Annotated in this window: 53 protein-coding genes, 3 pseudogenes and 1 riboswitch (2 of these 57 only partly in view); of the genes and pseudogenes, 42 read left to right on the forward strand and 14 right to left on the reverse strand. The window is 71.1% G+C overall.

The annotated features are described in order from the left end of the window. The 5 genes in view from ACFYWX_RS09855 to ACFYWX_RS09875 are tightly spaced (at most 49 nt apart) and all read left to right on the forward strand, a layout consistent with a single transcriptional unit that may run on beyond the window. Positions 1–304, forward strand: the 3' end of a protein-coding gene (locus tag ACFYWX_RS09855; protein WP_389423467.1) for a hypothetical protein. It extends 1,595 nt beyond the left edge of the window; only the last 304 of its 1,899 coding nucleotides appear in the window; its start codon lies off the left edge, out of view; the stop codon is at positions 302–304. A 49-nt stretch (positions 305–353) separates the two neighbouring features. Then, positions 354–1,715, forward strand: coding sequence for a hypothetical protein (locus tag ACFYWX_RS09860; protein WP_389423468.1), 1,362 nt, complete (start codon positions 354–356; stop codon positions 1,713–1,715). Continuing rightward, positions 1,712–2,371: a hypothetical protein gene (locus ACFYWX_RS09865; protein WP_389423469.1), complete on the forward strand. Its 660-nt coding sequence runs from the start codon at positions 1,712–1,714 to the stop codon at positions 2,369–2,371. The genes ACFYWX_RS09860 and ACFYWX_RS09865 overlap by 4 nt, the downstream gene beginning before the upstream one ends. Positions 2,372–2,405: 34 nt before the next feature. Next, positions 2,406–2,573 carry a hypothetical protein gene (locus ACFYWX_RS09870; RefSeq protein ID WP_389423470.1) on the forward strand — a complete coding sequence of 56 codons (168 nt, stop codon included), beginning with the start codon at positions 2,406–2,408 and terminating at the stop codon, positions 2,571–2,573. Then, positions 2,570–3,229, forward strand: a complete 660-nt coding sequence (locus ACFYWX_RS09875) for a hypothetical protein (protein ID WP_389423471.1) — start codon at positions 2,570–2,572, stop codon at positions 3,227–3,229. Before ACFYWX_RS09870 ends, ACFYWX_RS09875 begins: the two co-directional genes overlap by 4 nt. A 15-nt stretch (positions 3,230–3,244) precedes the next feature. On the opposite strand, the pseudogene ACFYWX_RS09880 reads toward ACFYWX_RS09875, so the two are convergent. From ACFYWX_RS09880 to gcvT, 5 genes and pseudogenes are all read right to left on the reverse strand, one after another. Beyond that, positions 3,245–3,427: pseudogene (locus ACFYWX_RS09880) on the reverse strand (muramidase); the annotation flags it as partial. A gap of 211 nt (positions 3,428–3,638) precedes the next feature. Beyond that, on the reverse strand, positions 3,639–5,006 hold the full coding sequence (locus tag ACFYWX_RS09885; RefSeq protein WP_389423472.1) for an L-serine ammonia-lyase: 1,368 nt from the start codon (positions 5,004–5,006) through the stop codon (positions 3,639–3,641). 60 nt (positions 5,007–5,066) lie between these two features. Beyond that, on the reverse strand, positions 5,067–6,329 hold the full coding sequence (gene glyA, locus ACFYWX_RS09890; protein WP_389423473.1) for a serine hydroxymethyltransferase: 1,263 nt from the start codon (positions 6,327–6,329) through the stop codon (positions 5,067–5,069). 15 nt (positions 6,330–6,344) lie between these two features. Continuing rightward, complete coding sequence (gcvH, locus tag ACFYWX_RS09895) at positions 6,345–6,722, reverse strand: glycine cleavage system protein GcvH (RefSeq protein ID WP_389423474.1); 378 nt, start codon at positions 6,720–6,722, stop codon at positions 6,345–6,347. 117 nt (positions 6,723–6,839) lie between these two features. After that, complete coding sequence (gene gcvT / locus ACFYWX_RS09900) at positions 6,840–7,976, reverse strand: glycine cleavage system aminomethyltransferase GcvT (protein WP_389423475.1); 1,137 nt, start codon at positions 7,974–7,976, stop codon at positions 6,840–6,842. 146 nt (positions 7,977–8,122) lie between these two features. Next, positions 8,123–8,223: riboswitch (glycine riboswitch) on the reverse strand. A 174-nt stretch (positions 8,224–8,397) separates the two neighbouring features. Here gcvT and ACFYWX_RS09905 point away from each other — a divergent pair. From ACFYWX_RS09905 to ACFYWX_RS09945, 9 genes are all read left to right on the forward strand, one after another. Then, positions 8,398–9,066, forward strand: a complete 669-nt coding sequence (locus ACFYWX_RS09905; RefSeq protein WP_389423743.1) for an AAA family ATPase — start codon at positions 8,398–8,400, stop codon at positions 9,064–9,066. Between the two features lie 161 nt (positions 9,067–9,227). Then, positions 9,228–10,022 carry an enhanced serine sensitivity protein SseB gene (locus ACFYWX_RS09910; protein WP_389423476.1) on the forward strand — a complete coding sequence of 265 codons (795 nt, stop codon included), beginning with the start codon at positions 9,228–9,230 and terminating at the stop codon, positions 10,020–10,022. 207 nt (positions 10,023–10,229) lie between these two features. Continuing rightward, the gene (locus ACFYWX_RS09915) at positions 10,230–11,027 is read left to right on the forward strand and encodes an enhanced serine sensitivity protein SseB C-terminal domain-containing protein (RefSeq protein WP_389423477.1); all 798 of its coding nucleotides are present in this window, start codon (positions 10,230–10,232) and stop codon (positions 11,025–11,027) included. Between the two features lie 323 nt (positions 11,028–11,350). Next, positions 11,351–12,358, forward strand: a complete 1,008-nt coding sequence (locus ACFYWX_RS09920) for an ABC transporter permease (RefSeq protein ID WP_389423478.1) — start codon at positions 11,351–11,353, stop codon at positions 12,356–12,358. Positions 12,359–12,428: 70 nt separating this feature from the next. Beyond that, the gene (locus tag ACFYWX_RS09925) at positions 12,429–14,225 is read left to right on the forward strand and encodes an ABC transporter substrate-binding protein (protein WP_389423479.1); all 1,797 of its coding nucleotides are present in this window, start codon (positions 12,429–12,431) and stop codon (positions 14,223–14,225) included. A 110-nt stretch (positions 14,226–14,335) separates the two neighbouring features. Then, entirely contained in the window at positions 14,336–15,334 is a 999-nt protein-coding gene (locus tag ACFYWX_RS09930) for an ABC transporter permease (RefSeq protein WP_389423480.1), read from the forward strand. After that, entirely contained in the window at positions 15,331–16,428 is a 1,098-nt protein-coding gene (locus ACFYWX_RS09935) for an ABC transporter ATP-binding protein (RefSeq protein ID WP_389423481.1), read from the forward strand. The genes ACFYWX_RS09930 and ACFYWX_RS09935 overlap by 4 nt, the downstream gene beginning before the upstream one ends. A 14-nt stretch (positions 16,429–16,442) precedes the next feature. Then, positions 16,443–17,657, forward strand: coding sequence for an ABC transporter ATP-binding protein (locus tag ACFYWX_RS09940; RefSeq protein ID WP_389423482.1), 1,215 nt, complete (start codon positions 16,443–16,445; stop codon positions 17,655–17,657). Between the two features lie 64 nt (positions 17,658–17,721). Then, complete coding sequence (locus tag ACFYWX_RS09945; protein ID WP_389423483.1) at positions 17,722–18,378, forward strand: trimeric intracellular cation channel family protein; 657 nt, start codon at positions 17,722–17,724, stop codon at positions 18,376–18,378. Here ACFYWX_RS09945 and ACFYWX_RS09950 read toward each other — a convergent pair. After that, positions 18,287–19,549: an alpha/beta hydrolase gene (locus tag ACFYWX_RS09950; protein ID WP_389423484.1), complete on the reverse strand. Its 1,263-nt coding sequence runs from the start codon at positions 19,547–19,549 to the stop codon at positions 18,287–18,289. The two genes, ACFYWX_RS09945 and ACFYWX_RS09950, sit on opposite strands and share 92 nt — an antisense overlap. Positions 19,550–19,681: 132 nt before the next feature. Between ACFYWX_RS09950 and ACFYWX_RS09955 the strand changes: the two genes are divergently transcribed. Continuing rightward, entirely contained in the window at positions 19,682–20,539 is an 858-nt protein-coding gene (locus ACFYWX_RS09955) for a thioesterase family protein (protein ID WP_389423485.1), read from the forward strand. Here the strand turns inward: ACFYWX_RS09955 and ACFYWX_RS09960 are convergent. After that, on the reverse strand, positions 20,526–21,113 hold the full coding sequence (locus ACFYWX_RS09960; protein ID WP_389423486.1) for a TIGR03086 family metal-binding protein: 588 nt from the start codon (positions 21,111–21,113) through the stop codon (positions 20,526–20,528). The two genes, ACFYWX_RS09955 and ACFYWX_RS09960, sit on opposite strands and share 14 nt — an antisense overlap. A gap of 146 nt (positions 21,114–21,259) precedes the next feature. Between ACFYWX_RS09960 and ACFYWX_RS09965 the strand changes: the two genes are divergently transcribed. Continuing rightward, entirely contained in the window at positions 21,260–22,237 is a 978-nt protein-coding gene (locus tag ACFYWX_RS09965) for a helix-turn-helix transcriptional regulator (RefSeq protein ID WP_389423487.1), read from the forward strand. A 140-nt stretch (positions 22,238–22,377) separates the two neighbouring features. Then, a complete protein-coding gene (locus tag ACFYWX_RS09970; protein WP_389423488.1) occupies positions 22,378–22,785 on the forward strand; it encodes a hypothetical protein in 408 nt (135 codons plus the stop codon). 132 nt (positions 22,786–22,917) lie between these two features. Here ACFYWX_RS09970 and ACFYWX_RS09975 read toward each other — a convergent pair whose 3' ends face one another. After that, complete coding sequence (locus ACFYWX_RS09975) at positions 22,918–23,544, reverse strand: TetR family transcriptional regulator (protein ID WP_389423489.1); 627 nt, start codon at positions 23,542–23,544, stop codon at positions 22,918–22,920. Positions 23,545–23,688: 144 nt separating this feature from the next. Here ACFYWX_RS09975 and ACFYWX_RS09980 point away from each other — a divergent pair, with 144 nt between their 5' ends. The 3 genes from ACFYWX_RS09980 (at position 23,689) to ACFYWX_RS09990 (ending at position 25,534) form a co-directional block, all read left to right on the forward strand. After that, positions 23,689–23,853, forward strand: a complete 165-nt coding sequence (locus tag ACFYWX_RS09980; protein WP_389423490.1) for a hypothetical protein — start codon at positions 23,689–23,691, stop codon at positions 23,851–23,853. A gap of 32 nt (positions 23,854–23,885) precedes the next feature. Next, positions 23,886–24,152: a DUF4190 domain-containing protein gene (locus tag ACFYWX_RS09985; protein WP_389423491.1), complete on the forward strand. Its 267-nt coding sequence runs from the start codon at positions 23,886–23,888 to the stop codon at positions 24,150–24,152. Between the two features lie 218 nt (positions 24,153–24,370). Next, entirely contained in the window at positions 24,371–25,534 is a 1,164-nt protein-coding gene (locus ACFYWX_RS09990; protein WP_389423492.1) for a cysteine desulfurase family protein, read from the forward strand. 24 nt (positions 25,535–25,558) lie between these two features. Here the strand turns inward: ACFYWX_RS09990 and ACFYWX_RS09995 are convergent, their stop codons facing one another. Continuing rightward, positions 25,559–26,221, reverse strand: a complete 663-nt coding sequence (locus ACFYWX_RS09995; RefSeq protein ID WP_389423493.1) for an N-acetylmuramoyl-L-alanine amidase — start codon at positions 26,219–26,221, stop codon at positions 25,559–25,561. An 82-nt stretch (positions 26,222–26,303) separates the two neighbouring features. Here ACFYWX_RS09995 and mnmA point away from each other — a divergent pair, with 82 nt between their 5' ends. Then, positions 26,304–27,434 carry a tRNA 2-thiouridine(34) synthase MnmA gene (gene mnmA, locus ACFYWX_RS10000; RefSeq protein ID WP_389423494.1) on the forward strand — a complete coding sequence of 377 codons (1,131 nt, stop codon included), beginning with the start codon at positions 26,304–26,306 and terminating at the stop codon, positions 27,432–27,434. A 27-nt stretch (positions 27,435–27,461) separates the two neighbouring features. Here the strand turns inward: mnmA and ACFYWX_RS10005 are convergent, their stop codons facing one another. Further along, a complete protein-coding gene (locus tag ACFYWX_RS10005) occupies positions 27,462–28,241 on the reverse strand; it encodes an alpha/beta fold hydrolase (protein ID WP_389423495.1) in 780 nt (259 codons plus the stop codon). A gap of 53 nt (positions 28,242–28,294) precedes the next feature. Then, positions 28,295–28,618, reverse strand: a complete 324-nt coding sequence (locus ACFYWX_RS10010) for a DUF427 domain-containing protein (protein ID WP_389423496.1) — start codon at positions 28,616–28,618, stop codon at positions 28,295–28,297. 50 nt (positions 28,619–28,668) lie between these two features. Here ACFYWX_RS10010 and ACFYWX_RS10015 point away from each other — a divergent pair, with 50 nt between their 5' ends. The 11 genes and pseudogenes from ACFYWX_RS10015 to gatB all read left to right on the forward strand — a co-directional run bounded on the left by ACFYWX_RS10015 (position 28,669) and on the right by gatB (position 40,417). After that, positions 28,669–29,208: a TIGR00730 family Rossman fold protein gene (locus ACFYWX_RS10015; RefSeq protein WP_389423497.1), complete on the forward strand. Its 540-nt coding sequence runs from the start codon at positions 28,669–28,671 to the stop codon at positions 29,206–29,208. 29 nt (positions 29,209–29,237) lie between these two features. Next, entirely contained in the window at positions 29,238–29,936 is a 699-nt protein-coding gene (locus tag ACFYWX_RS10020; protein ID WP_389423498.1) for an SDR family oxidoreductase, read from the forward strand. Between the two features lie 25 nt (positions 29,937–29,961). Further along, a complete protein-coding gene (locus tag ACFYWX_RS10025; protein ID WP_389423499.1) occupies positions 29,962–30,963 on the forward strand; it encodes a methionine synthase in 1,002 nt (333 codons plus the stop codon). A 15-nt stretch (positions 30,964–30,978) separates the two neighbouring features. Continuing rightward, complete coding sequence (ligA, locus tag ACFYWX_RS10030) at positions 30,979–33,171, forward strand: NAD-dependent DNA ligase LigA (RefSeq protein ID WP_389423500.1); 2,193 nt, start codon at positions 30,979–30,981, stop codon at positions 33,169–33,171. A gap of 280 nt (positions 33,172–33,451) precedes the next feature. After that, complete coding sequence (locus tag ACFYWX_RS10035; protein WP_389423501.1) at positions 33,452–35,686, forward strand: putative bifunctional diguanylate cyclase/phosphodiesterase; 2,235 nt, start codon at positions 33,452–33,454, stop codon at positions 35,684–35,686. 279 nt (positions 35,687–35,965) lie between these two features. Continuing rightward, a pseudogene (locus tag ACFYWX_RS10040) lies at positions 35,966–36,235 on the forward strand (DUF4267 domain-containing protein); the annotation flags it as partial. 34 nt (positions 36,236–36,269) lie between these two features. Continuing rightward, entirely contained in the window at positions 36,270–36,761 is a 492-nt protein-coding gene (locus tag ACFYWX_RS10045) for a cupin domain-containing protein (RefSeq protein WP_389423502.1), read from the forward strand. 94 nt (positions 36,762–36,855) lie between these two features. Continuing rightward, entirely contained in the window at positions 36,856–37,152 is a 297-nt protein-coding gene (gatC, locus tag ACFYWX_RS10050; RefSeq protein WP_007384860.1) for an Asp-tRNA(Asn)/Glu-tRNA(Gln) amidotransferase subunit GatC, read from the forward strand. 5 nt (positions 37,153–37,157) lie between these two features. Further along, positions 37,158–38,651, forward strand: a complete 1,494-nt coding sequence (gene gatA / locus ACFYWX_RS10055) for an Asp-tRNA(Asn)/Glu-tRNA(Gln) amidotransferase subunit GatA (RefSeq protein ID WP_389423503.1) — start codon at positions 37,158–37,160, stop codon at positions 38,649–38,651. Further along, a complete protein-coding gene (locus tag ACFYWX_RS10060) occupies positions 38,648–38,887 on the forward strand; it encodes a hypothetical protein (protein WP_389423504.1) in 240 nt (79 codons plus the stop codon). The genes gatA and ACFYWX_RS10060 overlap by 4 nt, the downstream gene beginning before the upstream one ends. Positions 38,888–38,902: 15 nt before the next feature. Then, a complete protein-coding gene (gatB, locus tag ACFYWX_RS10065) occupies positions 38,903–40,417 on the forward strand; it encodes an Asp-tRNA(Asn)/Glu-tRNA(Gln) amidotransferase subunit GatB (protein ID WP_389423505.1) in 1,515 nt (504 codons plus the stop codon). 62 nt (positions 40,418–40,479) lie between these two features. Here gatB and ACFYWX_RS10070 read toward each other — a convergent pair whose 3' ends face one another. Continuing rightward, positions 40,480–41,301, reverse strand: a complete 822-nt coding sequence (locus tag ACFYWX_RS10070; RefSeq protein WP_389423506.1) for an SAM-dependent methyltransferase — start codon at positions 41,299–41,301, stop codon at positions 40,480–40,482. A gap of 186 nt (positions 41,302–41,487) precedes the next feature. Between ACFYWX_RS10070 and ACFYWX_RS10075 the strand changes: the two genes are divergently transcribed. The 7 genes and pseudogenes from ACFYWX_RS10075 (at position 41,488) to ACFYWX_RS10105 (ending at position 49,050) form a co-directional block, all read left to right on the forward strand. Next, on the forward strand, positions 41,488–41,808 hold the full coding sequence (locus ACFYWX_RS10075; RefSeq protein WP_389423507.1) for a hypothetical protein: 321 nt from the start codon (positions 41,488–41,490) through the stop codon (positions 41,806–41,808). 201 nt (positions 41,809–42,009) lie between these two features. Continuing rightward, positions 42,010–44,238 carry an MMPL family transporter gene (locus ACFYWX_RS10080; RefSeq protein WP_389423508.1) on the forward strand — a complete coding sequence of 743 codons (2,229 nt, stop codon included), beginning with the start codon at positions 42,010–42,012 and terminating at the stop codon, positions 44,236–44,238. Positions 44,239–44,257: 19 nt separating this feature from the next. After that, a pseudogene (locus ACFYWX_RS10085) lies at positions 44,258–44,544 on the forward strand (GNAT family N-acetyltransferase); the annotation flags it as partial. A 35-nt stretch (positions 44,545–44,579) separates the two neighbouring features. After that, on the forward strand, positions 44,580–45,137 hold the full coding sequence (locus ACFYWX_RS10090; protein ID WP_389423509.1) for a hypothetical protein: 558 nt from the start codon (positions 44,580–44,582) through the stop codon (positions 45,135–45,137). Positions 45,138–45,512: 375 nt separating this feature from the next. Then, complete coding sequence (locus tag ACFYWX_RS10095; protein WP_389423510.1) at positions 45,513–45,698, forward strand: hypothetical protein; 186 nt, start codon at positions 45,513–45,515, stop codon at positions 45,696–45,698. Between the two features lie 86 nt (positions 45,699–45,784). Continuing rightward, positions 45,785–48,817, forward strand: a complete 3,033-nt coding sequence (locus ACFYWX_RS10100; protein WP_389423744.1) for an AAA family ATPase — start codon at positions 45,785–45,787, stop codon at positions 48,815–48,817. A gap of 35 nt (positions 48,818–48,852) precedes the next feature. After that, positions 48,853–49,050, forward strand: a complete 198-nt coding sequence (locus ACFYWX_RS10105; RefSeq protein ID WP_389423745.1) for a DUF6191 domain-containing protein — start codon at positions 48,853–48,855, stop codon at positions 49,048–49,050. 9 nt (positions 49,051–49,059) lie between these two features. On the opposite strand, the gene ACFYWX_RS10110 is transcribed toward ACFYWX_RS10105, so the two are convergent. After that, entirely contained in the window at positions 49,060–50,226 is a 1,167-nt protein-coding gene (locus ACFYWX_RS10110) for a PQQ-dependent sugar dehydrogenase (protein ID WP_389423511.1), read from the reverse strand. Between the two features lie 267 nt (positions 50,227–50,493). Next, positions 50,494–51,489 carry an aldo/keto reductase gene (locus tag ACFYWX_RS10115; RefSeq protein ID WP_389423512.1) on the reverse strand — a complete coding sequence of 332 codons (996 nt, stop codon included), beginning with the start codon at positions 51,487–51,489 and terminating at the stop codon, positions 50,494–50,496. A gap of 76 nt (positions 51,490–51,565) precedes the next feature. On the opposite strand from ACFYWX_RS10115, the gene ACFYWX_RS10120 reads away from it, so the two are divergent. The 3 genes from ACFYWX_RS10120 to ACFYWX_RS10130 all read left to right on the forward strand — a co-directional run. Next, positions 51,566–52,516 carry a 2-hydroxyacid dehydrogenase gene (locus tag ACFYWX_RS10120; RefSeq protein WP_389423513.1) on the forward strand — a complete coding sequence of 317 codons (951 nt, stop codon included), beginning with the start codon at positions 51,566–51,568 and terminating at the stop codon, positions 52,514–52,516. Between the two features lie 394 nt (positions 52,517–52,910). Next, complete coding sequence (locus ACFYWX_RS10125; RefSeq protein ID WP_389423514.1) at positions 52,911–56,012, forward strand: putative bifunctional diguanylate cyclase/phosphodiesterase; 3,102 nt, start codon at positions 52,911–52,913, stop codon at positions 56,010–56,012. A gap of 364 nt (positions 56,013–56,376) precedes the next feature. After that, positions 56,377–57,055, forward strand: the 5' end (the start) of a protein-coding gene (locus ACFYWX_RS10130) for an acetolactate synthase large subunit (protein ID WP_389423515.1). The gene runs 1,196 nt beyond the window's last position; only the first 679 of its 1,875 coding nucleotides appear in the window; it begins with the start codon at positions 56,377–56,379; its stop codon lies off the right edge, out of view.

Here is a 57,055-nt window from a genome sequence, read left to right on the forward strand (position 1 = left end):
GTGGCTGCTGTACTGCCTCACCGGCACGCCGACCATCCAGCGCCGGGACGTGCACGACGTGCTGGGCCTCGTCGGCCATCCACCGCCTGCGGCCCTGCTCAGGGCGATGCGGGAGAGGGGGAGCAAGTACGCCGTCCAGTCCGTCGACGCGATCGCGGCCAGCGAGTACTTCCGGCAGAACCTGTCGCCGCGTCAGCGGCCCTCCGAACCGACGGACCACTCCGACCACTCGGCGTCTGCCGTCCGGCAGAGCGAGCGGCCGGGCGCGTCGCACCACGACGAACCCGACCGGCGCCACGACTGACCGACGGCGTCGCCACGCCGACCGGAGTCACGAACACGAAAGGCACAGCGTGACCACGAACACAGTCCCGCCGCAGCCGCCCGGGGCGGCGGCCCCGCCGACCGCGACCCCGGAACTGCGCGCGGCAGGGGTGCAGTTGGCGAAACTCGCCCTGCGGTCCCCCAGCGTCACCGGCCGCGCGGTGCTGAAACGGGTGGCCGACGACGCCGCCGCGGGCGGCCGGGCCCTCGTCGGCCTCGACCTCGTCCATGTCTACCCGCCGCACCTGCTGGTGCCCGACGCCCCGCTGCCCAACCGACAGATCATGGGCTGGCTGGGTGTGGCGCGGGACGTGTGCGTCTTCGCGCCGATCGTGGTGACCTGGCTCTCGCTGTTCTCCGCGCTCGAACAGTACGAGGACGGCGCCAACTTCCTCACGCTGTGGGCCCACGACTTCGGCGGGGTCGCCGTGCTGTCGGTCGTGGCGCTGATATTGGTGGTGGTGGCCCTCACCGTCTCCTTGCACTGGCTGCGCCTGCAGGCCCAGAAGACCTCCTCGCGCGCGGAGCTGCGCCGGTCCGTGGGCGAACAGCTGGCGCTGATCACCTTCGAGCTGTCGACGACGACCGGCGCCCAGGCGGCCGCCGTGCCCACCGGTCGGCTGGTCCGCGCCGCCGGAGAGATCAGCGGCGCCACCGACCGTCTCACCTGGATCCTGCGCGAGGCCACCGAGCGGCTGGGGAAGATCTTCGACCCCGGCCCGGAATCGGGCTTCACCAAGGCGCTGGAGGGCTGGACGGCGTCGGCCGGCGCCCTGGAACGGATGGGCAAGTCCCTGACCGTTCCGCACCAGCTCATCCAGGAGTTCGCCGCGATGCGCAAGTCCCTCGGCGCGGACGAGGAGGCCACCCGCCGCGCCCTCGCGGTACTGCTCGCCGAACTGAACGAGGCGACCGAGACCTCCCGGGACTCCGACCAGGCACACGTGCGCGTGGCCGAGGTGGTGCTGGAGGGCACCCGGCAGGTGCGTGAGGCCATGGAGCGGTTCGTCGAGCGCACCCAGCTGCTGGACATGTACATGGAAGCCATGGAGGGCACGCTCAACCGCCTCGACCCCAACTGGGCGGACGCCCCACCATCGGCGGGGCCCACCGCGGCACCCTCCGGGCTCTACGACCCGATGGGCGACGACGGCTTCGACCACCTGAACGAACACGACGACGGCAGGACCGCGCCCGCGGCGGGCCGGGGCTGGGCCGACGCCCGCATGACGGCCGAGGAGCCCCGGCCCGACCCGGAGCCGACGGCACAGCCCGAGCCCGAGCCCGAGCCGGCCCCCGGCCCGGCCGACCCGTCGACCGGCTTCGGTCCCGGCGAGCGGGGCTCCTCGGACACCGACCTGTGGTACGGCGACGACGAGGGCCGCCGGTGAGCGCCCCGACCGGGCACGCCTGGGAGGAGACGTACGAAGGCCACGAAGGCGGGGATTGGGAGGGCGACGAGGGGCCGGCGCACGAGCAACGCGCGGCCACAGCCCCCCGCCACCTCGCCGGCTGGCTCTTCGCGGACCTCTTCCTCGTGCTGTTCGTGCTGGTCCTGGGGCTGTTGCCGCCCGCACCCCGGGAGAAGAAGGAACCGCCGGTGGAGCCCACCGGTCCGGCGTCCACGCCCGTGTCGGGCCAGCCTGCCGGGAAGGTGGTGGCCGGCGGCATCGACCCCAAATACCACACGGTCGGCGTCGCGCTCTCCGCGCAGTCCACCGTCCGCGCCGGGCAGCGCAAGGGGCTCACGGCCGCCGACGCGGCCAAGGTCACCGCCGCCGTGGCGCGGGAGGTGGACCGCAGCAGCAAGGGCCGCAAGGTCGGCATGCTGATCACCTTCGGCGGCGCCCCCCACTTCGAGGAGAACGCCCGCACCCTGGCCCGCCACACCAACGCGGCCCTGCTGGCGAAGGCGCCGAAGCTGTTCTGCGGCGGGAACGTCGGCACCCGCCCCTTCTGGGACGGCGACCCCCTGGGCGACAGCAGCCGGTCCTACGACGCGGTGCGCGTCGACGTCTACTACACCAACTCCTGCGAAGAGGACTGACGAGGAGCGACGAGAACGGAAGGGGAGGTTGCGCGTGGAACCCGAGGAACAGCCGGAGGCGGGCAGCGTCAGGCTCAACGACGACAACGAGGTGGAGCGGTACGACGGCGCCCGGTGGCAGCCGTACCGACAACTCCCGGACGACGGTTCGGACAACCTGCTCCGGGGCGAGGACCCGGATACGGAGCGCGAAGCGACGTGAACTCACCCGAGCCCGAGCTCCTGCCGGACCTCCCGCCCGCCGCCGGCGCCGCGCAGGCCGCCGTCGCCGACATGCGGGCCACGGCCCGCTGGTCCGTCGCGACCACCGGCGCCGTCGGCGGGCTGCTCCTGGGCGGCTTCCCGCTGACGGCCGTAGGGAAGATCCACGGCGCGACCGATGTCGCGCTCGCAGTCGGCGGGCTGGTCGTGGCGGTGGCCGGGGTGGCCTGGGCGCTGTGGACGACGGGCGAGGTCCTCACGCCCCGCTTCACCACACTGCGTTCGCTGGCGGACCCCGCGCTGGCCGACCTCCAGGCTGAGATCGACGCGGCACCCGAGACCTTCTTCGGTCCCTTCGGCCGTACCGCCGCCCAACTGGAGGCCGCCTGCCGCGAACACACCGCCGTCGCGGTGCAGCTGGCGGCCCTCCTCGCCCGGGAACGCGACGAGGAGCGACGCGCGGGACTTACCCGGGGCCTGGCCGACGCCCGCGCCAACGCCGCGAACGCGACCGCACGCCGCCGGGCCCTGCTGGAGCTCGTCCACGCCTGGCAGGTGCGCCGCGCCCTGCGCAGGGCGCGGATACACACCCTGCTCGCCTCGGTCGCCGTCGTGGCGGGCGCGGTGCTCTTCCTGCTGGCGACGGACGGCGGCTGACGGCCCGTACGACGCTCAGCTCACCTTGGCCCACGCGCGCAGCGCGTCCTCGCTCGCGAAGTTCGCCACGTTCTTGTCGTGCGGCTCGTCGGTGTACTGGTGGAAGCGCCACTTCGCCTTGATGCGGGGCTTGCCCGCGCCGACGTAGTCGGCGATCCACAGGCCGTCGCCGGTGTACGAGGTGTCGTCGACGTTCAGCGAATAGCTTCACTGTGTCTGCTCGGCCGGGGAGCGGCCGGGTGTCCCGCCCGAGACGGCCCCGGGGAGGGGGTTGGTGAGCGCGTGACCGGTCGATTCACTCGATGTGATGAACGGCTGCGAACGCGCAGCGGTGTCTCGTACAGGTGTGTAGCGTCGTGGCCGTTCCCCAAGGGGAGTTCGGCGCCGGCCGTGCCGGGCCGGCCCCAGGTCAGCACTCGATGATGTTCACCGCCAGCCCGCCCCGGGCCGTCTCCTTGTACTTGACCGACATGTCGGCGCCGGTGTCCTTCATGGTCTTGATGACCTTGTCGAGGGACACCTTGTGGGAGCCGTCGCCGCGCATCGCCATGCGGGCCGCGGTGACCGCCTTCACCGCGGCCATGCCGTTGCGCTCGATGCAGGGGATCTGGACGAGGCCGCCCACGGGGTCGCAGGTGAGGCCGAGGTTGTGCTCCATGCCGATCTCGGCCGCGTTCTCGACCTGTTCCGGGGATCCGCCGAGCACCTCCGCCAGCGCGCCCGCCGCCATCGAGCAGGCCGAGCCGACCTCGCCCTGACAGCCGACCTCGGCGCCGGAGATGGAGGCGTTCTCCTTGAACAGCATGCCGATGGCCCCGGCCGCCAGCAGGAACCGTACGACCCCGTCCTCGTCGGCGCCCGGGATGAAGTTGATGTAGTAGTGCAGGACCGCCGGGATGATGCCGGCCGCGCCGTTCGTCGGGGCGGTCACGACCCGGCCGCCGGCCGCGTTCTCCTCGTTCACGGCCATCGCGTACAGCGTGATCCACTCCATGGAGTGGGCCAGGGGGTCGCCCTCGGCGCGGAGTTGGCGTGCCGTCATCGCGGCGCGACGGCGCACCCGCAGCCCGCCCGGCAGGATGCCCTCGCGGGACATGCCGCGCGAGACGCACTCCCGCATCACCCGCCAGATCTCCAGCAGACCCGCGCGGATCTCTCCCTCGGTGCGCCAGGCACGCTCGTTCTCCAGCATCAGCGAGGAGATCGAAAGACCGGTCTCCTGCGTCAGACGCAGCAGCTCGTCGCCCGTGCGGAAGGGGTACTTCAGGGCCGTGTCGTCCAGCTTGATCCGGTCCGCGCCGACCGCCTCCTCGTCGACGACGAACCCGCCGCCCACCGAGTAGTACGTCTTCGACAGGAGCTCACCACCCTGGGCGTCGTACGCCCACAGGGTCATGCCGTTCGCGTGGTACGGCAGCGCCTTGCGGCGGTGCAGGACCATGTCGTCGTCGAAGGAGAACGGGATCTCGCGCTCACCGAGCAGACGAAGCCGCCCCGAGGCCTTGATCTCCTCCACCCGCTCGTCCGCCGTCTCCACGTCCACCGTGCGCGGCGAGTCGCCCTCCAGGCCGAGGAGGACGGCCTTGGGGGTGCCGTGGCCGTGGCCGGTGGCGCCCAGCGAGCCGTACAGCTCGGAGCGCACGGAGGCGACGGAGTCCACCAGGCCCTCGTTGCGCAGCCGGCGGGCGAACATGCGCGCCGCACGCATCGGGCCGACCGTGTGGGAGCTGGACGGGCCGATGCCGATCGAGAACAGGTCGAAGACCGAGATGGCCACGGGTGACTCCTCAATACGGGGGGGTGGTGGGGCACCTCGTGACGGGTGCCCCACCGGGACTTACTTGTTCAGACCGGGGTACAGCGGGTGCTTGTCGGCCAGGGCCTTCACCCGGGTCTTGAGCGCCTCGACGTCGTAGGACGGCTTCAGTGCCTCGGCGATGACGTCCGCGACCTCGGCGAAGTCCTCGGCCGTGAAGCCGCGGGTCGCGAGGGCGGGCGTACCGATCCGCAGACCCGACGTCACCATCGGCGGGCGCGGGTCGTTCGGGACGGCGTTGCGGTTGACCGTGATGCCGACCTCGTGGAGGCGGTCCTCGGCCTGCTGCCCGTCCAGCTCGGACTCACGCAGGTCGACGAGGATCAGGTGCACGTCCGTGCCGCCGGACAGGACGTTGACCCCGGCCGCACGGGCGTCCGGCGCGGTCAGCCGCTCGGCGAGGATCCGCGCGCCGTCCACGGTACGCCGCTGGCGCTCCTTGAAGTCCTCCGAGGCGGCGACCTTGAAGGAGACCGCCTTCGCCGCGATCACGTGCTCCAGGGGACCGCCCTGGAAGCCCGGGAAGACGGACGAGTTGAGCTTCTTCGCGAAGTCCTTCTTCGCCAGGATGATGCCGCCGCGGGGGCCGCCCAGCGTCTTGTGGGTGGTGGAGGTGACCACGTCCGCGTACTCCACCGGGTTCGGGTGGAGTCCGGCCGCGACCAGGCCCGCGAAGTGCGCCATGTCGACCCACAGGTACGCCTCGACCTCGTCGGCGATGCGGCGGAACTCCGCGAAGTCCAGCTGCCGCGGGTACGCCGACCAGCCCGCGATGATCACCTTCGGGCGGTGCTCCTTGGCGAGCCGCTCGACCTCGGCCATGTCGACCAGACCGGCCTCGTCCACGTGGTAGGCGACCACGTTGAACTGCTTGCCGGAGAAATTCAGCCGCATCCCGTGGGTCAGGTGGCCGCCGTGCGCCAGGTCCAGGCCCAGGATGGTGTCGCCGGGCTGGGCCAGCGCGAACAGCGCGGCCTGGTTGGCGGAGGCGCCCGAGTGCGGCTGCACGTTGGCGTACTCGGCGCCGAACAGCTCCTTGACCCGGTCGATCGCGATCTGCTCGGCGACGTCGACGTGCTCACAGCCACCGTAGTAACGGCGGCCCGGGTAACCCTCGGCGTACTTGTTGGTCAGGACCGAGCCCTGCGCCTCCATGACCGCGAGCGGAGCGAAGTTCTCCGAGGCGATCATCTCGAGCGTGGACTGCTGGCGGTTCAGCTCGGCGTCGACCGCGGCGGCCACGTCCGGGTCGAGCTCGTGCAGGGGCGTGTTCAGAACAGACATGTCGACTACGGCTCCTCAGCCGGCGGAGTGGGCGGCGTACTCGTCGGCGGTGAGCAGGTCGGAGGGCTCCTCCGTGACCCGCACCTTGAACAGCCAGCCACCCTCGAAGGGGGCCGAGTTCACCAGCGACGGGTCGTTCACCACGTCCTCGTTGATCTCGGTGACCTCGCCGCCGACGGGGGAGTACAGGTCGCTGACCGACTTGGTGGACTCCAGTTCGCCACAGGTCTCGCCCGCGGTGACCGTGGAGCCGACGTCCGGGAGCTGGGCGTAGACGACGTCACCGAGCGCGTTGGCCGCGAACTCCGTGATGCCGACCGTCGCGACGCCGTCCTCGGCGGCCGACAGCCACTCGTGCTCCTTGCTGTAGCGCAGCTGCTGGGGGTTGCTCATGGCCTGAATTCTCCTGTACGCGGGGGAGTGCTGGTGAATGAGTGACTGCTGAAACCGCTGGTGAACAGCGAAATGTGCGCGGGGTCACGCCGGAAGGCGAAGCACCGCGCCCAGTGTCTACTTCTGGCGCTTGTAGAACGGCAGCGCCACGACCTCGTACGACTCGTGAGTGCCCCGGATGTCCACGCCGACGCCCTTCGTGCCCGGCTCCGCGTGCGCCGCGTCGACGTACGCCATGGCGATGGGCCGGCCAAGCGTGGGGGAGGGGGCGCCGGAGGTGACCTCGCCGATCACCTCGCCGCCGCCGGCGACGACGGCGTACCCGGCACGCGGGACGCGACGGCCCTCGGCGACCAGGCCGACGAGGACGCGCGGGGGGTTCTCCTGAGCCCTGGAGGCAGCCTCGGCCAGCGCCTGGCGGCCCACGAAGTCGCCCTCCTTCTCGAACTTCACCACCCGGCCGAGGCCCGCGTCGAAGGGCGTGAGGGAGGTGCTCAGCTCGTGCCCGTACAGCGGCATGCCCGCCTCCAGGCGCAGCGTGTCCCGGCAGGACAGACCGCAGGGGACCAGGCCTGCGCCCTCGCCCGCCTTGGTCAGCGCCTGCCACAGCTCGACGGCGTGCTCCGGCTTCACGAACAGCTCGAAGCCGTCCTCACCGGTGTAGCCGGTGCGCGCGATCAGCGCCGGGACGCCGGCGACCGTGCCGGGCAGGCCCGCGTAGTACTTCAGCCCGTCGAGGTCGGCGTCGGTGAGCGACTTCAGGATGCCGGGGGACTGCGGCCCCTGCACGGCGATCAGCGCGTAGGCGTCCCGGTCGTCGCGCACTTCGGCGTCGAACCCGGCGGACCGCTCGACGAGCGCGTCCAGCACCACCTGGGCGTTGGAGGCGTTGGCGACGACCATGTAGTGAGATGACCCGGCTTCCGTCTCCGCCAGCCGGTAGACGATCAGGTCGTCGAGGATGCCGCCGTCGGCCCTGCAGATCATGGTGTAGCGGGCCCGGCCGACCTTGACGCCGCCGATGTTGCCCACCAGGGCGTGGTCGAGGAGGGCTGCGGCCTGCGGGCCGGTGACGGTGATCTCGCCCATGTGGGAGAGGTCGAACAGGCCGGCCCGGGTGCGCACGGCGAGGTGCTCGTTGCGCTCGGAGCCGTAGCGCAGGGGCATGTCCCAGCCGGCGAAGTCGGTCATCGTCGCGCCGAGCGCGCGATGCAGGGCATCCAGCGCGGTACGGCGGGGTTCGGTACTGCTCATCGGTCGGTCGTCTCCCAAGGCATGACAGGCGAGGTCGATCCTCCCCATCTGTCATCGGAACCTGAGAGGTTCGCCATGACCGCACCGGGCATGGCTTGCACCTTGGGTGGGACCACCTCGGACGGCGGCCCGCTTTTCAGATGTGCCTCGCCCGCGCGGTAACGGTGCCTGAGAGATTCAAGGGAGGGACTTGCTCCTTCGGCGCCCCAGCGACAGCTGCTGCTGGGGACTCTCCCGCGCGGATTCAAACGGCCGGTATGCAGTTGGCGGCCTCATCATTGCACGCCCGCGCCCCGGTGCGGCAGGCCGCATCTGTAACCGGCTTGTGGCAGGAAGCGAACGAAATGGCGAGGCATCGCGCATTACCTTCTCTTTACACTCGGCGGGGAGGGTTACTCGTGAGCCACCCCAGGGGAGGACCATCACGGTGAACAGGACCACCGCGTACGCGACCAGCTCGGCCGTCGCGCTGCCCGTGCAGCCGACCGCCCCGGCCCGGGAGGCGCACGGCCCGCAGCCCGTCGTCCGCGACCTGCGCGAACGCGCGGGCCACAGCCCCCACGCACTGCTCTTCGGCCCCAACGACCTCGTCGTGGTCACCGGCCTGCCCGGCAGCGGCAAGTCCACCCTGATGCGGCGCACGGTGCAGGGCGTCGGCATCGACTCCCAGGACACCCGCGACCGCTGGGACGCCGGCATGCCCCGCCTCCTGCCCTACGCCGTCTACCGCCCCCTCGTCCGCCTCGCCCACTACGCCGGACTGCGCCGCGCCCTGCGCTCCGGCACGGGCGTCGTCGTGCACGACTGCGGTACGCAGGCCTGGGTGCGCCGCTGGCTGGCCCGCGAGGCCCGCCGCCGGGGCGGCACCCTGCACCTGCTCCTCCTCGACGTCACCCCGGACACCGCCCTGGCCGGCCAGCGTGAGCGCGGCCGCGGCGTCTCCCCGTACGCGTTCCTGCGCCACCGCACGGCGGCCGCCCGCCTGCTGCGCGCCGTGGAGCGGGGCGAGCTGCCCCAGGGCTGCGGCTCGGCGGTGCTGGCCGACCGGGACGCGGCGGACACCCTGCGGCGCATCGGATTCACGGGCTGAGCCGGGCTGAGCGGGGATGAGCCGAGGTGGTACGCGCCGAGTCGGGCCGAGTGCGCGCCGACTACGGTCCGGCAACGGGCGGGGAACGGGCGGGAACGTGCCGCCCGGTACCCGCTAGCCTTTCCGCCACAGCAGTGGTTCCCGGCAGACGGTTGAGAGAGATGGACTTCCCGGCGGATTTTCCAGCGGACTTCCCGGCACAGGCACACCCCCACTCGCACGGCGGTTGGCCCGGCAACGAACTGGAGGAGGTGCTCTCCGCCTCCCTCGGCGTGCCGGGCGCCGGCGGCCGGATCGTGGAGGTCCTCGGCCGTAGCTTCGTCTGGGTGCCGCTGCCCAACGGCAGGGGCCCGCACAGCGGCCCCCTGGACCTGCCCACACTGGAGATCGAGGGCCAGGCCTTTGTGCCCGTCTTCAGCTCCGAGGAGCAGTTCCGCCAGGTCGTCGGCCCCCACATGTCGTACACGATCGCCCCGGCCGTCGAGTTCGCCCGCGGCCTGCCCCCGCAGGTCGGCATCATGGTCAACCCGGACGGCCTGGTCGGCGTCCCGCTGCCGCCGCAGGCCGTCGCCGAGCTGTGCCGCTCCGGCCGCACCCCGCTGGACGGTCCCGCGAGCGGCGGCCGGGTCCGCCTCTTCGAGCCCGACTGGCAGGACGACCCCGTCGACTTCCTCGCCGCCGCCGCCACCGAGTTCGCCGGCACCGGCGTCGTCCTCACCGCGCGCCGCTGCCTCGCCACCATCGAAACGGCCGACCCGGTCATGTTCGTGGGCGTCGAACTCTCCCATCTGGAGGGCGACGTCCGCGCCCTCCCCCTCGACGCCCTCGGCCGAGCCCTCGGCCAGGCCCCGGCCCCCTGGCCGGTCAACCTGGTCCTCCTGGACGTGGCCCAGGGCGACCCGGTGGCGGAGTGGATGCGAGAAAGGGTCCGCCCCTTCTACAACAGGGACCACTAGCGGGACCACTGGAAACACCGCCAGGGGCTACGCCTCAGGGGCGCGGGGCTGTGTCGATATGCGGCTCCGCCACGGGGCGCGATCACCCACGAACGACCCGCGCCCCACCACCGCGAACCAGCCCCCGTGCCCTCAACGGCTCAACCCGGCAGAGCGCCTAAGCTGTTTCATAATCGAGGTCCACTCAACTCACGAAGGGCGGCAAAGGTGAGCGCGAGCGGCACTGCCGCGACCGGTCAGGTCGAGCACATGCTGCGCCAGGTGACGCCCGGGCGTTACGACGCCTACGAGGCACTCCTGCGCGCGCTCGCCACCCCCTCCTCCGGCCAGGTCTGGATGCTGCTGTGGCACGGCCAGGCCGGCTCCCCCGACGCCCAGTACGGCAACATGGAGGTCGACGGCCACGGCTACACCCCCTGTGTCACCTCCGCCCAGGAGCTCTCGGCGAGCGGCTGGAACCGGTCGTACGAGGTGGTCGACGGCCTGGACGTGGCCCGCACGCTCTACCCGGACCACTTCGGCCTCTGGCTGAACCCGCACGCCCCGGGCGGCGGCGTCGGCATCCCCTGGCTCGACATGCGGCGGATCGCGACCGGCCTGGACCGCCAGCCGGCCGGACCTCTGCGGCTGTCCGAACCCGGCATCGAGATCCCGCAGTTCTACGCCCTGCTCTCGCAGAACGCCCACCGCACCCCGGCCGTCCGCTCGTTGCGCCGCGCCTGGGTGCAACCGGCGCTCGGAGCGCCGTATCTCGCCATCGGTCTCGATGTCTACGAGACCTCCCCGACCGCCGTCGACTCGGTGCGGGCGATGATGCAGCAGTCCATAGGCGCGGTCCCGGACGGTCTGCCGGTGTCGACCGTCGCCATGACCGACGAGTACGACCCGGTCGTGATGTGGCTGCGCGGCCAGGCGCGCCCCTTCTACGACCGCGAGGCCCACGCGGCTCCCGCGACGGCTCCGGCGGGCGGGTACGGGTATCCGCCGGCGTCCGGAAGATACTGACCGGCGGCGGTGCTCCGGCATCGCCGAAGCGGGAGCGGAGCTTCATCTTCGCGCGTAGATGACGCCAGAAAGTGCGCTTACGCTCAGAGTTGTCCCATTTGATACCCGTCCGGCCGCCGTTACCTGCTGTCCGGATAACGGAACCCCCCAAACAGCATCACGTTTACGCATCCTTTCACCCTTAAGTCTGGCAACAGATCGCCAAAGCGTTGAAGACTCCCGCTCCAGGGGTGGGTTCGCCCCTGTGTACGACGGACGGATCAATGCCGCCACAGCGGCAAGTGCGGGCCGGCCAACCGCCGGTTGAGAGGGGTCCCTGCCAGATGACGGCACCATTGCACGAGCCGACCGCGGAAGCGGCCCCAAGTGCGGCCGAGGAAGCGGCGGTCGCCACCGCCGGCGCGAAGGCCGTACAGGGTCGCTCCCTGGGCCGGATCGCCTGGGAGCGCCTGAAGCGGGACAAGCTCGCCCTGACGGGCGGCGTCGTGGTGCTCGTGCTCATCGTGATAGCGCTGCTCGCGCCGGTGATCACCAGCCTCGTCGGGCAGGACCCGAATGAGTATCACGAGAACCTCATCGACCCGCTGTTCGGCACCCCCACGGGGTCGCTGGGCGGCATCAGCGGCGATCACCTGCTGGGCGTCGAGCCGGTCAACGGCCGTGACATCTTCGCCCGCATCCTCTACGGAGCCCGGATCTCGCTCCTGGTCGGCTTCCTGTCCGCGGTGGTCGCCGTGATCCTCGGCACCGTCCTCGGTGTCCTCGCCGGCTTCTTCGGCGGCTGGGTCGACTCCCTGATCAGCCGGGTGATGGACGGTCTGCTCGCCTTCCCCCAGCTGCTGTTCATCATCGCGCTGGTCTCCGTCATGCCGAACCAGATGCTGGGGCTGACCGGCACGGGCGTACGCGTCTTCGTGATGATCCTCGTCATCGGTTTCTTCGGCTGGCCCTACATCGGACGCGTGGTACGCGGTCAGACGCTCTCGCTGCGTGAGCGCGAGTACGTCGAGGCGGCCCGATCGCTGGGCGCCGGGCGGCTGTACATCCTGTTCAAGGAACTGCTGCCCAACCTCGTTGCGCCCATCATCGTGTACACGACGATGATGATCCCCACCAACATCCTCACCGAGGCGGCACTCAGCTTCCTGGGCGTGGGCGTCAAGCCGCCCACGGCCTCCTGGGGACAGATGCTGTCGAGCGCGATCGACTACTACGACTCGGACCCCATGTACATGGTGGTCCCGGGTGTGGCGATCTTCATCACCGTTCTTGCCTTCAACCTCTTCGGCGACGGCGTGCGTGACGCGCTGGACCCGAAGGGCTCCCGCTGAACTGCCGTACCCCAAGCGTCCCGTGGCATCGACTACGGGGTCTCTCATCAAATCCGGAGGATCCGAGATCGTGACTACCCAACGCACCTCAGGGCGGCGCAAGCAGGCCATGGCCGCTGCCGCCGTGGTCGCCGCGCTGCTGACCACGGCGGCGTGCGGCGGCGGAGACGACGATGGCAACGGCGGCTCGAAGAGCGGTGCGGCCGGCTTCGACGCCGCCAACAACAAGGTTGCCCAGGCGTCGCTGGCCAAGAAGGGCGGCGAGCTCAAGTTCGGCGCCGCTCAGGACGCCGACTCGTGGGACACCACGCGTGGTTACTACGGCATGATGTGGAACTTCGCCCGCTACTACAGCCGTCAGCTCGTCACGAACAAGACGGAGCCCGGCAAGGCCGGCGCGGAGCTCACCCCGGACCTCGCCACGGGTCTCGCCAAGATCACGGACGACGGCAAGACCTACTCGTACACCCTGCGTGACGGCATCACCTGGGAGGACGGCAAGCCGATCACCTCCAAGGACGTCAAGTACGGCATCGAGCGCGTCTGGGCGCAGGACGTGCTGTCCGGCGGCCCGACCTACCTCAAGGAAGTCCTCGACCCCAAGGCCGAGTACAAGGGCCCGTACAAGGACACCTCCAAGGACAAGCTGGGTCTGAAGGCCATCGAGACGCCGGACGACAAGACCATCGTCTTCAAGCTGCCGAAGGCCAACTCGGACTTCGAGGAGATGCTGGGCCTGATCTCGGCCTCCCCGGTCCGCCAGGACATGGACACCAAGTCCAAGTACCAGCTGAAGCCCTTCTCCTCGGGCCCGTACAAGTTCGAGTCGTACAACCCGGGCAAGGACCTCACCCTGGTCCGCAACTCCGGCTGGAAGCAGGCCTCGGACCCGATCCGCAAGGCGTACCCGGACAAGATCTCGATCAAGTTCTTCTCCAACGCCAACGACCTGGACCAGCGCCTGATCAGCGGTGACCTGGACCTCGACCTCAACCAGACCGGTCTGTCGCCGCAGGGTCGCACCACCGCCCTGAAGCAGCACAAGGCCAACCTGGACAACCCGGTCTCCGGCTACATCCGTTACGCGACCTTCCCGCAGAACGTGAAGCCGTTCGACAACGAGCACTGCCGCAAGGCCGTGATCTACGGTGCCGACCACGTGTCGCTGCAGACCGCGCGCGGTGGCCCGGTCGCCGGTGGTGACATCGGCACCAACATGCTGCCGCCGTCCGTCGCGGGTGCCGAGGGCCAGAAGTACGACCCGTACGAGCTCGCGGGTGCCAACAAGACCGGCAACGTCGCCAAGGCCAAGGAAGAGCTGAAGGCCTGCGGCCAGCCGAACGGCTTCAAGACCACCATCGCCGTCCGCAACAACAAGCCGGTCGAGGTGGCCACCGCCCAGTCCCTGCAGGCGTCGCTGGACAAGATCGGCGTCAAGGTCGAGATCGACCAGTACGACGGCTCGCAGAGCTCCAGCGTCATCGGCAGCCCCTCGAACGTGAAGAAGAAGGGCTACGGCATCATCATCATGGGCTGGGGCCCGGACTTCCCGTCCGTCCAGGGCTTCGGTCTGCCGCTGTGGGACAGCAAGTACATCCTTGAGAGCGCCAACAACAACTTCGCGCTCATCAACGACAAGACGATCGACGGCCTGTTCGACCAGTACGTCAACACGCTGGACGACTCCGGCAAGACCAAGATCGCCACGGAGATCAACCACAAGGTGATGGAGGGCGGTTACTACCTGCCCTTCGTCTTCGAGAAGTTCATCAACTGGCGCTCCAGCCGCCTGGCGAACGTCTACACGACCGACGGCTACAGCGGCATGTACGACTTCGTCAACCTCGGCCTGAAGGCCGCGAAGTAAACCCGGCACACCCGCCGTACGGCACGAAAGGCAGGTGAAGGCCGGCGACGCGTGAGCGCGGGCCACCGGACAACCTCCGGTGGCCCGCGGTCCGCGGCGGGCCGAGAGCTGTGCTCGCTTACCTCATCAGGCGGCTGTTCGCCGCCGCAGTGATGCTGGTCGTCATCGTCCTGGTGGTCTTCAGCATCTTCTTCCTCTTCCCCAAGTGGGCGGGCGTCGACGTGGCCCTGAGCTTCGTCGGCAAGCAGGCCGACCCGGCCGCGGTCGAGGGGGTCCGGCAGAAGCTGGGACTGGACGAACCGATCTACTTCCAGGCCTGGGAGTTCTTCAAGGGCATCTTCGCGGGCCGCACCTACTCGGGCGGCGGCGACGTCACGCAGTGCGCCGCTCCGTGCTTCGGCTACTCCTTCCGCACCGAGCAGGCCGTCTGGCCGGTGTTGACCGACCGTCTCCCGGTGACCCTGGGTCTCGCGCTCGGCGCCGCCGTGCTGTGGCTGATCTTCGGTCTCGCGGCGGGTGTGCTCTCCGCGCTCAAGCGCGGCACCCTCTGGGACCGCAGCGCGATGATCGTCGCGCTCGCGGGCGTCTCCCTCCCCATCTACTTCACCGGCATGCTCTCGCTGGCGGTCTTCGTCTTCGGGCTGAACTGGTTCAAGGGCGAGTACGTGCCCCTGGAGGACAGCTTCACCGGCTGGTTCGGCGGCATGATCCTGCCCTGGGTCACCTTGGCGTTCCTCTATGCGGCGATGTACGCGCGCATCACCCGCGCCACCATGCTGGAGGTGCTCGGTGAGGACTACATCCGCACCGCCCGCGCCAAGGGCCTGCGCGAGAAGACCGTCATAGGCAAGCACGCCATGCGTTCGACGATGACGCCCATCCTGACCATGCTCGGCATGGACCTCGGCGCCCTCATCGGCGGCGCGATCCTGACCGAGACCACGTTCAGCCTTCCCGGACTCGGCCAGGCCGTGCTGAACGCCATCAAGACGCAGGACCTGCCCATCATTCTGGGCGTCGTCCTGATCACCTCGCTGGCGGTGCTCGTCGCCAACCTCGTGGTGGACGTCCTGTACGCCGTGATCGACCCCCGAGTGAGGCTCTCATGACCGAACTCAGCAAGACCGGAGCGGCCCTGGGCGAGCCCATGAGCGGCTCGCCGACCCCGAGTGCCTTCCTCGAAGTGCGCGACCTGAAGGTGCACTTCCCGACCGACGACGGCCTGGTCAAGTCCGTCGACGGGCTCAGCTTCCAGCTGGAGAAGGGCAAGACCCTCGGCATCGTGGGCGAGTCGGGTTCCGGCAAGTCGGTGACCTCGCTCGGCATCATGGGCCTGCACACCGCCGGCCAGTACGGCAAGCGCAAGGCGCAGATCTCCGGGGAGATCTGGCTGGACGGCACCGAGCTGCTGTCCGCCGACCCGGACCACGTGCGCAAGCTGCGTGGCCGTCAGATGGCGATGATCTTCCAGGACCCGCTGTCCGCGCTGCACCCGTACTACACGATCGGTCAGCAGATCGTGGAGGCGTACCGCATCCACCACAATGTCGACAAGAAGACCGCCAAGCGCCGCGCGGTCGAGATGCTCGACCGGGTGGGCATCCCGCAGCCGGACAAGCGCGTCGACAGCTACCCGCACGAGTTCTCCGGCGGCATGCGCCAGCGCGCGATGATCGCGATGTCGCTGGTCAACAACCCCGAGCTGCTCATCGCGGACGAGCCGACGACCGCCCTCGACGTGACCGTCCAGGCGCAGATCCTCGACCTGATCCGCGACCTGCAGAAGGAGTTCGGCTCCGCGGTCATCGTCATCACCCACGACCTGGGCGTCGTCGCCGAACTGGCCGACGACATCCTGGTGATGTACGGCGGCCGCTGCGTGGAGCGCGGTCCGGCCGAGAAGGTGTTCTACGAGCCCCGCCACCCCTACACCTGGGGCCTGCTCGGCTCGATGCCGCGTCTCGACCGCGAGCAGCAGGAGCGCCTGATCCCGGTCAAGGGCTCCCCGCCCTCGCTGATCAACATCCCGTCCGGCTGCGCCTTCAACCCGCGCTGCCCGTACGCGGACCTCCCGAAGGACAACGTCACCCGCACGGTCCGCCCGGAGCTGGCCGAGGTCGGCAGCCGGCACTGGGCCGCCTGCCACCTGGGCAAGGACCAGCGGGAGCGTATCTGGACCGAAGAGATTGCGCCGAAGCTGTGAGTGACGACAAAGCAGTGACCAAGTCCGCGCAGACCGACGGCGCCACGCTCACCAAGGACGCCGCCCCCGGCGAGACCCTGCTGAAGGTGACCGGGCTCAAGAAGCACTTCCCGATCAAGAAGGGCCTGCTCCAGCGGCAGGTCGGGGCGGTGCACGCGGTCGACGGGATCGACTTCGAGGTCAAGGCCGGCGAGACCCTGGGTGTCGTGGGCGAGTCGGGCTGCGGCAAGTCCACGATGGGCCGGCTGATCACCCGGCTGCTCGAACCGACCGGCGGCAAGGTCGAGTTCGAGGGCAAGGACATCACGCACCTCGGGGTGGCGGGCATGCGTCCGCTGCGCCGCGACGTGCAGATGATCTTCCAGGACCCGTACTCGTCGCTGAACCCGCGCCACACCATCGGCACGATCATCGGCGCCCCCTTCAAGCTGCAGGGCGTCGAGCCCGAGGGCGGCATCAAGAAGGAGGTCCAGCGGCTGCTGTCGGTGGTCGGCCTCAACCCCGAGCACTACAACCGCTACCCGCACGAGTTCTCCGGCGGTCAGCGCCAGCGCATCGGCATCGCCCGCGCCCTCGCGCTCAACCCGAAGCTGGTGGTCGCGGACGAGCCGGTCTCCGCGCTCGACGTGTCGATCCAGGCGCAGGTCGTGAACCTGCTGGACGACCTCCAGCAGGAACTGGGCCTGACGTACGTGATCATCGCGCACGACCTCTCGGTCGTCCGGCACGTCTCGGACCGGATCGCGGTGATGTACCTCGGCAAGATCGTGGAGCTCGCCGACCGCGACCTGCTCTACAAGACGCCGATGCATCCGTACACCAAGGCGCTGATGTCGGCGGTCCCGATACCGGACCCGAGGCGCAAGGCGGCCAAGAGCGAGCGCATTTTGCTCAAGGGTGACGTGCCCTCGCCGATCTCCCCGCCGAGCGGCTGCCGCTTCCACACCCGGTGCTGGAAGGCGACCCAGATCTGCAAGACGACCGAGCCGCCGCTGATCGAGCTGCGTCCCGGCCAGCAGGTCGCCTGCCACCACCCGGAGAACTTCGCGGACCAGGCCCCGCAGGACACCGTCCTGCTGAGCGCCGCGAAGGAAGCGGCGGAGCTGGTGGCCGACGAGGTGCTGGCGGAGTCGGCGGAGACGTCGGCTGCGGTGGCGGCGGAGGTCGCCAAGGAGACTCCCAAGGTCACCAAGGAGACCCCCGACCCCACCGAAACCACCGAAAAGTAGCACAAAACCGAGCCCCCGCCTTGCAATGTAAGGCGGGGGCTCAGTGTTGGGTCAGAATGGAAGGGTGGTCCAGGAACTCTTCACCCCGTCCGTCCAGCACACGCTCGACCTGATCGGCATCTTCGTCTTCGCCATCTCGGGTGCGCTGCTGGCCGTCCGCAAGAACTTCGACGTCTTCGGCATCGCCATGCTCGCCGAGGTCACCGCGCTGGGCGGCGGGCTGTTCCGGGACGTGGTGATCGGCGCGGTGCCGCCGGCCGCCTTCACGGACCTGGGGTACTTCCTCACGCCGCTGCTCGCCGCCCTCCTGGTCGTCTTCCTCCACCCGCAGGTGGAGCGCATCCAGGTCGGCGTCAACGCCTTCGACGCGGCGGGCCTCGGCCTGTTCTGCGTCACGGGCACGACCAAGGCGTACGACCACGGGCTCGGCCTCACCGCGTCGGCGGCCCTCGGCCTCGCCACCGCCGTCGGCGGCGGCGTACTGCGCGACGTGCTGGCCAACGAGGTGCCCTCCCTGCTGCGCTGGGACCGCGACCTCTACGCGGTCCCGGCGATGGTCGGCGCCACGATGGTCGTCCTGTGCATCCGCTACGACGCGCTGAACCCGTTGACCAGCGGTACCGCCGCCGTCACGGCCTTCGTGCTGCGCCTGCTCGCGATGCGGTACCACTGGCGAGCTCCGCGCGCGTGGAACCGTCGCTCGACGGTGCGGGAGGAGTAGTGCCCCCGGCGCCCCCGCCGGCGCCTCCGTCGGTGCCTCGCGTGACGTGCCGCTCGCCCGTCTGCTCCGTCAGCCAGCGGAACGCCGGCACCACCTGCGGCCGCCACAGTGCCATGGTGTGCCCGCCCGCGCTCTTCGGGACGTACACCACGTGCACGGCGGTCGGCGCCTTCGCGATCTTCTCCAGGTCCATGGCGGCCTCGTAGCCGTCGCGCGGCTGGCCGGAGAGGTAGAGGGCGATGCGGGGCGGGACGGTCGCCTTGCGCAGCAGCAGGTAGGGGTTGTTCTCGGCGCGCAGGGCCGGGGTCTCGGCGGCGAGTGAGTTGCGTTCGCCGATCGGGTCGTTGTAGCCGGACAGGCTCACCGCCGCCCGGTAGCGATCGGGGTGCGCCACCGCCAGTTTCGCCGCGCAGTGCCCGCCGGCCGAGTACCCGGCGACCGCCCAGCCGCGCGGCGCGGGCTGGGCCCGGAAGTTGTCCATGACCATCTTCGGTACGTCGACGCTCAGCCAGGTGTCCGCGTTGACGGTGCCCGGGACGTTGGCGCAGCCGGTGTCGACACCGGGGAGCAGGGAGGTGCGCGGCGCGACCAGGATGAACGGCGCGACGCGGCCCTCACGCATCAGCGGCAGCAGCTGCTGGTGCGCCTTCATCGACCCGAACCAGGCCTTCGCCGAGCCCGGATAGCCGGGCAGCAGCTCGACGACGGGGAACTTGTGGTTCCGGTAGGCGGGCTCGTCGTACTGCGGCGGCAGCCACACGTAGACCTCGGCGTTCACGCCGGACACGCGACCCTTGAGCTGTGTGACGCGGACCCCGCCGGCCTTGCGCATGCCCGGTCCGTGCGCGGCCTTGAACTTCTGCTCCACCTTGGGCAGCCGCTCCAGCGCGATGCCGCCGGTACCGCTGGCGCCGAGGTCGGCGGCCTGCTGCACATGGTCGGCCGTACCGAGGAGGTCGCCCCAGTTGTCGTACAGGTTGTTGGAGTTGTTGACCAGGACGAAGACCAGGGAAACGGCCGTGCCCTGGGCGAACAGCAGCATCAGCACCCGCGTCGCCGCCCGCACGATCCTGGGCCCGCGCATCCGCGACCACAGGACGAGGGGCAGCGCGAGCGCGACGACCGCCAATGCGATCAGGGTGTAGAGGAATGCAGTCCCGGTGAGGCTCATGTCCTTGAAGAGTCAAAGCGGGGGCTCAGGGTTGACGGACGAGTGCGGACGCTTACCGAGAAATTGACCACATCTCACCTACCCCCCACTCCAAAGCTACCGCTTAGTAATCAGATGTTGTACCTTTCAGCCATGCCAGAAGCAGCTACCGGGACCACGTGCGCCACCATCGGCGACAGCGAGTTCGACCGCGACACCGCGCTCACCCGGCGTGAACCCGGCGTCTATGACATCGACCTCTCGGCCGGCTGGACGATCATCAGTGCCGTCAACGGCGGCTACCTGCTGGCCGTCCTCGGCCGCGCCCTCGCGGACGCCCTGCCGCACGGCGACCCGTTCACCATCTCCGCGCACTACCTGACCGCCTCCCAGCCGGGCCCGGCGGTCGTCCGCACGGACGTCGTACGCACCGGCCGCACCCTCTCCACCGGCCAGGCCTCCCTCTTCCAGTACGACGCCGAGGGCCGCGAGGTCGAGCGCATTCGCGTCCTCGCCTCCTACGGCGACCTGGACGCGCTCCCTGACGACGTGCGCACATCGGCGAAGCCGCCCGCGATCCCGCCCATGGAGCACTGCTTCGGCCCCGAAGACGGACCGGCCCCCGTCGACGGCAGCTCCGCCATCGCCGACCGCCTGATGCTCAAGCTCGACCCGTCCACCCTGGGCTGGGCGCTCGGGCAGCCCTCCGGCAAGGGCGAGATGCGCGCCTGGTTCGGGCTCGCCGACGGCCGCGACCCCGACCCGCTCTCCCTGCTCCTGGCGGTGGACGCGCTGCCGCCCACCGCCTTCGAGATCGGCCTGAGCGGCTGGGTACCCACGGTCGAGCTGACCGTCCACGTCCGCTCCCGCCCGGCCCCGGGCCCGCTGCGCGTCTCCATCACGACCCGCAACCTCGCCGGCGGCTTCCTGGAGGAGGACGCGGAGGTCTGGGACAGCACGGACCGGCTGGTGGCCCAGTCGCGACAGCTGGCGCGGGTCAGGCTCGGCTGAGGGGCCTGCGGCCCAGCCACGCCGCCAACTGTTCGTAGGCGTCGGCTCCTTCGGGGGCCGACAGCGCGGAGCCGAACGGGGTCTGCTCGTCGCGCTGGGCGTCGGGCAGGGCGCGGTGGGCGGCTGCGAGGGCGAACTCGGCCAGTTCGGGGTCGAGTTCGAGGGGGTGGCCCACGGACTCGGCGAGGTCCCAGCTGTGGGTGACGAGCTCCATGACGTAACCGGAGAGGGCGGCGTGCCCCGGCACTTCGCCCCACGGCACCCGGACCGGCGCCACCATCCGCTCGTCGTGCTTCCAGGCGGCCAGGACCCGCTCCCGCACGTCCTCGTACGCGGCGGTCCACCCGTCGTCCCCGACACCCTCGGCGAACGGCCGCACGGCGAGCCCGTCACCGCCCTCCCCGACGACCGCGATGCGCAGGGTGCCGCCGACGATGTGGGAGAGCAGCGTGCGGACGTCGAAGTCGCCGCACGGGGTGGGGCCGGTCAACTGCTCGGGTCGTACGGTCTTGATGAGCGAGGCGGCCTGTTCGGTGGCGCGGGTGTAGAAGGGGCGGGGGTCGACGGCGTTCATCACGCTGGGCCTCTCGGTGGGTCTGTGGGTCGGTGAGTTTGTGAGTCGGTGAGTCTGTGGGTTTCGGTGCGTCGAGATTCCTCGAATAACCTGACAACTTCCGTCAACATTTGCCCCGGACCCGTGCGCGGCGGAATCCTGGGGCCGTGAAGTCCGACCGCCTGCTGTCGATCCTGCTGCTCCTTCAGACCCGCGGCCGCGTCCCGGCCCACGAACTCGCCGACCGCCTGGAGGTGTCGGTCCGCACCATCTACCGCGACATCGAGGCCCTCTCGGCCGCCGGCGTCCCGGTCTACGCCGAACGCGGGCGCCACGGCGGTATCGAGCTGCTCGCCGGGTTCCGTACGGACGTGACAGGGCTGACCGCCGACGAGTCCCGCGCGCTGTTCATCCTGGCCGCGCAGGGCGCGCACGCCGCCCTCGGCCTGGACGCCGCGCTCGGTTCCGCCCTGCGCAAGGTGATGGCCGCGCTTCCGGCCCCGCACCGGCCGGCCGCCGAGGTCACCAGCCGGCGCATCCTGGTCGACGCCACCCGCTGGAAGGGCGGACCCCGGCCCGCCATCGACCTGGACACCCTCCAGGACGCCGTCTTCACGGACCGGCGGCTGCGCCTGCGCTACCGCCACAGCGGCGACCGCGAGCCCCGCACCTACACCGTCGACCCCTACGGCCTCGTCTCCAAGGCGGGCGTCTGGTACCTGGTCGCCGACCGCCGGGCGAAACCGCAGCTGTTCCGCGCCGACCGGGTGCACTCGGCGACGGTCCTCGATGATCCCGTGCGGCGGCGGTCCGGCGTCGAACTCGCCGACGTGTGGGAGGTGCTGCGCCGCCAGGTCGAGGAGCGTCCCGGCGGCCTCGACGTCACCGTCCGCGTCCGGCGCGACCGCCTCGACATGTTCCTGCGCCTGAACGCCGCCGTGCTGGCCGAACTCCCCGAGGACGACGGCGAGAGCGAGTGGGTGACCGTCCGGCTGTCGTACGGCTTCGTCCGCGAGGCCCGCCAGCTGCTCGCGTTCTCCGACCGCGTGGAGGTCCTCTCCCCGCCCCAGGTGCGCGAGGAACTGCGCGCGGCAGCCGCCTCTGTCACGGAGCTGTACCAGCGCGTGAGTGGACCAGCCGACTGAAACCCCAGGTCAGCGAGGTGACTTGGGTCGGCCTTTACTCCGCTGACAGGAGGCGTACAGCAGAGGCTCAAGGAAGCCCTAAGCGCCGTTGGTTGAGTGCCCGCCTCAGGACTCCCTCATCCTCCTTGGAGTTGTTTCTCATGATGCGTGCGCGTCTCGTCCCCGCGGTGGCCCTGCTGGCGCTCTCGCCCCTCGCCCTGGTGGCCTGCGGCTCCGGCGACTCCTCGTCCTCGAACAGCGGCAACTCCGGCCAGCAGGCCTGCCAGGCGCCGTCCGGCATGCCGACCGGCAACGCCTCGGGCCGACCCAGCGGAGCGCCGTCGGGTGCGCCGTCGGGTGCGCCGTCCGGAGCCCTGTCCGGAGCGCCGTCCGGAGCCCCGTCCGGGGCACCCACGGCGGCTCCCTCGGGTGCGCCGAGTGGCGGCCCCGGTGGCGGTCAGGGTGGCCAGGGCGGCGGCCAGGGCGGTGGCTGCGGCGGCCAGGGCGGGGGCCAGGGCGGGGGCCAGCAGGGGGGTGGTCAGGGGCAGCAGGCGCAGCAGCAGGGCTGAGGCGCGGCCCCGGACTGCCTCGGTCTGCCTCGTACGACCTCGTACGACGTACTGCCTCGTACGACCTCGTGCTGCCTCGTACGACGAGGGGCGGCGCACCCGGAACCGGGTGCGCCGCCCCTTGGCCTGTCCTCAGCCGAGCCAGTGATGGCGCCCGATGCTGATGAGACGCATCTGGCGCGTGGCCACCTGGGTGACCCGTTCCCGCTCGTCGTCCGAGGCCTCCAGGGCTTCCAGGAACAGTGAGGCCGTGATGAGCATCTGGTCGACGTAGAGATGGGCGAGCATCAGCAGGTCGTCGTCGTTCCAGCCCTCGGACTCCGGGTCCTTGGCCAGCTCCGCCTTCACCTCTTCGGCGAAGCGAACCAGTTGGGCGCGGATGGCCTCCCGCACCGGCTGGACTCCGCCATGTCGCTCGCGGGCGATAAAACGGACATGTGCGGGGTACGCGCTCACATGACGGGCGATCAACTCGACGGCTCGTGTGATCCGTTCCTCGCTGCTGTCCGCGTTGGTCACCGTCGTGCGGATCATCGGGTGCAGGCTGCCCAGCGCCTCCTCGACCAGGGCGACGCCGAGGTCCGCGGTGGAACGGAAGTGCCGGTAGAAGGCGGTGGGGGCGACGCCGACGGCGCGGGTGACCTCGCGCAGGCCCAGGCTGCTCAGGCTCTGCTCCTCCAGCAGGCCCAGGGCGGCGTCCAGGAGCGCCTGCCGGGTCTTCTGCTTCTGGGCCTGCCGGATGCCGAAGGTGTGACTCATACCATGCAGTTAACAACTGTTCTCTGTAATTGGAAAGCCGTGGGGCGCGCTAGACTCCAGAGTCAGTGAACAAGTGTAACTACAACCGTTCACCGAAACGTCACGAGACCCACTCGCACACGTCTAGGGAGGGGGATTCACCCCATGCTGTTCCTCGTCGCCGCCCTGCTGCTGTTCGGCGCCGTCCTGGGCACCGTCGCCCACGCGCCGTTCACCTTCACCATCGTCGCGGCCGCCGTCATCGCCGCGTGGCTCGGCATCTTCGCGCTCCGCGAGCGCCACGGACGCCGGCACACCTCGACCCACTGACACCCACCCCTGATCCCCGGGAGCTGAACACCATGCAACTCACCGCACCGGCCACGCGCCGCACCGGTATCCACGACGCCGACGGCATGGCCGTCGCGGCCTTCATCCTCGGTCTCGTCGGCCTCCTCGTCCTCAACGTCTTCCTCGGCCCCATCGCCATCGCCCTGGCCGCGGTGTCCCTCTGGCGCGGCACGGCCCGCCGCGGCCGCGCCTACCTGGGCCTGGCCCTGGGCATCGCCGACCTCCTGGTCCTGGTCGCGTTCATGCAGGCGGACAGCACGATCTCGTGGAGCTTCTAGAGGTAACGGTCGAGCGGGGCCCCGAGGACGACGGGGCGCGACCGCTGAACGCCGGTACCGGCTGTGGGCAATCGTTCCGCAGGGCGGAACAGGTGGGCACAGCCGACAGCGCCGGGCACCTCGCAACACGCTCCAGCCGCAGCGCAGGCAAGCCGCACCAAATCCGGCCGACCTTCAACTGAGGCCCGCCACAGCCGCGCCGTAGAATCGGCCTCACCATGGCATACCTCGACCACGCCGCGACCACCCCGATGCTCCCCGAGGCAGTCGAGGCGTTCACGGCGCACCTCAACGCCACCGGCAACGCCTCCTCCCTCCACGCATCCGGCCGCCGCGCGAGGCGCACCGTCGAGGAGTCCCGCGAAACCCTCGCGGAAGCCCTCGGCGCCCGCCCCAGCGAGGTCGTCTTCACCTCCGGCGGCACCGAGGCCGACAACCTCGCGGTCAAGGGCCTGTACTGGTCCCGCCGCGCCGCCGACCCGCGCCGCACCCGCGTCCTCGCCAGCCCCGTCGAACACCACGCGGTCCTCGACGCGGTCCACTGGCTCGGCGAACACGAGGGCGCCACGATCGAGTACCTCCCGGTCGACCCCTACGGCCGCGTCCACCCGGACGCACTGCGCGAGGCGATCGGCCGCAACCCCGACGACGTCGCCCTGGTCACCGTCATGTGGGCGAACAACGAGATCGGCACGATCACCCCGGTCCGTGAACTCGTCGATGTGGCAACGGAGTTCGGCGTCCCGCTGCACGCCGACGCCGTCCAGGCCTTCGGTCAGGTTCCGGTCGACTTCGCCGCCTCCGGCCTCGCCGCGATGACCGTCTCCGGCCACAAGATCGGCGGCCCGTACGGCATCGGCGCCCTGCTCCTGGGCCGCGAGCACACCCCCGTACCCGTGCTGCACGGCGGCGGCCAGGAGCGCCACGTCCGCTCCGGCACCCTCGACGTCCCCGCGATCGCCTCCTTCGCCGTCGCCGGCCGGCTCGCCGCACAGCAGCGCGCGTGGTTCGCCCGCGAGATCGGCACCCTGCGCGACGCCCTGGTCACCGCCGTCCGTACCGCCGTCCCGGACGCGATCCTCGGCGGCGACCCGGTGGACCGCCTCCCCGCCAACGCCCACTTCACCTTCCCGGGCTGCGAGGGCGACTCCCTCCTCCTCCTGCTTGACGCCCAGGGCATCGAGTGCTCCACCGGCTCCGCCTGCACCGCCGGCGTCGCCCAGCCCAGCCACGTCCTCCTCGCCACCGGCACCGACCCCGAGCTGGCCCGCGGTACCCTGCGCTTCTCCCTCGGTCACACCTCCACGGAGGCCGACGTCGAAGCGGTCGGCAAGGTCATCGGCCCTGTGGTGGAACGGGCCCGTGCCGCGGGACTGACGTAGCCGCGGCACCACCGCCCGTCGACGTCAGGCGGAGATGGCGGTGCGGGCCTGCCGTACCAGCCGCATGTACCGGTCCCAGTCCCAGAGTTTCCCGGGGTCGGTGTGGTCCGTCCCCGGCACCTCCACGTGCCCGATGATGTGCTCGCGGTCGACGGGTATGCCGTAGCGCGCGCATATCCCCGCCGTCAGCCGCGCGGAGGCGGCGTACATCTCGTCCGTGAACGAGGAGGCGCGCTCCACGAAGCCCTCGTGCTCGATGCCGATGCTGCGCTCGTTGTACTCCCGGTTGCCCGCGTGGAACGCCACGTCCAGCTCGCGGATCATCTGGGTGATGTGCCCGTCCTTGCGGACGATGTAGTGCGCCGCGGCCCGGTGCTCCGGGTCCTGGAAGGCCTTCACCGCGCTGTCGTAGCCGCCCTGGGTGACATGGATGACCACCATGTCGACGCCGTAGTCGTCCGGCCGGTCCGCGCGGCGCCAGTTCGCCGACGAGGCCGCCACCCAGCGCGCGCCCCGGTAGTCGACCGCGCCCTCGACCCGCGGCTTCTCCACACCGGGCAGCCGCCACCACAGGTGCGCCAGCTCCTCGCGCGCCAGCACCGCCGAGCCGACGACCGCCGCGGTCCCGCCCACGAGCAGGGCACGCCGCCCGATCCGCCGGTCCGTGTCCTTCGTCCTCGCCCCCATGTGATCCCTTCTCGTCCCCCCTGCGATCGACAACGGATACCCGCGGGCTCCGGTTCCCGCGTCCCCTTACTCTTGAAGAGCTATGACTGACACCTCGCAGCGCCCCCGTCCCCTCCGTGTCCTCGCCGCCATGTCCGGCGGGGTCGACTCCGCCGTCGCCGCCGCCCGTGCCGCGGAAGCCGGCCACGACGTGACCGGAGTCCACCTCGCGCTCTCCGCGAACCCGCAGTCGTTCCGCACGGGTGCCCGGGGCTGTTGCACCATCGAGGACTCGCGCGACGCACGCCGCGCGGCGGACGTCATCGGCATCCCCTTCTACGTGTGGGACCTCGCCGACCGCTTCCGCGAGGACGTCGTCGAGGACTTCGTCGCCGAGTACGAGGCCGGCCGCACCCCCAACCCGTGCCTGCGCTGCAACGAGAAGATCAAGTTCGCCGCCCTCCTCGACAAGGCGCTCGCGCTGGGCTTCGACGCGGTGTGCACGGGCCATTACGCGCAGGTGATCGTCCACGAGGACGGCAGCCGCGAGCTGCACCGCGCCTCCGACATGGCCAAGGACCAGTCGTACGTCCTCGGCGTCCTGGACGAGAAGCAGCTCGCCCACGCTCTCTTCCCGCTCGGCGACACGGTGACCACGAAGGACGAGATCCGCGCGGAGGCCGAGAGCCGCGGCCTGGCCGTCGCCAAGAAGCCCGACTCGCACGACATCTGCTTCATCGCCGACGGCGACACCCAGGGCTTCCTCGCCTCCCGTCTCGGCAAGGCCGAGGGCGACATCGTCGACGAGACCGGCTCCAAGCTCGGCACGCACGACGGGGCGTACGGCTTCACGATCGGCCAGCGCAAGGGCCTGCGCATCGGCACCCCGGCCGCCGACGGCAAGCCGCGCTACGTCCTCGACATCTCGCCCGTGAACAACACGGTGACCGTCGGCCCGGCCGACGCCCTGGACGTGACGGGCCTGTCGGCCGTCAAGCCCCGCTGGTGCGGCGCCGCCCCCACCGGCCCAGGCACCTACACCGCCCAGCTCCGCGCCCACGGCGGCGAGACCGAGGTGACCGCCGAACTTGTCGACGGTCGCCTGCAGGTCACGTTCACCGAGCCGGTCCGCGGCGTGGCACCCGGCCAGGCGATCGTCCTGTACGACGGCACCCGCGTGGTGGGCTCGGCGACGATCGCGTCGACCACGCGCGCGAGGACAGCGGTCGCGTAGGCGGCCTCGGGCCCGCGCCGGCGCTCCCTAGGGCGCGAGGAACTCCGCGAGCACCGGCGCGAGCTCGTTCGGGTCCACCATGTGGGTCTGGCCCTCCAGCACGCGGTACGTGCCCCTGGGCGTCGCTTCGGCGACCGCGCGGGTGGCCTGTTCCAGCCAGTCGGGGCTCTCCCCGCCCGCGACGGCCAGCACCGGCACATCGACCGAGGCCAGCCGTTCGCGGGGGAGCAGACCATCGCCCATCACGGCGTCGTCGTACGCGAGAGTCGGTGCGATCGCCTCCATGGCGGCCCACATCGGCGACTGACGGGCCCCCTGGATCATCGTCTCGGCCAGGCCCGTCAGCCGCAGGAACAGCTCGACCGCGTCTCCGCGCCGCCCCTGCGCCAGCGCCTCGGTGAGGTTCGCGGTGTACTCGGCGCGTCCCTTCGCGCCCTCCGGGTCGAGGGCATACGGCGTCTCGTACACGGCCACCCGGCGCACGGGCAGCCCGCGGGCCGCCGCCTCGAGCGCCAGCGCGCCGCCCGAGGAGATGCCGTACAGCGCCGCCTCGCCGCCCGCCGCGTCGATGAGCGCGGCGAGGTCCTCGACCTCGCGTTCCACCGAGTACGGCGCCGTGTCACCGCTCTCGCCCCGGCCCCGGCGGTCGTACCAGAGGGCGGTGAAGCGGCCCGCGAGGAGCCCGGCCAGGGGCGCCACCGTGCCGCCCGTCGACATCGCCCCGCTCACCAGGATGACCGTGGGCCCCTGACCGGCGCGTGCGTAGGCGAGTTCGGTGCCGTCGCGCGAAACAATCCTCTTGTCCATGCCTGTGCAGACTGCCGCACGGCACGGTGGTCATCGCTCTACGACACTGCGACCTACGACACTTCCACATCGTAGAAGCAGAGGTGGTCCTTGATCTCCGCGACGTCGGGCTTGGGGTCGGGGTACGCCCAGACGAGGTCCGCCGCGTCGGGCAGCGACCAGTACGACGCCGTCCCCTTGAAGGGGCAGTACGTGTGCGTCTCGGACGGGGTGAGGAGGTCCAGGCGTACGTCCTCGGCGGGGATGTAGTACCGCACGGGACAGCCGGTCTCCCTCAGGGCGAGGGCCTGGTCGGTCTCCGCCAGCACCAGGTCGCCGTGGACGACCCGCAGGTGCCGGCCGCCTTGCTCGATCGTGATCGTGTGTCCGTCTGCCATACCAGGGAAGCACTCGCGGGCCCCGGGTTCTTCCCGCGTACGGTGGCTGCATGCGTATCTGTGTCTTCCTTTCCGCCGCCGACCTCGACGACCGTTACACGCGCCCCGCGCGGGAGTTCGCGGAACTGCTGGGCAAGGGCGGTCACACGCTCGTGTGGGGCGGCTCCGACGTCGGACTGATGAAGGTCGTCGCCGACGGAGTGCACGAGGCGGGCGGCCGGCTCTGCGGGGTCTCCGTGCAGTTCCTCGCCGCCAAGGCCCGCCCGGGCGTCGAAGAGATGGTGATCGCCAAGGACCTCGCCGAGCGCAAGAAGCTGCTCCTGGAGAAGTCCGACGCGGTGGTCATCCTGGTGGGCGGCACGGGCACGCTCGACGAGGCGACCGAGATCCTGGAGCTGAAGAAGCACGGCCACACGGACAAGCCGGTGGTCCTGCTGAACACCGCCGGCTTCTACGACGGCCTGAAGGAGCAGTTCCGGCGCATGGAGGACGAGGGATTCCTGCCCCGCCCGCTCACCGACCTGGTGTTCTTCGCGCAGGAGCCGGTGGGGGCGCTGGCCTACCTGGAGGAGAGCCAGGGCATCGAATGAGGCGTGGGTGACCTTTCGATGATGCGAGCATGGCGGGCATGGCTACTCATGTGATCACCGGTGCGGGTTCCGGCATCGGCGCGGCCGTCGCCCGCCGTCTGCATGCGCGCGGGGACGACGTCGTGCTGCACGCGCGCGACGCGGGCCGTGCGAAGGAGCTGGCGGCGGAGTTCCCCGGCGCGAAGACGCTCGTGGGGGACCTGGCGGACCCCGACAAGCTGTCCTGGGCGTTCTCGCACCAGACGCTCCCGGACCGCGTGGACTCCCTGCTGCACATCGCCGGCGTGGTCGACCTCGGCCCCGTCGGTGATCTGACCCCCAAGTCCTGGCGCCACCAGCTCAACGTCAACCTCATCGCGCCGGCCGAGCTGACCCGCCACTTCCTGCCCCAACTCCGCGCCGCCCGGGGGCACGTGGTGTTCGTCAACTCCGGCGCGGGCCTGAACGCCCACGCCGCCTGGTCCGCCTACGCGGCCTCCAAGCACGGCCTCAAGGCCCTCGCCGACTCCCTCCGCCACGAGGAACACGCGAACGGCGTCCGCGTCACCTCCGTCTACCCCGGCCGCACCGCCAGCCCCATGCAGGCGAAGGTCCACCAACAGGAGGGCAAGGAGTACGACCCGGCTCAGTGGATCGACCCGGAGTCGGTCGCGACCACCATCCTGACGGCGATCGACCTACCGAGGGACGCGGAGATCAACGACCTGACGGTGCGCCCGGGCCGATGACCGCCGACCTACGTAGGCTTCACCCGTGAACGACAACTTTCGCTTTGGACCCGCCACCGGCGTCGGCTCCCTCCCCGGCACCGACGCCAGGGAAGCCGCCAGGACGGCCACCGGAAGCTTCGAGGACTTCCCGTTCCTGCCGGAGCTGCCGGACAGAGGACCCGGCGCCGACATGATCGGCCGCACCGCGGGGATGCTGGTCGAGCTGTACGCGCGCGTGGAGCCCAGCGGGTGGCGTGTCGGCGACCGGCCGGGCCGGGACACCAGGCGGGCCCGCTCCTGGCTCGGCGAGGACCTCGACGCGCTGGAGGAGTTCACCCAGGAGTACCAGGGCCCGCTGAAGGTGCAGGCCGTCGGGCCCTGGACCCTCGCCGCGAACCTGGAGCTGAAGAACGGCGAGGCCGTCCTCTCCGACCCCGGCGCCTGCCGCGACCTCGCCGCCTCCCTCACCGAGGGACTGCGGCTGCATCTGGAAGAGACCCAGCGCCGCGTCCCCGGAGCCCACCTCGTCCTCCAGCTCGACGAGCCGTCCCTCATCTCCGTCCTCCGAGGCCACGTCAAATCGGCCAGTGGCTACCGCGCCCACCGCGCCGTCGACCGCCAGCTCGTCGAGTCCACGCTCCGCGACGTCATCGGGGTTCACGGCACCGGCCCCGCCGTGGTCCACTCGTGCGCACCGGACGTCCCCTTCGCCCTGCTGCGCCGGGCGGGCGCCGCGGGGATCTCCTTCGACTTCTCGCTCCTCACCGAGCGTGACGACGACGCGATCGGTGAGGCGGTGGAAGCGGGTACCCGCCTCTTCACCGGTGTCGTGCCGGGCACGGACGGCCCATTGTCAGACCCTGCCGGTAGCGTCATGGGTGTCAGGACGCTGTGGCGCAGGCTGGGGCTGCAACCGGGGCTTCTCACGGAGGCGGTCACCGTCACTCCGGCGTGCGGACTCGCGGGCGCCTCCCCCGAGTACGCGCGCAGGGCGCTCGCCCACTGCGCCCGGGCGGCGAGATCCCTCGCGGACAACCCAGAGTAACGGGAGGACAACACGGTGGCCGGCGACAAGCAAGCGGAGACGACGGTGCCCGCCGAGGCACGCGACAAGCACGCGCAGCTCGCTGAGCAGATCGAGGAGCACCGCTTCCGGTACTACGTGAAGGACGCTCCCGTCATCAGCGACGCGGAGTTCGACAAGCTCCTGCGCGCCCTGGAGGCGTTGGAGGAGGAGTACGCCGAGCTGCGCACGCCGGACTCGCCGACCCAGAAGGTCGCGGGGGCGTACGAGACGGAGTTCACCGCGGTCCAGCACCGCGAGCGCATGCTCTCCCTGGACAACGCCTTCGACGACCTGGAACTGGCCGCCTGGGCCGAGCGCGTCCACAAGGACGTCGGCACCTCCGACCACCACTTCCTGTGCGAGCTCAAGGTGGACGGCCTCGCCGTCAACCTCACCTACGAGCACGGCCGTCTCACCCGCGCGGCGACCCGCGGCGACGGCCGCACCGGCGAGGACATCACGCCCAACGTCCGGACCATCGCCGAGATCCCCGACCGTCTGGACGGCGACCGCGTCCCGGACCTCGTGGAGATCCGCGGCGAGGTCTACTTCCCGATGGAGAAGTTCGAGGAGCTCAACGCCCGCCTGGTCGCGGCCGGCGACAAGCCCTTCGCCAACCCGCGCAACGCGGCGGCCGGTTCCCTGCGCCAGAAGGACCCGCGCGTCACCGCCACCCGCCCCCTCCACATGGTCGTCCACGGCATCGGAGCCCTGGAGGGCTTCGACGGCCTCACCCGCCTCTCCGAGGCCTACGACCTCCTCAGGACCTGGGGCCTGCCCACCTCCCGGCACAACAGGGTGGTCGACGACCTCGACGGCGTACGGGAGTTCATCGCGTACTACGGCGAGAACCGCCACTCCGTGGAGCACGAGATCGACGGCGTCGTCGTCAAGCTCGACGAGATCCGGCTCCAGGGCCGCCTCGGTTCCACGGCCCGCGCCCCGCGCTGGGCGATCGCGTACAAGTACGCGCCGGAGGAGGTCAACACCAAGCTGGTGAACATCCGCGTGGGCGTCGGCCGCACGGGCCGTGTCACGCCGTACGCGCAGGTCGAGCCGGTCACCGTCGCCGGCTCCGAGGTCGAGTTCGCGACCCTGCACAACCAGGACGTCGTCAAGGCCAAGGGCGTCCTCATCGGCGACACGGTGGTGCTGCGCAAGGCCGGTGACGTCATCCCGGAGATCCTCGGCCCGGTCGTCGACCTGCGCGACGGCAGCGAGCGCGAGTTCGTGATGCCGGCCGAGTGCCCGGAGTGCGGGACGCCGCTCAGGCCGATGAAGGAGGGCGACGTCGACCTGCGCTGCCCCAACGCCCGCACCTGCCCCGCCCAGTTGCGCGAGCGCCTGTTCTACCTGGCAGGCCGCAAGGCGCTGGACATCGAGCAGTTCGGCTATGTCGCCGCGGCCGCCCTCACCAAGCCGCTGGAGCCCGCGGAGCCGCCGCTCGTCGACGAGGGCGACCTGTTCGACCTCACCATCGAGCAGTTGCTGCCCATCAAGGCGTACGTCCTCGACCAGGACAGCGGCCTGCCCAAGCGCGACCCGAAGACCGGCGAGGAGAAGATCGCCACGGTCTTCGCCAACCAGCAGGGCGAGCCCCGAAAGAACGCGCTCGCCATGCTGGAGAACATCGCCGCCGCCAAGGAACGCCCGCTCGCCCGCATCCTCACCGGGCTGTCGATCCGTCACGTCGGACCGGTCGCCGCCGAGGCACTGGCCCGTGAATTCCGCTCGATCGAGCGCATCGAGCAGGCCACCGAGGAGGAGTTGGCGAGCACCGACGGCGTCGGATCGATCATCGCCGCGTCGCTGAAGGAGTGGTTCGCCGAGGAGTGGCACCAGGAGATCCTCCGCAAGTGGAAGGCGGCCGGCGTCCGCATGGAGGAGGAGGGCTCCGGCGAGGACGAAGGCCCCCGCCCCCTCGAAGGCCTCACCGTCGTGGTCACCGGAACCCTCGAACGCTTCACCCGCGACGGCGCGAAGGAGGCCCTGCAGAGCCGCGGAGCCAAGGTGACCGGCTCGGTTTCGAAGAAGACGTCCTTCGTCGTCGTGGGTGACAACCCGGGCTCCAAATACGACAAGGCGATGCAGCTCAAAGTGCCCGTCCTGAACGAGGACGGCTTCGACGTCCTGCTGGAACAGGGTCCGCAGGCGGCGGCCGAAGTGGCCCTACCCGCGCAGGAGTAGCGCGAAGTGGCGGTTGAAGGCCACCCGATCGGCGCATACCAGATGCATACGGGTGGCCGGGTCGCATTCGGGCAACCGTCGACGACCGCTGCCCGTGGAAGCCTTCTGCGGCCTACTGTTGAGATGTGCGCCTGCCGTGCCCAGCTGCGGTCGGGGCATCCCGTTGTTCTTGCAGGGCCCTTGAAGAACAACGGGAAGGGTTTTCCAACGCGGCGCCGTTGACGGATGTCGGGCACCGGGCCGCGTGGCGCGGGCACCGCCGGCTGTGAGAGGGACGGGAATGAAACCGACCGAGAGCGCCGCCCCGGGCTCACGGCTGCGCCGACGCCGGATCACCGGCGCCTGGCGGGGCAGCCGGTGGGTGACGCGGTCCGCGGAACGGCCCGGCGCGGAGGGGCGCGCCGGACAGTACACAGCCGCGGACGGGCACGGCCACGCCGGGCTCACCGCCGCCGGACTGCCCGGCGCGGAGCACGAACGGCACCTGTCCTGGCCCGCGCTGCCCGCGGCGGTCGTCGCGGCGGCCGGCTTCGTCCTCGGCGCCGGCTTCTACCGCGGCTTCACCGACGGCCACGCCCTCTTCCCGTCCGGCACCGTCGGCTGGTCCCTGGCCGTGCTCACCGGCGTCATCGTCGGCCACCTGGTCATGCTGGGCCGCGCCCGCTGGTGGGGCGGCACCGGCTCCGGCGCCGCCCTCACCCTCGCCGTCCTGCTGCTGTACGGCTGGGTGCCCGCCGGCATGGTGAGCCTCACCGTCGTCGTGCTGGTCGGCATAGCCCGGCGCAACCGCTGGCGGCAGGGCGTCCTGCACGGCGGGGTCGACATCCTCGGCATCGGCGCCGGCGCCCTCGTCCTCGGCGCCTTCGGGTCCGTACCGTCCGTCGAGGCCCCCTGGAATCCCGACAGCTGGACGCCTTACACCGGCCCCCAAGTGGTGCTGGTCGCGGCCGCCTACCTCGTAATCACCCGCGTCCTGCTCTGGTATCTGCACGCCCCGCGCGCCGGTCTGCCCACGGTCGCCCGCACCGCCCTGGTCAGGCAGGGCCTGGTCGCGGTCGCGCTGCTCGGCATCGCGCCCCTGGTGTGCGTGGTGGCCGTCGCCAAGCCGATCCTGCTGCCGCTGTTCTCCATCCCGCTCATCGCGCTCGACTCCACCCTGTGGATAGCCCGGGCCCGCGCCGAGGAGCAACTGCGCGACCCGCTGACCGGGCTGCCCAACCGGCAGTGGCTCCTGGAGCGCACCTGGACCGCCCTCGACGACGCCGAGCGCATCGGCGCCCGCGCCGCCCTGATGCTGATCGACCTCGACCGCTTCCGCTCGGTCAACGACACCCTCGGTCATCTCGCCGGTGACCGGCTGCTGCTCCAGATAGCCGACCGGCTGCGTCTCGCCCTCCCGCGCGGGGCGGAGGCCGCGCGGCTCGGTGGCGACGAGTTCGCGGTCTTACTGCCCGTCGCGGACTCCACCACCTCCGCGACCCGCATCGCCCGCAACCTGGTCACGGCCCTCAGCTCCCCCCTCGACCTCGACGGCCTCACGCTCGTGCTGGAGGCCAGCGCGGGCGTCGCCGTCTTCCCCGACCACGCCCTCGACGCCGAGGGTCTGCTGCGCCGGGCGGACGTGGCGATGTACCAGGCGAAGCGCGACCGTACGGGCGTGGAGGTCTACGAGTCCAAGCGGGACTCCAACACCCCCGACCGCCTGGGCCTGCTGGGCGATCTGCGTCGCGCCCTCGACGCCCACGAGGTGCAGCTGCACTACCAGCCGAAGGTCCGCTTCGACGGACAGGTGGCCGGCCTGGAGGCCCTGGTCCGCTGGGTGCACCCCGAACGCGGCAAGGTGCCGCCGGACGAGTTCATAGCCATCGCCGAGTCGTCCGGGCTGATGCCCCACCTGACGGAATACGTGCTGGAGACCGCGCTCGGCCAGGTCGCCGCCTGGCGGGCCCAGGGTCTGTACGTGCCGGTCGCCGTCAACGTCTCCCCCCGCGACGTCCACACGCCCGGCTTCGCGGGCTCCGTCGCCGCCCGCCTCGCCCGCCACGGAGTCCCCGCGGGAGCGCTCCAACTCGAGATAACGGAACACGTCCTCCTGGAGGACCCGCAGCGGGCCGCCGACACCCTCCACGGGCTGACCGGGCACGGCGTGAAGATGTCCCTGGACGACTTCGGTACCGGCTACTCCTCGCTCGTGCACCTCAAACGGCTTCCCGTCAGCGAGCTCAAGATCGACCGCTCCTTCGTGGCCCGGCTCGCCGTCGACACCGAGGACGCCGAGATCGTGCGCTGCACCGTCGACCTCGCCCACTCGCTCGGCCTGCTCGTCGTCGCCGAGGGCGTCGAGGACGACGAGACCTGGGAGCGGCTGCGCGACCTCGGCTGCGACGCCGTACAGGGCTGGCTGGTCGCCGCGGCGATGCCTCCGGACGAGACCACGGCCTGGCTGCGGGCCCGTGGCTCACGCGGCTGGCAGCGCCCCGCGGCCGCCCTCCCGGCAGCGGCGGCGGACGACTAGGGCCACGGCACGGCTCACACCCCCGGGGGCCGCCCGCCGTCGGTGGCCCCCACGCGTCGGCCCGCGCCCTCAGGCCACCCCCGCCGCGAAGTGCCCGATCAGCAGCTCCAGGCGGCTGTCGTGGGCGCCCTCCGGCAGGCGGCCGCTGAGCATCAGGGTGGCCAGGCCGTGGAGGCTCGCCCAGTACGTCTCCGTCAGCAGGCCCGGGTCGTCGCCCTCGGACGCCACCGGTTCCACCGCCTGTGCCAGCTCGTTGAAGGCGTCCCACAGAGCCGCAGGGGCGTCCCGGCCCGCCCGGACGGCGACGCCGGTGCCTACCTCTCGATCAAGGGTCTGAGGGACGGCACCTTCGGCCTGCTGGGCCTGGCCCTGCCGGCCTTCGTCGGTGCCCGCGCCGAGGCCTGGTTCATGCTCGCCGTGGCACTCGTGCCGCTGTCCGACACGCTGATAGTGCTGCGCCATGGGGGAACGAAGGCGGTCGCCTTCGGGATTCACTTCGCCACGGCCGTGGTTGTCCTGATCAGCGCCGGGCTGCTCTTCGCGGTCTGAACGCGTCCGCACATCACCGACAGGGGGTTCGAAGATGTCGCTGTTCGTACCGAAGTTCGACGACTCCGTGGTCGTCCGCGAGGCCGAGGCGGAGGTCGTCGGGGGTGACCCCGTCGCCATCAAGCTGCTCGCCGACAGCAGCGCGTCCGGCGGTGCGCTGTCCACCGTCCGCGTCACCCTCGCCGAAGGCGCCGACGGCGCCCGCCCGCACCTGCACCGCAACTCGGCAGAGATGTTCTACCTGCTCGACGGCGAGGCCGAGATCCTCTCCGGCGACGACGTCCTGACCGCCGAGCGCGGCGACCTTGTGATCGTCCCGCCCGACAAACCGCACGCCTTCGCCGCCGCCCCGGACAGCACCGCCGAACTCCTCATCGTCATCACCCCGGGCGTCGAGCGCTTCGAGTACTTCCGCCACCTCCAGCGCATCCGCCTCGGCGAGGTCACCCCGGAGAGCCTTCTGCAGGTGCAGGAGCTCTACGACAACCACTTCCTGCGCAGCAAGGCCTGGGACGAGCGCCGCTGACGGAGGGCCCGGCGGCAATCCGTTTCACGGGCATGGGTCCCCGCCCCATAGGATTGGGCCCACACCACACATACTCACCCCAGAGGATCGCTGCATGCCTGGCATCACGCGCGAGGAGGTCGCCCACCTCGCCCGGCTGGCGCGTCTGGAGCTGAAGCCCGAAGAGCTCGAGCACTTCGCGGGACAGCTGGACGACATCATCGGCGCGGTCGCACGCGTCAGCGAGGTCGCCGACCAAGACGTACCGCCGACCTCGCACCCGCTTCCGCTGACGAACGTCATGCGCGCGGACGAGGTCCGTCCCTCGCTCACCCCCGAGCAGGCGCTCTCCGGCGCCCCCGCACAGGAGCAGCAGCGTTTCAAGGTGCCGCAGATCCTGGGGGAGGACTAATCGTCATGACGGACATCATCAAGCTCACCGCCGCCGAGACCGCCGCGAAGATCGCCTCCGGCGAGCTCACCGCGGTTCAGGTCGCCGAGGCCCACCTTGCCCGGATCGAGGCCGTCGACGAGAAGGTGCACGCCTTCCTGCACGTCGACCGTGAGGGCGCCCTCGCGCAGGCCCGCGCCGTCGACGCCAAGCGCGAGCGCGGCGAGAAGCTCGGCCCGCTGGCCGGCGTCCCCCTCGCGCTCAAGGACATCTTCACCACCGAGGGCGTGCCCACGACCGTCGGCTCGAAGATCCTCGAGGGCTGGATCCCGCCGTACGACGCGACCCTCACCAAGCGGCTGAAGGCCGCCGACGTCGTCATCCTCGGCAAGACCAACATGGACGAGTTCGCCATGGGGTCGTCGACGGAGAACAGCGCCTACGGCCCGACCGGCAACCCCTGGGACCTCACCAAGATCCCCGGCGGCTCCGGCGGCGGCTCGTCCGCCGCGCTCGCCTCCTTCCAGGCCCCGCTCGCCATCGGCACCGACACCGGCGGCTCCATCCGCCAGCCGGCCGCCGTCACCGGCACGGTCGGCGTCAAGCCGACGTACGGCGCGGTCTCCCGCTACGGCATGGTCGCCTTCTCGTCCTCCCTCGACCAGGGCGGCCCCTGCGCCCGCACGGTCCTGGACGCGGCCCTGCTGCACGAGGTGATCGCCGGGCACGACCCGCTCGACTCCACCTCCATCGACGCCCCGGTCCCGCCGGTCGTCGAGGCCGCCCGCAACGGCAGCGTGGCGGGCATGCGCGTCGGCGTGGTCAAGCAGTTCCGCGGCGAGGGCTACCAGGCCGGCGTCATCCAGCGCTTCGACGAGTCCGTCGCCCTCCTCAAGGAGCTGGGCGCCGAGATCGTCGAGCTGGACTGCCCGTCCTTCGACCTGGCCCTCTCGGCTTACTACCTGATCGCCCCGTCCGAGTGTTCGTCCAACCTCGCCCGCTTCGACGGCCTGCGTTACGGCCTGCGGACCGGAGACGACGGCAACCACTCGGCCGAGGAGGTCACCTCCCACACGCGTGAGGCGGGCTTCGGCCCCGAGGTCAAGCGCCGCATCATCCTCGGCACGTACGCCCTGTCGAGCGGCTACTACGACGCCTACTACGGCAGCGCCCAGAAGGTCCGTACGCTCATCAAGCAGGACTTCGACAAGGCGTTCGAGCAGGTCGACGTGATCGTCTCCCCGACGACCCCGACCACCGCCTTCGCGATCGGCGAGCGTGCCGACGACCCGATGGCGATGTACCTCGCCGACCTGTGCACGATCCCGACCAACCTGGCGGGCAACGCGGCCATGTCCCTGCCCTGCGGCCTCGCCCCGGAGGACAACCTCCCGGTGGGCCTGCAGATCATCGCCCCGGTGATGAAGGACGAGCGCCTCTACAAGGTGGGCGCCGCCGTCGAGGCCGCCTTCGTGGAAAAGTGGGGGCACCCGCTGATCGAGGAGGCTCCGTCGCTGTGAGCGCACTGAACAAGGCCAAGGGCTTCAAGAAGTCCAAGTCCGGTACGTACCTGTCCATGGCCGCCACGGCGTTCGGCGCCCTCGGTGTCGCCAAGCGGCTGAAGAAGGCCCGCGCCGAGAAGGACACGCTCGTCCTGATCGACGCCACCGTGTCCGCCGCCGCGATCGTCACCGGCCTCGCCATCCTCTACCGCGAGCTGAAGCGGCTGGGCGACGACGACGTCCTGCTGGGCTGAGAGGGAAGTTACACCGTGACCACCACGACCGACCTGGTGTCGTACGAGGACGCGCTGGCGTCGTACGACCCCGTCATGGGCCTCGAGGTCCATGTCGAACTCGGCACCAAGACCAAGATGTTCTGCGGGTGTTCCACCGAGCTCGGCGCGGAGCCCAACTCGCAGACCTGCCCCACCTGCCTCGGCATGCCCGGCGCGCTCCCGGTCGTCAACGCGATCGGCATCGAGTCCGCGATCAAGATCGGTCTCGCGCTGAACTGCGAGATCGCCGAGTGGTGCCGCTTCGCCCGGAAGAACTACTTCTATCCGGACATGCCGAAGAACTTCCAGACCTCCCAGTACGACGAGCCGATCGCCTTCAACGGCTACCTCGACGTGCAGCTGGAGGACGGCGAGACCTTCCGCGTGGAGATCGAGCGCGCCCACATGGAGGAGGACACCGGCAAGTCGACGCACGTCGGCGGCGCCACCGGCCGTATCCACGGCGCGTCCCACTCCCTGCTGGACTACAACCGCGCCGGCATCCCGCTCATCGAGATCGTCACCAAGCCGATCGAGGGTGCGGGCGAGCGCGCCCCCGAGGTCGCGCGGGCGTACGTGCGTGAGCTGCGCGAGGTCATCAAGGCGCTCGGCGTCTCCGAGGCCCGTATGGAGATGGGCCAGATGCGCTGCGACGTGAACCTGTCGCTGCGTCCGCACGGCCGCGAGAAGTTCGGCACGCGCTCCGAGACGAAGAACGTGAACTCGCTGCGGTCCGTGGAGCGCGCGGCCCGCTTCGAGATCCAGCGTCACGCGGCGGTGCTGGGCGCGGGCGGCACGATCGTCCAGGAGACCCGGCACTTCCACGAGGACACCGGGTCGACGACCTCGGGCCGTGTGAAGGAGGAGGCCGAGGACTACCGGTACTTCCCGGAGCCCGACCTCGTCCCGGTCGCCCCGTCCCGCGAGTGGGTCGAGGAGATCCGCTCCGCGCTGCCGGAGCTGCCGCTGGCCCGCCGCAACCGGCTGCTCGAAGAGTGGGGCATCAGCGCCACCGACATGCAGTCGATCACCAACGCCGGTGCACTGGACCTGATCGTCGCCACGATCGAGGCCGGTGCCGACGCGGCCTCCGCCCGCAAGTGGTGGATGGGTGAGCTGGCCCGCGCCGCCAACGAGTCGGGCAAGGCGCTGGACGAACTGGCCATCACGCCGGAGCAGGTCGCCCGGGTCACCGAGCTCGTGCGCTCCGGCGACCTGAACGACAAGCTGGCCCGTCAGGTCATCGAGGGAGTCCTCGCGGGCGAGGGCACCCCGGACGAGGTCGTCGACCGGCGTGGTCTGAAGGTCGTCTCCGACGAGGGCGCGCTCACCGCCGCCGTCGAGGAGGCCATCGCCGGCAACCCGGGCGTCGCCGACAAGATCCGCGGCGGCAAGGTGGCCGCGGCCGGTGCCCTGGTCGGCGCGGTCATGAAGGCCACGCGCGGCCAGGCGGACGCGGCCCGCGTCAAGGAGCTGATCCTTCAGAAGCTGGGCGTCAGCGAGGGCTGAGCCTTCGGCAGTGAACCCCAGGGGGATGCATCGGGTCCGATGCATCCCCCTGGGTGTGTCCCTTACAAGCGGCGGCCGACGACCCGGGCGAAGCCCAGGACGTGCTCCACGTCGGCGTGCATCAGCTCGACCGACCAGCGGGCCATCTCCGCCATGAACTCGCTCGGGCTCTCCTCGGCGCACACCTCGCTCCACAGCAGCCAGTCGCGCCAGCCGTCGTCCAGCCAGTCGGCCGCCTCGACCTCCACGGCCCGGCTGCGGGCCCACAGCCGCCGCCACCAGGCGGGGGAGTGGAAGGCCCAGAAGCCGGGATCCTTCTGCCAGTACTCCTTCAGGTGCGCCGGCGGCTCGTCGCCCTCGGGCTCCTCCCGCAGCGCCGGCATCACGACCCCGATCCGCCCGCCCGGCTTCAGCAGCCGGGTCAGCGTGGGCAGGTACAGATCGTTGGTGCCGAAGTACTGGTACGCGTCGATGCTCACGATCGCGTCGAAAGTGCCCTCGCCGAACGGCAGGTCGTGCGCCTCGGCGAACACGGGCAGCACCCGGTCCGCGACGCCCGCCTCGGCGATACGGGCCGCGTTCTCGTCGGGCTTGACCCACAGGTCGGCCGCGGTGACCTGGACGTCGTACTCCCTGGCGAGGAAGACGGACGTCATGGCGCGGCCGCAGCCCAGGTCCAGGACGCGTGCGCCGGGGCGCAGCTCCTCCAGGCCGAGGGCGGGGGCCAGCCACTCCAGCAGCCACAGCGCGTTCGGCCCCATCTGGTTCTCGATGGTCCAGCGGGCGTCGTAGCGGCTGCTGCGCGGGAAGCGGGGGTGGGTCAGACGGCTAGCGAGGTCGTCGTTCGAGGTCGTCGATGTGATGTCGGTCGTGATGTCGGACATCGGTGAACGGGCTCCTTGAGTCCTTCGTAGGGGAAAGAGATGCGTAGGAGCTCGGTCGGACCTTCAAACAATGCACCTGCTTCGGTCGGCGGCGATGAGCCGGAGACGACGGACGGCGGGACGGTAGCAGTGCGCCGCGCCGCCGCGCACCCGGTTTCTCAGCCGGAGGCACTACGCTCGCCCGCCATGAGTGGAAGCGGTGATTCCGAAATACCCGAGGTGCCAGCCCTGGAGGATCCCGACCTCACGGACGACCCGGACGAGGACGCGCGGCGGGCCCGCTGGACGGCGGCCGGGACCGGGGCGCTGCTGGCCCTCGCCGGGCTGGCCGCGTCGGTGCTCCGTCTCACCGGGTCCGCCCCGGCGCTCGTCCCCGTCGCCTACGCCGTCGGCGCCGCCGTGTGCGCGCTCGCGTCCGTCCTCGGCTCCCGGGGGCGCACCCGGCGGGCCCTGTGGCTGCTGATCCTCGGAGTGATGGTGATGGCCATGGGGGACCAGTTCGACTGACGCGGCAGGGGCGACAGAGTGAACGTTACTGTCCTGTGATCTGCCTCCCACTCTTGTGAATAAGCACACGAACAAGGCAAACGATCATTTCCGCCTGCAAGAGTGGCTTCGCATTGCTCATGCGTTCTTTGCGGGCTGTTCAGTTCATGGACGATGATTCCCGGCCAAAGATCCACAATTTGACTCCGGGAGCACGATTCCGTGGCAGCCCTCGCGCGCTGGTGTGTCGAACGTCGCCTCGTCGCCGTTCTGCTGTGGCTCCTCGCCTTCGGCGGGGTGACCGCGGCCGCCGTCGCCACGGGCGCCGCGTACTCCAACGACTACGAGGTCCCCGGCACCGAGTCGGGCCGCGCCACCCAGCTCCTCGAGGACGGCTTCCGGGGACTCGGCGGCGACAGTGACACCGTCGTCTGGCACACCACGTCCGGCACCGTCCGCGCCGCCGACGTCGAGCAGACGATGACCAACACCCTGGAGAAGATCGCCGGCCTGCCCGGAGTGGCCGCGGTGACCAGCCCGTACGACGACCAGGGCGCCCGGCAGATCAGCGAGGACGGACGGACCGCGTACGCCACCGTCACCTTCGACGACCGGGCCGAGGACATCGACCGGTCCGAGGCGCAGGCCGTGGTCACGACCGCCGAGGCCGCCGAGACGGACGGGCTCCAGGTGGAGCTGGGCGGCACCGCGATCGGCCTCACCGAGTCGTCCGGCGGGCACCTCGCCGAGGTCGTCGGCGTCGTCGTCGCCGCGGTCGTGCTGTTCCTCGCCTTCGGCTCGCCCGCCGCATCGCTGCTGCCCATCGCGACCGCGCTGGTGAGCGTCGGCACCGCGTACGCCGGGATCGAGCTGCTCGGGCACGCCATGACCGTCGCCGACTTCGCGCCCATGCTCGGCATGCTCATCGGGCTCGGCGTGGGCATCGACTACGCGCTGTTCATCGTCACCCGGCACAGACGCGGACTGAAGCGGGGACTGCCGGTCGCCGAGGCGGTCACCAACGCCGTCGCCACCACCGGACGCGCGGTCGTCTTCGCGGGTGCGACGGTGTGCATAGCTCTCCTGGGCATGCTGATCCTGCGGCTGAACTTCCTCAACGGCGTCGCGATAGCCGCGTCCCTGACCGTGGTGCTGACCGTCGCGGCCTCCGTGACCCTGCTGCCCGCGCTGCTGTCCTTCATCGGCATGCGCGCCCTCAGCCGCCGCGAACGGCGCCGCCTGGAGGAACACGGGCCCGAGCCGGAGCTGCCGACCGGGTTCGCCGCCCGCTGGTCGGCGTTCGTGGAGCGCCACCCCAAGGTGCTCGGAGCGGTCGCCGTCGTTGTCATCGCCGTTCTCGCCCTCCCCACGTTCTCCCTGCGCCTGGGCACCTCCGACCAGGGCAACAACCCGCAGACCTCGACCACGCGCCAGGCCTACGACCTCCTCGCCGACGGCTTCGGATCCGGCGTCAACGGCCCCCTCACCCTCGTCACCCATGTCGACGGCGCCGAGGACAAGCTCACCCTCGACAACCTCGACGCCACCATCCGCACCACCGAGGGCGTCGCCTCGTCGACACCGGTGACGTACAACACCGGCGGCGACACCGCGTACTTCACGATCGTCCCGGAGTCCGCGCCACAGTCCCAGAAGACCAGCGACCTCGTGGACCGCCTGCGCACCGAGGTGCTGCCGCGCGCCGAGACGGGCACCTCGCTCGACGTGCACGTCGGCGGGGTGACGGCCTCCTACGACGACTTCGCCGAGGTCATCGTCGGCAAGCTGCCGCTGTTCGTCGGGGTCGTCGTCGGACTCGGCTGTGTGCTGCTCCTGTTGGCCTTCCGCTCCCTCGGCATCCCGCTGAAGGCCGCCGTGATGAACATCGCCGCCGTGGCCGCCGCCTTCGGCATCGTCGTCGCGGTCTTCCAGTGGGGCTGGGGCAGCGAACTCCTCGGCCTCGGCCGCGCGGGCCCCATCGAACCCTTCCTCCCCGTGATCATGGTGTCGGTCCTGTTCGGCCTCTCCATGGACTACCAGGTCTTCCTCGTCAGCCGGATGTACGAGGAGTGGCTGGAGACCGGCGACAACCGGCGCGCGGTGCGGATCGGGCTCGCCGAGACCAGCCGGGTGATCAACTCCGCGGCCGTCATCATGATCTCGGTGTTCCTCGCCTTCGTCCTCAGCGGCGACCGCGTGATCGCCATGTTCGGCATCGCGCTCGCCTCCGCCGTCGCCCTGGACGCCTTCGTCCTGCGCACCCTCCTCGTCCCCGCCCTCATGCACATGCTCGGCGGCGCCAACTGGTGGCTGCCCCGGTGGCTCGACCGCCGTATGCCGCGGATCAGCATCGAACCGCCCGAGAGCCGTGCCGCCCATGAGCGGCTCACGGACGTCGTGGAGGTCATGGAGAAGGAGCGGCAACCGGATGCACGCGACATCCCCGGGTGACGGAGCCGAGCTGCGCCCCCTGGAGCCCGCAGGGACCGAACGGGGGCTCGGGGGCTCGTCACGCGCGGCGCGCGCGTGCTCGTCGACCGGGCGTTTGACGAACGCGGCATGCACCGTGTGGAGTGGCATGCGTCGTCCGCGAACACGGCCAGCATCAGCGTGGCGCGGCGGCTGGGCATGAACCGCGACGGGGTGCTCCGCGAGGACTACCCGTACCGAGGCGTACGGCAGAACACCGAGATCTGGTCGGTGCTCGCCCCCGAGTGGCGCGAGGCACGCACGCGTGCCGCACACAACGATCATTAAGAGACCTCTCAGAGAGCGTCCGTACGGTGCGAGGTATGGGAACCAAGACAGTTGACGAGGCCGCCGCGGCTGACGTGAAGCACGACGACGAAACGGTGGACGCCACCGAAGCGACTGGAGTGAGCGGAGTGACCGACACACCGGACGTGGTGGCGGAGACCGAGGTGGACGAGATCGAGGCGGCGAAGGAAGAGGGCGCCGCCGGGGTCGGCCAGGGCGCCGGTGCCGTCGTCTCCGCCGGGCTCGGCATCGTGTCGCTGACCGGCAGCTGGGTCGGCACGGTGGCCTCCGCGCGGGAGTCCCTCATCGGCCAGCTCCAGAACACGCAGTCCTCCAGCGTGGCCAAGATGATCAAGGAGGGCTACGGCGACGCCTGGCAGGCCACCGCGCTGTGGGGCGGCGTGTTCGCCCTGGTCGCGCTGGTAGTCGGCGTCGTCGTCCTCGCCCGGCCCGCGTTCGGCGCCCCGGGCCGGCCGCAGGCCCCGTGGATCAAGTCGGTCGCCTGGGCCGGCGTCTCGCTCGGCGTCCTCGGCCTGTTCCTGGCCGTCCTCAAGTACACGGACGTCCTGCTCGGCCTGCCGTCGGCCGGCTGAGCACAGCCCGCGTCCATCGCGGGCCCCGAGGGGTCTTAGGGGTCCTTGCACAATGAGCGCCCGATCAGGTCGCGTGGTCTGGTGCCGTGCATCGCAAGGCGCCGGAGAGCCCTTGTAGCGGAGCTACTAGGGCTTTTCGGCAACGCGGCGAGGTGCGGTGCCAGGCCGCGCGACCCGGGCGGGCATAGTGCAAGGACCCCTTAGGGCCGCCGTAAGGCACTTACGGCGGCCCTAAGACCCCTCAGGCACGTCTAAGGCCCCGCCCCGGGGCCGAAGATGCGGAACTCTCCCGATGTGGCGGACCCCCCTGGGAGACGAAGGTTGAGGCATCGCAACGAGCGACGCACCACCCCGAACTCTCTCAAGGGAAACACCATGTACGAGTACGACCTCCAGCAGTTCAGGTCCGCCGAGCTCATCCGCCGGGCCGAGCACGAACGGCAGGTCCGCGAGGCCGTCCGCAGTCGCCGCGCCGCCCGCCGGGAAGCCGCCGAACACGCCGCCGAGCACGACTCCCATACCGGCCGCCCGCGGCGGCCCTGGTTCGCCCGCGTCGCATGAACCCGGTGACGGCCGACCCCGACCCCTCAGTCGCCGTCGCCCTCGCCCTCGCGAAAACCGATCCCGTGCCGTCACCGCCGCGTGCGATGCTCGGGCCCGTGGAGACCAGGTGCGTCAGTCCCGTGTTCGTCGGCCGTGCCGACGAGTTGAGCGCGCTGCACGAGGCGCTCGACCGCGCCGCCGAGGGCGAGCCGCAGGCCTGGGTGATCGGTGGGGAGGCGGGGGTCGGCAAGACCCGGCTGATCGAGGAGTTCGCGGCGGCGGCCTCCCGCGGGGGCGCCGTCGTCGCGGTCGGCGGCTGTGTCGAGATCGGCGCCGACGGGCTGCCCTTCGCCCCGTTCTCCACCGTCCTGCGCGCCCTGCGCCGGGCACTGCCGGACGACCTGGCCGCCGCCGCTGCGGGCCAGGAGGAGGAACTCGCCCGGCTGCTGCCCGAACTCGGCGAAGCCCCCTCGGGCCGGCACGACGAGGAGGGCATGGCCCGCCTCTTCGAACTCACCGCCCGCCTGCTGGAACGCGTCGCCGCCGACCGCACGGTCGTCGTCGCCCTGGAGGACCTGCACTGGGCCGACGCCTCCACCCGCCACCTCCTCGCCTACCTGCTGCGCACGCTGCGCACCGGCCGCCTCGTCGTCCTCGCCACCTACCGCGCCGACGACATCCACCGCCGCCACCCGCTGCGCCCCCTGCTCGCCGAACTCGACCGGCTGCGCTCCGTCCGCCGCCTCGAACTCGCCCGCCTCACCCGCGAGGAGGTCGGCCGTCAGATCGCCGGCATCCTCGGCGCCGAGCCCGACCCCGACCAGGTCGACGCGATCTTCGCCCGCTCCGACGGCAACGCCTTCTTCGTCGAGGAACTCGCCGTGGCCGCCGCCGACGGCTGCCGCACCGGCCTCACCGCGACCCTGCGCGACCTGCTCCTCGTCCGCGTCGAGCGCCTGCCCGAGGCCGCCCAGCGCATCGCCCGCATCGTCGCCGAGGGCGGCTCCACCGTCGAGTACCGGCTGCTCGCCGCCGTCGCCCGGCTCGCCGAGGACGACCTCATCGACGCGCTGCGCGCCGCCGTGAACGCCAACATCCTGCTCGCCGCACCCACCGGCGACGGCTACCGCTTCCGCCACTCCCTGGTCCGCGAAGCCGTCAGCGACGACCTGCTGCCCGGCGAACGCTCCCGCTGCAACCGCCGCTACGCCGAGGCCCTGGAGGCCGACCCGACGCTCGTCCCCGCCGACGAACGCGTCACGCGCCTGGCCAGCTACTGGTACCACGCCCACGACCCGGCCAAGGCCCTCCCCGCCGTCCTCGACGCCGCCGTCACCGCCCGCCGCCGCCACGCATACGCCGAACAACTCCGGCTCCTGGAACGCGCGATGGAGCTGTGGGACACCGCCCCCGAGTCCGTACGGGCCACCCTGCGCCCCGTCGACCACGCCGAGCTCTACCCTCCCTGCGGCTGCGCCCCGACCACCACCCCGCTGCGCTACCTGGACCTGATGGCCGAGGCCGCCGTCGCGGGACGCCTCTGCGGCGAACGCGAACGCGCCCTGAAGATCACCAAGCGGGCGCTGCACCTGCTGGAGGACGCACACGAGCCCCTGCGTACGGCCTGGTTCCTGGTGCAGCGCTCCCGGCTGGTCCACGCCCTGTCCCGGGGCGACGGCCGGGCGGAACTGGCCGCCGCGGAGGACCTGGTGCGCGGTCTGCCGCCCAGCCACGTGCACGCCGACGTGCTCGTGCACGTCGCCAACTGGTCCATGGTGCACGCCCCCGGGCCCGACGCGTACTCGGCCGCCGAGCGGGCGGTGGAGTACGCCCGCATGGTCGGTGCCCGTGAGACCGAACTCGACGCCCGCCAGGTCCTCGGAGTCCTCATGGTCGACGCCGGCCACATCGAGGACGGCCTCGGGGAGCTGCAGGAGATCAAGGAGCGGGCGCTCGCGGAGAACATCCCCCACGTCGCGCTGAACGCCTACGTGAACCTGCCGGCTGAACTCGAAGCGGTGGGCCGCTCGCGGGAGGCCGTCCCGATCCTGGAGGAGGGCGTCGCCCACGCCAAGCGGCACGGACTGCCCGACACCGAGGCGTGGATGTGGGGCAACCTCGCGGAATCCCTCTTCTCCCTCGGCCGATGGGACGAGGCGGACCGCGCCGGAGCCACCGCCCGGCAGCTCGGCCGGAGCGCCAAGACCCGCGGCTTCCACGCCACCCTGCGCGCCGAACTCGCCCTCGCCCGGGGCGATCTGGCCGAGGCCGCCGACCAAGTGACCGCCGCGCACGCCCACTTCGGTGACCACGAGGACGCCCCCCAGCACCAACTGCCCCTCGTCCGCCTCGCCATCGGCATCGCCGCGGCCGAGGGCCGCCTCCCCGACGCCCGGACGCACCTCGAACGCGCCCTGGGCCCGGGCCTGCCACCGGGCACGCACCGCTACGGCTGGCCCCTGCTGCTGGCCGCCGCCACCGCCGAGGCCGAGGCCCGCACACCCGCAGCACAACAGGGGCGCACCGAGGCCTTGGAACGCGTCTTCGAGACGGTCAAAAGACTCACCACGAACGCCCCGGTCTGGCACGCCCACGAGAAGTGGGTCCGCGCCGAACTCCTGCGCGCGGAGGGCCGGGACACCGCCGACACCTGGACCGACGTGGTCAGCGCCTTCGAGTCGCTGGAGCGCCCCTACGACCTCGCCCGCGTCCGCCGCCGCCTGGCCGAGGTCCTCCTCACAGCCGGCGGCGACGACGAACGCGCCCGCGCCACGGAGCTGCTGCGGCTCGCCCGCGCCGTCGCCGACCACCTCCGCGCCCGCCCGCTGGCCGACGCCGTCACGCTCCTCGCCCAGCGCGCCCGCCTGTCCCTGACCCACGCCCTCGAACCGCCGTCCGACCCCGTCGAGGCCCTCGGCCTCACCGGCCGGGAACGCGACGTGCTGCGCCTGGTCGCCGTGGGCCGCACCAACCGTCAGATAGCCGAGGAACTCTTCATCTCCCCGAAGACGGCAAGCGTCCACGTCTCCAACATCCTGGCCAAGCTCAACGTCGCGGGCCGAGGAGAGGCGGCGGCGGTGGCACACCGACGTGGCCTGTTTCCGCCCGACGCTCGCACGGCTTTCCCGACGGGGTGAGGCGTACGCTGAGGGAGACCGGCAGGGAGGCGCTGTTGTTCAACATGTTCGAGGAACTGTTCGCACCCGGCCGCAAGCACACCCGCGACGAGCAGAAGCGGCTGGAGCTGACCCGGGAGGACGTCGGGGACAACGATCCCGGGCGCGGGCCGATAGACCTCGCGTCGGGAAAGGTCGTCGTACGCCGGCCCGAACCGTCGGCCGAGAGGGACGACGGCGCGGGGCAGGACTGAGGGGGCGGCTCAGCTCACCTGCAGCTCAAGGATCCTGTCGTCACCGCCCTGCGGCGAGCCGCGGCCGTCCGTCTCGCTCGTGACCAGCCACAGCTTGCCGCCGCCCGCCGACACCACCGTGCGCAGGCGGCCGTAGTCGCCGTCGAGGAACGCCTGGGGGGCCGCCGAGGCCTCCGTGCCCTTGAGGGGGACGCGCCACAGGCGTTGGCCGCGCAGGCCCGCCATCCACACGGAGCCCTCGGCGTAGGCGATGCCGCTGGGGGAGGCCTGTTCGGTGCGCCACTGGGCTATCGGGTTCACATACCCGGAGTCGTCCGACTCGCCCTCCGCCTGCGGCCAGCCGTAGTTGGCGCCCGGCTTGATCGCGTTCAGCTCGTCCCAGGTGTTCTGGCCGAACTCCGAGGCGAACAGGCGCTGCCGGGAGTCCCAGGCCAGCCCCTGCACGTTGCGGTGGCCGTAGGAATACACCGGGGAGTCGGGGAACGGGTTCCCGGGGGCCGGCTCGCCCTCCGGGGTCAGGCGCAGGATCTTGCCGCCCAGCGACTTCCGGTCCTGCGACAGCCCGCGGTCACCGCTCTCGCCCGTGCCCGCGTACAGCATCCGGTCCGGGCCGAAGGCGATCCGGCCGCCGTTGTGGATCACGCCCTTGGGGATGCCCTTGAAGATCGTGTCGGGGGCGCCCAGCTGCTCACCGGCGGGCTTCTTGTCGTCGTACAGCATGCGGACGATGCGGTTGTCCGAGGCCGAGGTGAAGTACGCGTAGACCATGTGGTCCGAGGCGTAGTCGGGGGAGAGCGCGATGCCCAGCAGGCCGCCCTCGCCCGCCGCCGACACCCCGGGCACCTCGCCGAGCTCCGTCTTCTTCCCGGTCTTCTCGTCGACCCGGACGATCGTGCCCTCGTCGCGGGAGGAGACGAGCAGGCCGCCGTCGGGGAGCGGGGCGAGACCCCAGGGCGAGTCGAGGTCCTCGGCGACCGTGCGGACCACCTTCACCGTGCCCTTCGCGGGCGGGGTCTCCTCGGCGGACGCGGAGGGCGACGACGACTGCGTCCCCGTACGACTCGGCGCCGGGCTCCCGGCGCCGCCCGACGACCCTCCTTCGTCGGCGGAGCAACCGGCCGTCACCAGGAGCGCGGCGGCAGCCAACACGGCCGCACCAGCTCGACGTTGCACCATTCATCGTCCCTTCGCCACGACCGCTCTCCCAGTCATACGCACCTCACACGCCCCGGGTTCCCGATCACACCGCCCCCCAAGCAGAATCGGCCCCGCGGCCCGGCGCCCCGAGGCAGGGCCGGCTGTGCCGTTCGGCGCCGGGGAGCGGAGCCTGCCGTGCCGTTCGGCGCCCAGGAGCAGAGCCGGTCCGGTCGTCCAGCGCCCTGGAGCAGAGCCGCCCCTCGTCTCACGCCCCCGAGCAGGACCCGCCCCTCCAGGTGCGTCCCCTCAGTCCCACGACCCCAGTGCCCTCGGCAGCTCCGCCACCTCCGTCAGATCCCGCTCGGTGAGGCGCAGGCCGGACGACGCCGCGTTCTCCGTCACCCAGCGCTCCTGCTTCGAACCCGGTACGGGCACCACGTGCCGACCCTGCGCCAGCACCCACGCCAACGCCACCTGGGCCGGTGTGACGCCCTCGCCGTGGCGCCGGGCGACGCGTCGCAGGCCGACGACGATCGGCTGGTTCGCGGCCATCATCTCGCCGGTGAAGCGGGGGTGGCGGGCCCGCATGTCGTCGCGTTCGAAGCCCTCGCCGGGGGTCAGCGTGCCGGTCAGGAAACCGTTGCCGAGCGGCATCGCCGCCAGGAAGCCGATCCCGCGCGCCTCGCACCACGGCAGCAGCGTGTCCAGCGCCTCCGGCGACCACACCGACAGCTCCGCCTCCACCGCGCCCACCGGGAACACCTGCTGCACCCGCTTCAGCTGCCGGATCGTCGCGTCGTGCAGCCCCCCGGACCGCCGCCCGCCCCGCGCGCCCACCGCGCACAGCCCCAACGCCCGTACCTTCCCGGCCCGCACGAGATCCGCCATCGCGCCCCAGGTCTCCTCGACCGGGACCTCGGGGTCGGCGCGGTGCAGCTGGTAGAGGTCGATCACGTCGGTCTGCAGCCGGCGCAGCGACGCGTCGCAGGCCCGTCTCACATAGCCGGGACGACCGTTGGCCACGATGTGCTGCTCGCCCACCAGCAGCCCGACCTTCGTCGACACGAAGGCGTCCTGCCGCCGCTCCTTCAACGCCCGCCCCACCAACAGCTCGTTGGTGAACGGGCCGTACATGTCAGCCGTGTCAAGCAGCGTCGAGCCCAGATCGAGCGCCCGGTGCACGGCCCGCAGCGACTCGTCGCCCCGCTGCCGCGACCCGTTGTACGCCCAGCTCATCGGCATGCACCCGAGTCCGACGGCCCCCACCGCGAGCGCCGCCGCGCCGATCGTCCTGCGCTCCACCTGGTCGTGACCCTCCCTTTCCTGGCCCCCCAACCTAACCTCTGCGCCCGCGCGTACCTGACATAGCCTCCTGAGCATGACTGCTGACGTGTGGCTGCCCATCCCGCCGGACGAGATCGAGGGACTGCCCGAGGGCCCCGCCTACCGCTTCTGGGACGGTGAGCCGGAGTTCCCCGCGGACCCGGCCGACTGCGTCTTCTACGTCGTCCCGTACATGAAGCCGCCCGAGGTCGGACAGCGCCCGCTGCCCGGGATGAGCTCCCTCCAGGTCGTCCAGACGCTCTCCGCCGGCATCGACCACGTCGAGCCCGCCCTGAAGCACCTGCCGCCCGGCGTGCGGCTCTGCAACGCGCGCGGAGTGCACGAGGCGAGCACCGCCGAGCTCACGCTGACCCTCGTCCTCGCCGCACTGCGCGGCGTCCCCGACTTCGTGCGGGCGCAGGACAAGGGGGAGTGGCTCGGCGGATTCCGGCCCGCGCTCGCCGACAAGAACGTGCTCATCGTGGGGTACGGATCGATCGGATCGGCGATCGAGGACCGGCTCGTTCCGTTCGAGGTCGCGCGGGTGGCGCGCGTTGCGCGCTCCGAGCGCACCACGGCGCGCGGGCTGGTGCATCCGCTCACCGACCTGCCCGCCCTCCTTCCCGAGGCGGACGTGGTGATCCTCTCGACGCCCCTGACGGAGAGCACGCGCGGCCTGGCGAACGCCGGCTTCCTCGGCCGGATGAAGGACGGCGCGCTCCTGGTGAACGTGGCCCGCGGCCCCGTCGTCGACACCAAGGCCCTGCTCGCCGAGCTGGACAGCGGCCGCATCACCGCCGCCCTCGACGTCACCGATCCCGAGCCGCTGCCCCTGGAACACCCCCTGTGGCGTGCGCCGGGCGTGCTGATCAGCCCCCACGTCGGCGGCCCCACGTCCGCGTTCCTGCCCCGCGCCAAGCGGCTGCTGGTCGATCAGTTGAACCGTTTCGTGAACCGGGAGCCGCTGGGCAACGTGATCCTTACGACGGGCGCGACAGGCGCCTAGTCCGGTTCGAGTACCCTCCGCAATCTCGCGAAAGCGGTCCGTACTCGCATCGGCGCTGGTCGTCACGGAGCGTAGAGGAACTATGTCCCTGAGTGACGAGACTGGTGTATCGTCCCGACAGGGGCTGCGCCGTGCACCGTTCGGCGCGGGGGATGGGCATTTCAGACTTGTGAGGGGGGCGACGGGCGATGCACGGCCTATGGACGAACGATCCGACGCGGCGGGGCCGCCGACGGCGACCCTGGCCCACGACCGCGCGCAGGCGCGGCCGCCACGGCAGTGACAGCGGCCACCACAGTCACTACCACCCCAACCGCAACAACTGCCGCAGGCACGCGCCGCCGGCGCAGCGTGTCCCGTGGGACCCGGGAGCGACGCGGACCGGGAGGGACCGGTGAGTTCGCCCCCGCCTCCCGCGACCACTCTCGACGGAGCGCTGCGGGCACAGCCTCCGACCGGGGCACCGCTCGTCCCGCCGCCAGCCTCCGGCGGCGGGACGAGCCTGGTCCGCCAACTCGCACTGGCCCTGGTGTGCGCGGGATACGCCGTCGGTTCCGCGCTCGGCTGGGGCTCCGAGGAAGTCGCGCTGATCATGGGCGACTTCGGGCTGAGCGCCGCGGCGGGCACCGCCGCGGTCTCCTGCTTCCTCTACGCGCGCACCCGCCGCGTCCGCTTTCGACCCGCCTGGCTGCTGTTCGCCCTCTCCTCGGTGATGGCGTCCCTGGGCAACCTGGTCTGGGGGTGGTACGAGGTCGTCCTGGAGCAGCCCGTGCCCAGCCCCAGCTATGCCGACGGGTTCTTCCTGTGCTTCGCGCCCCCGGCCATCGTCGGCCTGCTCGTGCTCGCCAAGCGGCCGGTGACCAAGGCCGGCTGGGTCTGCCTGGGCCTGGACGCCTCGCTGATCGGCGGCTCGCTGCTCACCCTGTCGTGGAGCCTGGCGCTCGCCCAGGCCGCCAAGTCCGACGGCTCCAGCGTCGCGCACACCGCGCTGTCGCTGGCCTACCCGCTGCTCGACATCGCCCTCGTCAGCATGGTGCTCGCGCTGCACTTCCGGCGCTCGGCGGTCAACCGCTCCGCGGTCAACACCGCGATCGGCGCGCTCGCCCTGACCGTGATGTGCGACGCCCTGTTCACCTCACCGCTGCTGCACCACAGCTACCGCTCCGGCCAGCTGCTCGACGCGGGCTGGTTCGCCGGCTCGCTGCTCCTGGCGTACGCCCCCTGGGTCATGCCCCGGCAGGGGCAGCCGGAGACCGACCCGCACCACCCGGACGGGCACGTCCCGGACGGGCACACGCGCGTGGTCCACGAGCACGTGCCCGGCCAGCGCGCCACCGGCCATCACCACGCACCCCCGCAGGGGAGCGATCACAGCCGGTACCCGGCCACCCGCCCCATCACCGGCTCCCTGGCCGCCCTCACGCCCTACCTGGCCGCCGCGGTCTGCACCCTGGGCATCCTCTACAACGTCCTCAACGGCCGCAGCGTCGACCGCGTGGTCCTCCTCACCGGAGGCACCGTCGTGCTCGCCCTCGTGATGCGCCAGGGCATCATGCTGCTCGACAACATGACCCTCACCCAGGAACTGGCGCAGAAGGAGAACCACTTCCGCTCCCTGGTCCAGGGCTCCAGCGACGTCATCATGATCGCCGCGCCCAACGGCATCCTCCGCTACGTCTCCCCGGCCGCCGCCGGGGTCTACGGACGGCCCGCCGAGGAGCTCGTCGGCACCGAACTGGCCAACCTCATCCACCCGGAGGACCTGGGCTGCGTGGTGCACGAGGTGCGCCGCTTCCTCGCCGCCAGCCCGCTCGAGGAACCCACCACCCGCATCGAGTGCCGCTTCCGGTCCGGCGGTGGGGGCACCTCCCGCTCTGGGGGCACCTCCCGGCCGGAGGCTGGGGGAGAAGCCGAGAGTGGGGGAGGCTGGCTCAACGTCGAGTCGACCGTCAACCGCCACCACGGCGGCCTCATCTTCAACAGCCGGGACGTGACCGAACGCGTGCGCCTGCAGGCGCAGCTCCAGCACAACGCCGAGCACGACCCGCTCACCGACCTGCCCAACCGCGCCCTGTTCACCAGGCGCGTCCAGCAGGCCGTGTCCGGCCGCCGTGCCACCGACCGCGGGGCCATCCTGCGCGGCACGGCCGTCCTCTTCATCGACCTGGACGGCTTCAAGGCCGTCAACGACACCATCGGCCACCAGGCCGGGGACGAACTGCTCGTCCAGGCCGCCCGCAGGCTCCAGGAAGCGGTCCGGCACGGGGACACGGCGTCCCGGCTCGGCGGCGACGAGTTCGCGGCGCTGATCATCGGCGACGGCACCCGCGACCGCACCGCCCGCGAACGCCACATCGTGGAGCTCGCCGACCGCCTCAGGCTCACCCTCTCCCAGCCGTACCTGATCGACGGCAACGACGTCCGCGTCGCAGCCTCCATCGGCGTCGCCTTCGCCGAGCCCGGCCTGGGCGCGGGCGAACTGCTGCGCAACGCCGACCTCGCCATGTACCGCGCCAAGGCGGGCGGCAAGGGCCGGGTCGAGCTGTACAAGCCGCAGATGCAGCAGGACGTCGTACGCAAGGCGGAGCTGGCCACGCGTCTGCGGGCCGCGCTGCACGACGGCGAGTTCGCGCTGCTGCACCAGCCCGTGGTGTGCCTGGAGGACGGCCGGATCACGTCGGTCACCGCTCAGGCCCGCTGGCGCTCCTCGCAGGGAGTGCTGTTCACGCCCGCGGAGTTCCTGCGGGTGGCGGAGGACAGCGACAAGACGGCCGAGCTCGGCCGCTGGGTGCTCCAGGAGGCCGTCGAACAGGCCGCCGAGCGCGCCGCGAACGGCATCGACGTGCCGGTGGCGGTCCGGATGAGCGCCCGGCGCCTGCTGGACCGGTCGATGCCGCTGGGCACCGTCGAGGCCCTGCTGACCCGGCACGGGCTGCCGTCCGGGTCGCTGTTGATCGAGCTGTCCGACACGGACCCACGGGTCCCGCTGGACGAGCTGGAGCGCCGGCTGAGCGCCCTCAGGCGGGTCGGCGTCCGGATCGCGCTCGAAGGGTTCGGCAGCGGCTATGGCGCGATCACGGCCCTCAGGCGACTCCCCGTCGACGTGCTGAGGCTCGACCGCAGCCTCGTCGAAGGAGTCGTCGAGTCCGCGCGGCTGCACAAGATCACCAGTGGGCTGCTGCGCATCGCCACCGACCTCGGACTCCAGTCCGTCGCCGACGGCGTGGACCTCCCGGAGCAGATCGTCGCCCTGCGTGCCATGGGCTGCACCCACGGACAGGGCACGGCGTTCTCCGGGCCGCTGGACGAGTACCGGCTGCGCCGGGCGCTGGGTTGCGGCCACTATCCGATGCCGCACGGGCCGGCCGAACCAGCGTTCGCGGGCGGCGTGCGAGAACCACAGGGGCGCGTCGGTGCCGAGGATGCGACCGCGCGGAGGCCCGAAGGGCTGAGCACGGTCGTGGCCTCGACACCCACTGCGGCGCCCCGCAGGTGAACGAACCATGAAGGGGGGCGCGGGGGTGTACACCAGTGGCGTACCCGCCGTTCTCGGAGGCGGAAGTGGACTGCGCCCACATAATGAGACTCCCGTCCCACCCACTTGACAGTCAGTGCGTGCCGGGGGGAGGGTCAGAGCCATGCGCACCCGAATTCTCGTACTTGGACAGCGCGTCGGCTGAGCTGGGATCCACCGGAGGACGATCCGGAAACCCCAGCGACCACTCCCGGCGCGCTCCCCTCGCTTGCCTTGCGGCACGAGGGGTTTTTTGTTGCACGGACGCGAGTCGAACTCCGCCCGGGCACGAGCCCAACGTCGTACAAACCTCGCACAAACCCTCAGCATCGAGAAGAGAATGACGATGACCGAGCAGGCCACCGGGGCCCATCCGCAGCCGCGGCCCCGATCCGGAGGACAGCACTCCGCTCCCATCGAGCACGTCACGGGTGCGCAGTCCCTCATCCGTTCTCTCGAGGAGGTCGGCGCCGACACGGTATTCGGCATTCCCGGCGGTGCGATCCTTCCCGCCTACGACCCGCTGATGGACTCGACCCGGGTGCGCCACGTCCTGGTCCGTCACGAGCAGGGCGCCGGCCACGCGGCCACCGGCTACGCGCAGGCCACCGGCAAGGTCGGCGTCTGCATGGCGACCTCCGGCCCCGGCGCGACCAACCTGGTCACCCCGATCGCCGACGCGCACATGGACTCCGTGCCGATGGTCGCGATCACCGGCCAGGTCGCGTCGAAGGCGATCGGCACCGACGCCTTCCAGGAGGCCGACATCGTCGGCATCACGATGCCGATCACCAAGCACAACTTCCTGGTCACCAAGGCCGAGGACATCCCGCGGGTCATCGCGCAGGCGTTCCACATCGCCTCCACCGGCCGCCCGGGCCCGGTCCTGGTCGACATCGCCAAGGACGCCCTCCAGGCGAAGACCACCTTCACCTGGCCGCCCGTCATGGACCTGCCCGGCTACCGACCGGTGACCAAGCCGCACGCCAAGCAGATCCGCGAGGCCGCCAAGCTGATCACCGCCG

It is taken from the genome of Streptomyces sp. NPDC002888 (assembly GCF_042888465.1).
Lineage (GTDB): Bacteria > Actinomycetota > Actinomycetes > Streptomycetales > Streptomycetaceae > Streptomyces.

Coding starts and splice junctions, on each gene's coding strand:
- glyA (WP_389423473.1), bottom strand. CDS start 6,329: ATGTCTGTTCTGAACACGCCCCTGCACGAGCTCGACCCGGACGTGGCC.
- gcvH (WP_389423474.1), bottom strand. CDS start 6,722: ATGAGCAACCCCCAGCAGCTGCGCTACAGCAAGGAGCACGAGTGGCTG.
- gcvT (WP_389423475.1), bottom strand. CDS start 7,976: ATGAGCAGTACCGAACCCCGCCGTACCGCGCTGGATGCCCTGCATCGC.
- ACFYWX_RS09910 (WP_389423476.1), top strand. CDS start 9,228: ATGGACTTCCCGGCGGATTTTCCAGCGGACTTCCCGGCACAGGCACAC.
- ACFYWX_RS09920 (WP_389423478.1), top strand. CDS start 11,351: ATGACGGCACCATTGCACGAGCCGACCGCGGAAGCGGCCCCAAGTGCG.
- ACFYWX_RS09935 (WP_389423481.1), top strand. CDS start 15,331: ATGACCGAACTCAGCAAGACCGGAGCGGCCCTGGGCGAGCCCATGAGC.
- ACFYWX_RS09950 (WP_389423484.1), bottom strand. CDS start 19,549: ATGAGCCTCACCGGGACTGCATTCCTCTACACCCTGATCGCATTGGCG.
- ACFYWX_RS09955 (WP_389423485.1), top strand. CDS start 19,682: ATGCCAGAAGCAGCTACCGGGACCACGTGCGCCACCATCGGCGACAGC.
- ACFYWX_RS09960 (WP_389423486.1), bottom strand. CDS start 21,113: ATGAACGCCGTCGACCCCCGCCCCTTCTACACCCGCGCCACCGAACAG.
- ACFYWX_RS09970 (WP_389423488.1), top strand. CDS start 22,378: ATGATGCGTGCGCGTCTCGTCCCCGCGGTGGCCCTGCTGGCGCTCTCG.
- ACFYWX_RS09975 (WP_389423489.1), bottom strand. CDS start 23,544: ATGAGTCACACCTTCGGCATCCGGCAGGCCCAGAAGCAGAAGACCCGG.
- ACFYWX_RS09980 (WP_389423490.1), top strand. CDS start 23,689: ATGCTGTTCCTCGTCGCCGCCCTGCTGCTGTTCGGCGCCGTCCTGGGC.
- ACFYWX_RS09985 (WP_389423491.1), top strand. CDS start 23,886: ATGCAACTCACCGCACCGGCCACGCGCCGCACCGGTATCCACGACGCC.
- ACFYWX_RS09990 (WP_389423492.1), top strand. CDS start 24,371: ATGGCATACCTCGACCACGCCGCGACCACCCCGATGCTCCCCGAGGCA.
- ACFYWX_RS09995 (WP_389423493.1), bottom strand. CDS start 26,221: ATGGGGGCGAGGACGAAGGACACGGACCGGCGGATCGGGCGGCGTGCC.
- mnmA (WP_389423494.1), top strand. CDS start 26,304: ATGACTGACACCTCGCAGCGCCCCCGTCCCCTCCGTGTCCTCGCCGCC.
- ACFYWX_RS10005 (WP_389423495.1), bottom strand. CDS start 28,241: ATGGACAAGAGGATTGTTTCGCGCGACGGCACCGAACTCGCCTACGCA.
- ACFYWX_RS10010 (WP_389423496.1), bottom strand. CDS start 28,618: ATGGCAGACGGACACACGATCACGATCGAGCAAGGCGGCCGGCACCTG.
- ACFYWX_RS10015 (WP_389423497.1), top strand. CDS start 28,669: ATGCGTATCTGTGTCTTCCTTTCCGCCGCCGACCTCGACGACCGTTAC.
- ACFYWX_RS10020 (WP_389423498.1), top strand. CDS start 29,238: ATGGCGGGCATGGCTACTCATGTGATCACCGGTGCGGGTTCCGGCATC.
- ACFYWX_RS10035 (WP_389423501.1), top strand. CDS start 33,452: ATGAAACCGACCGAGAGCGCCGCCCCGGGCTCACGGCTGCGCCGACGC.
- ACFYWX_RS10045 (WP_389423502.1), top strand. CDS start 36,270: ATGTCGCTGTTCGTACCGAAGTTCGACGACTCCGTGGTCGTCCGCGAG.
- gatC (WP_007384860.1), top strand. CDS start 36,856: ATGCCTGGCATCACGCGCGAGGAGGTCGCCCACCTCGCCCGGCTGGCG.
- gatA (WP_389423503.1), top strand. CDS start 37,158: ATGACGGACATCATCAAGCTCACCGCCGCCGAGACCGCCGCGAAGATC.
- ACFYWX_RS10070 (WP_389423506.1), bottom strand. CDS start 41,301: ATGTCCGACATCACGACCGACATCACATCGACGACCTCGAACGACGAC.
- ACFYWX_RS10075 (WP_389423507.1), top strand. CDS start 41,488: ATGAGTGGAAGCGGTGATTCCGAAATACCCGAGGTGCCAGCCCTGGAG.
- ACFYWX_RS10090 (WP_389423509.1), top strand. CDS start 44,580: ATGGGAACCAAGACAGTTGACGAGGCCGCCGCGGCTGACGTGAAGCAC.
- ACFYWX_RS10095 (WP_389423510.1), top strand. CDS start 45,513: ATGTACGAGTACGACCTCCAGCAGTTCAGGTCCGCCGAGCTCATCCGC.
- ACFYWX_RS10100 (WP_389423744.1), top strand. CDS start 45,785: ATGCTCGGGCCCGTGGAGACCAGGTGCGTCAGTCCCGTGTTCGTCGGC.
- ACFYWX_RS10110 (WP_389423511.1), bottom strand. CDS start 50,226: ATGGTGCAACGTCGAGCTGGTGCGGCCGTGTTGGCTGCCGCCGCGCTC.
- ACFYWX_RS10120 (WP_389423513.1), top strand. CDS start 51,566: ATGACTGCTGACGTGTGGCTGCCCATCCCGCCGGACGAGATCGAGGGA.